Annotated in this window: 57 protein-coding genes and 1 pseudogene (2 of these 58 running past the window's edge); 25 read left to right on the forward strand and 33 right to left on the reverse strand. The window is 69.1% G+C overall.

The window, feature by feature from the left end:
* The 4 genes from bluB to paaN all read right to left on the reverse strand — a co-directional run.
* A protein-coding gene (gene bluB / locus ACEZHJ_RS09830; protein ID WP_018718226.1) for a 5,6-dimethylbenzimidazole synthase crosses the window boundary here: on the reverse strand, positions 1 to 393 show its 5' portion. Its footprint begins 324 nt before the window's first position; 393 of the gene's 717 nt are visible here — the first part of the coding sequence; it begins with the start codon at positions 391 to 393; its stop codon lies beyond the left edge, outside the window.
* Positions 394 to 531: 138 nt separating this feature from the next.
* Complete coding sequence (locus tag ACEZHJ_RS09835) at positions 532 to 1311, reverse strand: enoyl-CoA hydratase (RefSeq protein WP_018718227.1); 780 nt, start codon at positions 1309 to 1311, stop codon at positions 532 to 534.
* A gap of 97 nt (positions 1312 to 1408) precedes the next feature.
* Positions 1409 to 2017: a phenylacetic acid degradation protein PaaY gene (gene paaY / locus ACEZHJ_RS09840; RefSeq protein WP_018718228.1), complete on the reverse strand. Its 609-nt coding sequence runs from the start codon at positions 2015 to 2017 to the stop codon at positions 1409 to 1411.
* A 182-nt stretch (positions 2018 to 2199) separates the two neighbouring features.
* Positions 2200 to 3867: a phenylacetic acid degradation protein PaaN gene (gene paaN, locus ACEZHJ_RS09845; protein ID WP_163138628.1), complete on the reverse strand. Its 1668-nt coding sequence runs from the start codon at positions 3865 to 3867 to the stop codon at positions 2200 to 2202.
* 374 nt (positions 3868 to 4241) lie between these two features.
* On the opposite strand from paaN, the gene paaF reads away from it, so the two are divergent.
* The 7 genes from paaF to ACEZHJ_RS09880 all read left to right on the forward strand — a co-directional run bounded on the left by paaF (position 4242) and on the right by ACEZHJ_RS09880 (position 11760).
* On the forward strand, positions 4242 to 5021 hold the full coding sequence (gene paaF, locus ACEZHJ_RS09850; RefSeq protein WP_163138627.1) for a 2,3-dehydroadipyl-CoA hydratase PaaF: 780 nt from the start codon (positions 4242 to 4244) through the stop codon (positions 5019 to 5021).
* Between the two features lie 6 nt (positions 5022 to 5027).
* The gene (gene paaG, locus ACEZHJ_RS09855; RefSeq protein WP_163138626.1) at positions 5028 to 5819 is read left to right on the forward strand and encodes a 2-(1,2-epoxy-1,2-dihydrophenyl)acetyl-CoA isomerase PaaG; all 792 of its coding nucleotides are present in this window, start codon (positions 5028 to 5030) and stop codon (positions 5817 to 5819) included.
* 2 nt (positions 5820 to 5821) lie between these two features.
* A complete protein-coding gene (paaH, locus tag ACEZHJ_RS09860) occupies positions 5822 to 7342 on the forward strand; it encodes a 3-hydroxyacyl-CoA dehydrogenase PaaH (RefSeq protein ID WP_163138625.1) in 1521 nt (506 codons plus the stop codon).
* Positions 7335 to 7802, forward strand: a complete 468-nt coding sequence (gene paaI / locus ACEZHJ_RS09865) for a hydroxyphenylacetyl-CoA thioesterase PaaI (RefSeq protein ID WP_163138624.1) — start codon at positions 7335 to 7337, stop codon at positions 7800 to 7802. Before paaH ends, paaI begins: the two co-directional genes overlap by 8 nt.
* Positions 7799 to 9007 (forward strand): 3-oxoadipyl-CoA thiolase, encoded by a 1209-nt coding sequence (gene pcaF / locus ACEZHJ_RS09870; RefSeq protein ID WP_163138623.1) that lies wholly within the window; start codon positions 7799 to 7801, stop codon positions 9005 to 9007. The genes paaI and pcaF overlap by 4 nt, the downstream gene beginning before the upstream one ends.
* A gap of 89 nt (positions 9008 to 9096) precedes the next feature.
* Positions 9097 to 10413, forward strand: coding sequence for a phenylacetate--CoA ligase PaaK (gene paaK / locus ACEZHJ_RS09875; RefSeq protein WP_018718235.1), 1317 nt, complete (start codon positions 9097 to 9099; stop codon positions 10411 to 10413).
* A gap of 129 nt (positions 10414 to 10542) precedes the next feature.
* A complete protein-coding gene (locus tag ACEZHJ_RS09880) occupies positions 10543 to 11760 on the forward strand; it encodes a multidrug effflux MFS transporter (protein ID WP_018718236.1) in 1218 nt (405 codons plus the stop codon).
* Between the two features lie 16 nt (positions 11761 to 11776).
* On the opposite strand, the gene ACEZHJ_RS09885 is transcribed toward ACEZHJ_RS09880, so the two are convergent.
* The 15 genes and pseudogenes from ACEZHJ_RS09885 to ACEZHJ_RS09955 form a co-directional block, all read right to left on the reverse strand.
* Positions 11777 to 12490, reverse strand: a complete 714-nt coding sequence (locus tag ACEZHJ_RS09885; protein ID WP_163138622.1) for an ABC transporter ATP-binding protein — start codon at positions 12488 to 12490, stop codon at positions 11777 to 11779.
* Positions 12487 to 13236: an ABC transporter ATP-binding protein gene (locus tag ACEZHJ_RS09890; RefSeq protein ID WP_018718238.1), complete on the reverse strand. Its 750-nt coding sequence runs from the start codon at positions 13234 to 13236 to the stop codon at positions 12487 to 12489. Before ACEZHJ_RS09890 ends, ACEZHJ_RS09885 begins: the two co-directional genes overlap by 4 nt.
* Positions 13233 to 14195 (reverse strand): branched-chain amino acid ABC transporter permease, encoded by a 963-nt coding sequence (locus ACEZHJ_RS09895; RefSeq protein WP_018718239.1) that lies wholly within the window; start codon positions 14193 to 14195, stop codon positions 13233 to 13235. Before ACEZHJ_RS09895 ends, ACEZHJ_RS09890 begins: the two co-directional genes overlap by 4 nt.
* 10 nt (positions 14196 to 14205) lie before the next feature.
* Positions 14206 to 15078: a branched-chain amino acid ABC transporter permease gene (locus ACEZHJ_RS09900; protein ID WP_018718240.1), complete on the reverse strand. Its 873-nt coding sequence runs from the start codon at positions 15076 to 15078 to the stop codon at positions 14206 to 14208.
* 45 nt (positions 15079 to 15123) lie between these two features.
* Entirely contained in the window at positions 15124 to 16383 is a 1260-nt protein-coding gene (locus ACEZHJ_RS09905; RefSeq protein WP_018718241.1) for an amino acid ABC transporter substrate-binding protein, read from the reverse strand.
* A gap of 466 nt (positions 16384 to 16849) precedes the next feature.
* Positions 16850 to 17428, reverse strand: coding sequence for a DUF2946 family protein (locus ACEZHJ_RS09910; RefSeq protein WP_018718242.1), 579 nt, complete (start codon positions 17426 to 17428; stop codon positions 16850 to 16852).
* A gap of 16 nt (positions 17429 to 17444) precedes the next feature.
* Positions 17445 to 17651, reverse strand: coding sequence for a DUF2783 domain-containing protein (locus ACEZHJ_RS09915; protein WP_018718243.1), 207 nt, complete (start codon positions 17649 to 17651; stop codon positions 17445 to 17447).
* 50 nt (positions 17652 to 17701) lie between these two features.
* Positions 17702 to 19381 carry an FAD-dependent oxidoreductase gene (locus ACEZHJ_RS09920; protein ID WP_163138621.1) on the reverse strand — a complete coding sequence of 560 codons (1680 nt, stop codon included), beginning with the start codon at positions 19379 to 19381 and terminating at the stop codon, positions 17702 to 17704.
* A gap of 12 nt (positions 19382 to 19393) precedes the next feature.
* Positions 19394 to 20344, reverse strand: coding sequence for an MBL fold metallo-hydrolase (locus tag ACEZHJ_RS09925; protein ID WP_018718245.1), 951 nt, complete (start codon positions 20342 to 20344; stop codon positions 19394 to 19396).
* Between the two features lie 99 nt (positions 20345 to 20443).
* On the reverse strand, positions 20444 to 21607 hold the full coding sequence (locus ACEZHJ_RS09930) for an ABC transporter substrate-binding protein (RefSeq protein ID WP_018718246.1): 1164 nt from the start codon (positions 21605 to 21607) through the stop codon (positions 20444 to 20446).
* 157 nt (positions 21608 to 21764) lie between these two features.
* Entirely contained in the window at positions 21765 to 22469 is a 705-nt protein-coding gene (locus tag ACEZHJ_RS09935) for an ABC transporter ATP-binding protein (protein WP_371807590.1), read from the reverse strand.
* Between the two features lie 234 nt (positions 22470 to 22703).
* A pseudogene (locus tag ACEZHJ_RS09940) lies at positions 22704 to 23111 on the reverse strand (hemerythrin domain-containing protein); the annotation flags it as partial.
* Between the two features lie 19 nt (positions 23112 to 23130).
* A complete protein-coding gene (locus tag ACEZHJ_RS09945; RefSeq protein ID WP_018718248.1) occupies positions 23131 to 23892 on the reverse strand; it encodes an ABC transporter ATP-binding protein in 762 nt (253 codons plus the stop codon).
* A 3-nt stretch (positions 23893 to 23895) separates the two neighbouring features.
* Positions 23896 to 24837: a branched-chain amino acid ABC transporter permease gene (locus tag ACEZHJ_RS09950; protein WP_018718249.1), complete on the reverse strand. Its 942-nt coding sequence runs from the start codon at positions 24835 to 24837 to the stop codon at positions 23896 to 23898.
* A 3-nt stretch (positions 24838 to 24840) separates the two neighbouring features.
* Complete coding sequence (locus ACEZHJ_RS09955) at positions 24841 to 25716, reverse strand: branched-chain amino acid ABC transporter permease (RefSeq protein ID WP_018718250.1); 876 nt, start codon at positions 25714 to 25716, stop codon at positions 24841 to 24843.
* Positions 25717 to 26117: 401 nt separating this feature from the next.
* On the opposite strand from ACEZHJ_RS09955, the gene paaX reads away from it, so the two are divergent.
* From paaX to ACEZHJ_RS09995, 8 genes are all read left to right on the forward strand, one after another.
* Positions 26118 to 27041, forward strand: coding sequence for a phenylacetic acid degradation operon negative regulatory protein PaaX (paaX, locus tag ACEZHJ_RS09960; RefSeq protein ID WP_018718251.1), 924 nt, complete (start codon positions 26118 to 26120; stop codon positions 27039 to 27041).
* A 43-nt stretch (positions 27042 to 27084) separates the two neighbouring features.
* Positions 27085 to 27831 carry an SDR family oxidoreductase gene (locus ACEZHJ_RS09965; RefSeq protein WP_018718252.1) on the forward strand — a complete coding sequence of 249 codons (747 nt, stop codon included), beginning with the start codon at positions 27085 to 27087 and terminating at the stop codon, positions 27829 to 27831.
* A gap of 252 nt (positions 27832 to 28083) precedes the next feature.
* Entirely contained in the window at positions 28084 to 29076 is a 993-nt protein-coding gene (paaA, locus tag ACEZHJ_RS09970) for a 1,2-phenylacetyl-CoA epoxidase subunit PaaA (protein WP_163138619.1), read from the forward strand.
* A 26-nt stretch (positions 29077 to 29102) separates the two neighbouring features.
* Positions 29103 to 29384 (forward strand): 1,2-phenylacetyl-CoA epoxidase subunit PaaB, encoded by a 282-nt coding sequence (gene paaB / locus ACEZHJ_RS09975; protein ID WP_018718254.1) that lies wholly within the window; start codon positions 29103 to 29105, stop codon positions 29382 to 29384.
* 10 nt (positions 29385 to 29394) lie between these two features.
* On the forward strand, positions 29395 to 30150 hold the full coding sequence (gene paaC / locus ACEZHJ_RS09980; RefSeq protein ID WP_163138618.1) for a 1,2-phenylacetyl-CoA epoxidase subunit PaaC: 756 nt from the start codon (positions 29395 to 29397) through the stop codon (positions 30148 to 30150).
* A complete protein-coding gene (gene paaD / locus ACEZHJ_RS09985; protein ID WP_163138617.1) occupies positions 30137 to 30649 on the forward strand; it encodes a 1,2-phenylacetyl-CoA epoxidase subunit PaaD in 513 nt (170 codons plus the stop codon). The genes paaC and paaD overlap by 14 nt, the downstream gene beginning before the upstream one ends.
* 41 nt (positions 30650 to 30690) lie before the next feature.
* Positions 30691 to 31767, forward strand: coding sequence for a 1,2-phenylacetyl-CoA epoxidase subunit PaaE (paaE, locus tag ACEZHJ_RS09990; protein WP_163138616.1), 1077 nt, complete (start codon positions 30691 to 30693; stop codon positions 31765 to 31767).
* Between the two features lie 111 nt (positions 31768 to 31878).
* A complete protein-coding gene (locus ACEZHJ_RS09995) occupies positions 31879 to 32643 on the forward strand; it encodes an alpha/beta fold hydrolase (RefSeq protein WP_163138615.1) in 765 nt (254 codons plus the stop codon).
* 22 nt (positions 32644 to 32665) lie between these two features.
* On the opposite strand, the gene ACEZHJ_RS10000 is transcribed toward ACEZHJ_RS09995, so the two are convergent.
* Positions 32666 to 33454 (reverse strand): IclR family transcriptional regulator, encoded by a 789-nt coding sequence (locus ACEZHJ_RS10000; protein ID WP_163138614.1) that lies wholly within the window; start codon positions 33452 to 33454, stop codon positions 32666 to 32668.
* Positions 33455 to 33542: 88 nt separating this feature from the next.
* On the opposite strand from ACEZHJ_RS10000, the gene ACEZHJ_RS10005 reads away from it, so the two are divergent.
* The 3 genes from ACEZHJ_RS10005 (at position 33543) to ACEZHJ_RS10015 (ending at position 36396) form a co-directional block, all read left to right on the forward strand.
* Positions 33543 to 34625, forward strand: a complete 1083-nt coding sequence (locus tag ACEZHJ_RS10005; protein ID WP_205599685.1) for an LLM class flavin-dependent oxidoreductase — start codon at positions 33543 to 33545, stop codon at positions 34623 to 34625.
* A gap of 11 nt (positions 34626 to 34636) precedes the next feature.
* Complete coding sequence (locus ACEZHJ_RS10010; RefSeq protein ID WP_240466042.1) at positions 34637 to 35176, forward strand: flavin reductase family protein; 540 nt, start codon at positions 34637 to 34639, stop codon at positions 35174 to 35176.
* 68 nt (positions 35177 to 35244) lie between these two features.
* On the forward strand, positions 35245 to 36396 hold the full coding sequence (locus ACEZHJ_RS10015) for an ABC transporter substrate-binding protein (protein WP_259199592.1): 1152 nt from the start codon (positions 35245 to 35247) through the stop codon (positions 36394 to 36396).
* Between the two features lie 45 nt (positions 36397 to 36441).
* Here the strand turns inward: ACEZHJ_RS10015 and ACEZHJ_RS10020 are convergent, their stop codons facing one another.
* The 8 genes from ACEZHJ_RS10020 to ACEZHJ_RS10055 all read right to left on the reverse strand — a co-directional run bounded on the left by ACEZHJ_RS10020 (position 36442) and on the right by ACEZHJ_RS10055 (position 43188).
* Complete coding sequence (locus tag ACEZHJ_RS10020) at positions 36442 to 36870, reverse strand: hypothetical protein (protein WP_375036471.1); 429 nt, start codon at positions 36868 to 36870, stop codon at positions 36442 to 36444.
* The gene (locus ACEZHJ_RS10025) at positions 36867 to 37358 is read right to left on the reverse strand and encodes a cytochrome c (RefSeq protein ID WP_163138612.1); all 492 of its coding nucleotides are present in this window, start codon (positions 37356 to 37358) and stop codon (positions 36867 to 36869) included. Before ACEZHJ_RS10025 ends, ACEZHJ_RS10020 begins: the two co-directional genes overlap by 4 nt.
* A complete protein-coding gene (locus ACEZHJ_RS10030) occupies positions 37351 to 37875 on the reverse strand; it encodes a methylamine dehydrogenase light chain (RefSeq protein ID WP_163138611.1) in 525 nt (174 codons plus the stop codon). Before ACEZHJ_RS10030 ends, ACEZHJ_RS10025 begins: the two co-directional genes overlap by 8 nt.
* Positions 37876 to 37889: 14 nt before the next feature.
* Positions 37890 to 38537: a methylamine dehydrogenase accessory protein MauD gene (gene mauD / locus ACEZHJ_RS10035; protein ID WP_163138610.1), complete on the reverse strand. Its 648-nt coding sequence runs from the start codon at positions 38535 to 38537 to the stop codon at positions 37890 to 37892.
* The gene (locus tag ACEZHJ_RS10040; protein WP_375036472.1) at positions 38530 to 39072 is read right to left on the reverse strand and encodes a MauE/DoxX family redox-associated membrane protein; all 543 of its coding nucleotides are present in this window, start codon (positions 39070 to 39072) and stop codon (positions 38530 to 38532) included. The genes mauD and ACEZHJ_RS10040 overlap by 8 nt, the downstream gene beginning before the upstream one ends.
* Before the next feature lie 9 nt (positions 39073 to 39081).
* Positions 39082 to 40230 carry an amine dehydrogenase large subunit gene (locus tag ACEZHJ_RS10045; protein ID WP_163138608.1) on the reverse strand — a complete coding sequence of 383 codons (1149 nt, stop codon included), beginning with the start codon at positions 40228 to 40230 and terminating at the stop codon, positions 39082 to 39084.
* Between the two features lie 65 nt (positions 40231 to 40295).
* Positions 40296 to 41810: an aldehyde dehydrogenase gene (locus ACEZHJ_RS10050; RefSeq protein WP_163138607.1), complete on the reverse strand. Its 1515-nt coding sequence runs from the start codon at positions 41808 to 41810 to the stop codon at positions 40296 to 40298.
* Between the two features lie 22 nt (positions 41811 to 41832).
* Complete coding sequence (locus tag ACEZHJ_RS10055; RefSeq protein ID WP_163138606.1) at positions 41833 to 43188, reverse strand: alginate export family protein; 1356 nt, start codon at positions 43186 to 43188, stop codon at positions 41833 to 41835.
* Positions 43189 to 43430: 242 nt separating this feature from the next.
* Here ACEZHJ_RS10055 and ACEZHJ_RS10060 point away from each other — a divergent pair, with 242 nt between their 5' ends.
* On the forward strand, positions 43431 to 44609 hold the full coding sequence (locus tag ACEZHJ_RS10060; RefSeq protein WP_163138605.1) for an FIST N-terminal domain-containing protein: 1179 nt from the start codon (positions 43431 to 43433) through the stop codon (positions 44607 to 44609).
* Positions 44602 to 45963 (forward strand): hybrid sensor histidine kinase/response regulator, encoded by a 1362-nt coding sequence (locus ACEZHJ_RS10065; protein WP_163138604.1) that lies wholly within the window; start codon positions 44602 to 44604, stop codon positions 45961 to 45963. The genes ACEZHJ_RS10060 and ACEZHJ_RS10065 overlap by 8 nt, the downstream gene beginning before the upstream one ends.
* Positions 45964 to 45977: 14 nt before the next feature.
* Here ACEZHJ_RS10065 and ACEZHJ_RS10070 read toward each other — a convergent pair whose 3' ends face one another.
* Positions 45978 to 46598 (reverse strand): LuxR C-terminal-related transcriptional regulator, encoded by a 621-nt coding sequence (locus ACEZHJ_RS10070; protein ID WP_163138603.1) that lies wholly within the window; start codon positions 46596 to 46598, stop codon positions 45978 to 45980.
* Between the two features lie 87 nt (positions 46599 to 46685).
* Complete coding sequence (locus tag ACEZHJ_RS10075; RefSeq protein WP_163138602.1) at positions 46686 to 46952, reverse strand: hypothetical protein; 267 nt, start codon at positions 46950 to 46952, stop codon at positions 46686 to 46688.
* A gap of 153 nt (positions 46953 to 47105) precedes the next feature.
* Here ACEZHJ_RS10075 and ACEZHJ_RS10080 point away from each other — a divergent pair, with 153 nt between their 5' ends.
* From ACEZHJ_RS10080 to ACEZHJ_RS10095, 4 genes are all read left to right on the forward strand, one after another.
* Positions 47106 to 47594 (forward strand): MarR family winged helix-turn-helix transcriptional regulator, encoded by a 489-nt coding sequence (locus tag ACEZHJ_RS10080; protein ID WP_163138661.1) that lies wholly within the window; start codon positions 47106 to 47108, stop codon positions 47592 to 47594.
* Between the two features lie 81 nt (positions 47595 to 47675).
* Complete coding sequence (locus tag ACEZHJ_RS10085) at positions 47676 to 48722, forward strand: TRAP transporter substrate-binding protein (protein WP_163138601.1); 1047 nt, start codon at positions 47676 to 47678, stop codon at positions 48720 to 48722.
* On the forward strand, positions 48706 to 49230 hold the full coding sequence (locus ACEZHJ_RS10090) for a TRAP transporter small permease (RefSeq protein ID WP_163138600.1): 525 nt from the start codon (positions 48706 to 48708) through the stop codon (positions 49228 to 49230). Before ACEZHJ_RS10085 ends, ACEZHJ_RS10090 begins: the two co-directional genes overlap by 17 nt.
* A 13-nt stretch (positions 49231 to 49243) precedes the next feature.
* On the forward strand, positions 49244 to 50551 hold the full coding sequence (locus ACEZHJ_RS10095) for a TRAP transporter large permease (RefSeq protein WP_163138599.1): 1308 nt from the start codon (positions 49244 to 49246) through the stop codon (positions 50549 to 50551).
* A gap of 1104 nt (positions 50552 to 51655) precedes the next feature.
* Here ACEZHJ_RS10095 and ACEZHJ_RS10100 read toward each other — a convergent pair.
* On the reverse strand, positions 51656 to 52174 hold the full coding sequence (locus ACEZHJ_RS10100; protein WP_018717410.1) for a class I SAM-dependent methyltransferase: 519 nt from the start codon (positions 52172 to 52174) through the stop codon (positions 51656 to 51658).
* Between the two features lie 376 nt (positions 52175 to 52550).
* On the opposite strand from ACEZHJ_RS10100, the gene ACEZHJ_RS10105 reads away from it, so the two are divergent.
* Positions 52551 to 53021 (forward strand): potassium channel family protein, encoded by a 471-nt coding sequence (locus ACEZHJ_RS10105; RefSeq protein WP_018717409.1) that lies wholly within the window; start codon positions 52551 to 52553, stop codon positions 53019 to 53021.
* Positions 53022 to 53063: 42 nt separating this feature from the next.
* Here the strand turns inward: ACEZHJ_RS10105 and leuA are convergent, their stop codons facing one another.
* On the reverse strand, positions 53064 to 54773 hold the full coding sequence (gene leuA, locus ACEZHJ_RS10110; protein WP_018717408.1) for a 2-isopropylmalate synthase: 1710 nt from the start codon (positions 54771 to 54773) through the stop codon (positions 53064 to 53066).
* Positions 54774 to 55158: 385 nt separating this feature from the next.
* Positions 55159 to 55595, reverse strand: partial view of an ATP-dependent helicase gene (locus ACEZHJ_RS10115; protein WP_163138598.1) — the 3' end only. Its footprint extends 1591 nt past the window's final position; the window shows 437 of its 2028 coding nt (coding positions 1592–2028); its start codon lies beyond the right edge, outside the window; its stop codon occupies positions 55159 to 55161.

Consider the following 55595-nt stretch of genomic DNA (forward strand, 5'->3'; position numbering starts at 1 on the left):
CAGGATCGTGTTGCGCCCGAGCACGTTGGTCCCGCCGCGAGATCGGTCGCAGGTCACGCAGAGGTTGAGCGGGCTTTCCAGGATGCCCTCGAGCTTGAGGCTGCGGTAGAGCCCGGCACGTTCACCGCCGTACTGCGCGGCAGCCCGCTCGTTCTCCCGCTCGAAGATCCCGCGCACGGCCTGCCGTACCGCCGTGCTCTCGATGACGATGAAGTCCCAGGGCTGCATGAAGCCCACCGACGGCGCATGGTGCGCCGCCTGCAGCAGACGCGCCAGCACCTCCGGCGGGACCGGATCGGGCAGGAACTGCGAGCGCACGTCCCGGCGCTCGCGAATGGCCCGGTAGAGGCCGTTGCGGTCGGTATCGGGGAATCGGTTGTCCGGCTGTGTCATGTCACTCCAGGTCGTCGGCGCCGGCTGGCGATGAGCGACCCATCCTTGCACGAAAGGCCGGCGCGACCTACCTCGACGCACCACGGAGACCAGGCCCGACGCGACGCGGGTCCGGTCTCCGTGATCGCCGCATCCGGATCACCGGTGCTTGAAGTCCGGCTTGCGCTTCTCCACGAACGCGGCCATGCCTTCCTTCTGATCCTCCGTGGCGAAGGTCGCCTGGAAGAGGCGGCGCTCCTGGCGCAGACCGTCGCGAAGCGGGGTCTCGAAGGCCTGGTTGACGGACTCCTTCACCAGCATGGTCGACGGCAGGGAGTGGCCGGCGATCTTCGCCGCGGTGCGCACGGCATCCTCGAGGAGCTGCTCGGCCGGGACGATGCGGGCCACCAGGCCGGCGCGCTCGGCCTCCTCGGCGTCCATGTTGCGGCCGGTCAGGCACATCTCCATGGCCTTGGCCTTGCCCACGGCGCGGGTCAGGCGCTGGGTGCCGCCGGCGCCGGGCATCGCGCCGATCTTTATCTCCGGCTGACCGAACTGGGCGTTGTCCGCTGCGATGATGAAGTCGCAGGCCATCGCCAGCTCGCAGCCGCCACCCAGTGCATAGCCGGCGACGGCGGCGATCAGCGGCTTGCGGAAGCGATCCGGCGCACTCCAGCCGTCGGTGCCGGGGAAGTCCCGGCGGAAGAGGTCGACGAAGTCGGAGCTCGCCATGTCCTTGATGTCCGCGCCGGCGGCGAAGGCCTTCTCGCTGCCGGTGAGGACCACCGCGCCGATGGCGTCGTCCGCGTCGAAGGCGGCGAGCGCCTGCCCGACCTCGTGCATGAGGGCATCGGAGAGGGCGTTCATGGCCTTGGGCCGGTCGAGGGTGACGATGCCGACGCGGCCGCGGGTCTCGGTGGTGATGTACTGGTAGCTCATGGGGCTGTCTTCGCCTCCTGTATTCAGGCTCTGGTGATCCGGGGTACGGGCGCGGTCTGCGCCGGCGGCGCCCCGGAGGGCGTGCCCGCGGTGACGTTCAGGACCCGCGCCGGCGCCGCTGGTACAGCGGCTCGACGTCGCCGACGTCCATGCGCGGACGGTCCGGCTCCATCTCCGCCTGCGGCGTGACCTCCACCATACTGCCCGCCGAGCGCAGGGTCAGGTTCTGGTAGGTCCGGGTGCCCTCGCGCTTCCACTCGACCTCGTCGTCGGTGAGCTCACGCAGGACCCTGGCGGGGACCCCGACGACCAGGCTGCGCGCCGGCAGCTCCACGTCGGCGCGCACGAACGCGGAGGCCGCGACGATGGTGGACTCGCCCACCACGGCGTTGTCCATGACCACGGCGTTCATCCCGACCATGGCGTTCTCGCGCACGCGACAGCCGTGGAGCACCGCACCGTGGCCGATATGCCCGTCCGGCTCGACGACGGTGTCGGTACCGGGGAAGCCGTGCATCACGCAGGTGTCCTGGAGGTTGCTGCCCTCCTCCAGGATCAGGCGGCCGAAGTCGCCACGCAGCGAGGCACACGGGCCGACGTAGACACCGGGACCGACGATGACGTCGCCGATGAGCACGGCGGAGGGATGGACGTAGGCGTCCGGGTGGACGACGGGGCGGATCCCGTCGATGGCGTAACAGGGCATGGGCTCTCCTCCTGGATCACTCGCCGCGGGGCACGCATCAGCCGGGGCGGGAGGATGGCCTGCCGGTCCCGGAGACGCCGTGACTGCCTCCCGGCAGGCGTGTCGGCGCCCCTCCCCGGCCACCGAAACGCCGCCACCGGTAAGCCACCCCGCCCCCGGTCGGGCGGTGCGGCGACGTTAGCTTACGCCGCGTGCCGCCGCGTCTCCACCACGCGGAAGCGGTTGGCCACGAACGCGCTGTCGCACAGGCAGGCATTCGCCGCCGGGTTGGCGCCGGTGGCGTGGTAGTCGCTGAAGGCCGCGGTCTGGTTGACGTAGACACCGCCGGTGAGGTTCACGGACAGCGACACGCCGGCGTCCAGCGCCGCCGCCTCCATGCGCTCCAGCACGACCTCGTCGCTGGCATACACGCCCCAGGTGATCGCCCCCCTGGACTTCGCGAGGCGGCGCGCCCGGTCGATGCTGTCATCGGTGCCGTCGGTCGCGATGACCATGGCGATCGGCCCGAAGAGCTCGCGGCCGTAGGTGTCCTCGTCGGCGCTGTCCACCTTGAGGATAAGCGGCGTGCGTACCCGCGCATTCTCGAACTCGGGGTGCTCGCGGGCCTCGGAGGCGAGCACCACCTCGCCGAGGCTGGTGGACTCCTCGATGCGGTCCGCCGTCACCGGTGCCTGGATGGCGCCGAGCACCGCGGTGGCCCGGTCGTTGTCCGAGAGGAACTTGCGCACGCCCTCGGCGATGGCGCTAGCCACCTCGTCGAAGGACAGGTGCCCCTGGTCGGTCTCGATACCGTCCCGCGGCACAAAGATGTCCTGCGGCGTGGTGCACATCTGCCCGGAGTACAACGACAGCGAGAACGCGAGGTTCTGCACCATGCCCTTGAGGTTGTCCGTGGAGTCGATGACGATCGAGTTCACGCCGGCCTTCTCGGTGTAGACCTGCGCGTGGTGGCAGTTGCGCTCCAGCCACTCGCCGAACTCGGAGCTGCCGGTGAAGTCGATCACGCCGATCTCCTCGCGCAGCGCCAGCTCCTTGGTCACCGGCGCCTCGCGGGTATCCACCACCATGGAGACGAGCCACGGGTCGAAGCCCGCCTCGCGCAACACCTGCTGGCAGACCTCAACGGTGATCGCAAGCGGCAGCACCGTGTGCGGGTGCGGCTTGACGATCACCGGGTTGCCGGTGGCGAGGCTCGCGAACAGGCCCGGGTAACCGTTCCAGGTCGGGAATGTGGACACGCCGATCATCAGCGCGAGCCCGCGCGGGATGACGCGGAAGTGCTTGTCCATCTCCAGCGGGTCACGCTTGCCCTGGGGCTTGACCCAGCGCGCGTCGCTGGCAGTGCGGGTCTGGGCCTCGAGCGCGTACGCCACCGCCTCCAGACCGCGGTCCTGGGCGTGGGTGCCGCCGGCCTGGAAGGCCATCATGAAGGCCTGCCCGGTGGTATGCATCACCGCGTGGCCCATCTCGAAGCTGCGCCGGTTCAGACGCTCCAGGATCTCCGCGCACACGCCCGCACGCTGCTCCGGGCCGGCGTCGCGCCAGGCCTTGAGCGAGGACTGCATGGCGGGGATCAGGGTGTCAATGTCGACCCGGGGATAGCGGATACCGAGGTCGAAGCCGTAGGGGGAGTGCTCCTCGCCGATCTCGCCCTCGATCCCCGGCATCTCCAGCTCGAACGGCCGGTTCAGCCGCGCCTTGAACGCCGCCTCGCCCTCGGACGCGGCGTTCTCGCCGTAGATCTTGCCGCTCGGCATCTCCGGGTACGGGCTCCAGAACTCCCGCGTGCGCGTGACCTCGATCGCCTTGTCCAGCGTCTGCTGGTGCTTCGCGTAGAAATCCTGTGCCATCTCGCCTCCTGGGGTGCCGCCCGCCGATGATTCACCAACGGGCCTGGTCCATACTTCTCGTCGGCGCCGCGTGCCGGCTACGGCGCGGGGACGGGCGCGGACGATGCCTTAAGGTCGCCCGTATTTTGATACGTATTTGACCTCTGTCAATGAAATTCTTGTATCCTATTAAACCGTTGCTGTATTGTTCGGCGACCTGAACCGGCGCCCGAAACCCGCCGCAAGGCGCGTCATGACGGGGATGCCGGCGGGAACGAGGCACCCCCGTACGGGGCTGCGGGACGCGATACCGAATACCGGCCGGAAAAGACTCAGGCCGTGTTCCTCCGACCCGCCACGGCGCCGACAACCCGTTTGCAGGAGGAGGGGCAGACATGGCCGACTTCGAGGACATCGTCGTGGCGCACGCGACGGATCATGTCCTGCAGATCACCCTGAACCGACCCAAGGCGCGCAACGCCCTGCGCACCAATCTTCTCCGCGAGATCGCCGAGACCCTGGACGCCGCCGCGAACGACGACGCCGTCCGCGCGGTCGTGCTCACCGGCGGGGAGAAGGTCTTCGCCGCCGGCGCCGACATCGGCGAGCTCGCCTCCCTGGATCTCAAGGGCGTGGTCGAGGACGCCCGCCCCGGCTACTGGCAACGCATCGCCGACTTCCCCAAGCCCATCGTCGCCGCGGTCAACGGCTACGCGCTCGGGGGTGGCTGTGAACTCGCCATGCACGCGGACATCATTATAGCCGCCGACGACGCCCAGTTCGGCCAGCCGGAGATCAATCTCGGCATCCTGCCCGGCGCCGGCGGCACCCAGCGCCTGATCCGTACCGTAGGCAAGCCGCTGGCGATGAAGATGGTACTCGCCGGGGAATGGATCGACGCCCGCACCGCGCTGACCAGCGGGCTGATCGCCGAAATCACGCCCCGCGAGGCCACCATCGAGCGCGCCCAGGCGCTGGCCGCCACCATTGCCGCCAAACCGCCCATAGCGGTCCGCCAGGCGAAGGACGTGCTGCTCAAGGCCTTTGACACCGGCCTCGGCGCCGGCCTGCGCCTGGAGCGCCAGGCGTTCACCATCCTCGCCGCCACCGAAGATCGCCAGGAAGGCCTCAGCGCCTTCATGGAAAAGCGCAAGCCCGAGTTCAAGGGACGGTAGACCGCCATGAGCTACGAGACCATCGAATACGCCGTCGAGGCCGGGGTCGCCACGCTGACCCTCAACCGGCCCAAGGCGCTGAACAGCTTCAACGCACAGATGCACGAGGAGGTCCGCGCGGCGATCAAGTCCGCCGAGCGTGACGAGGGCGTGCGCTGCCTGCTGATCACCGGCAGCGGCCGCGGCTTCTGCGCCGGCCAGGACCTCTCCGACCGCAACGTTGCCCCGGGCGGCGACGCCCCGGACCTCGGCGAGTCCATCGAGAAGAACTACAACCCGCTGATCCGCAAGCTCCGCGCCCTGGAGATGCCGGTGATCTGCGCGGTCAACGGCGTCGCCGCCGGCGCCGGCGCGAACCTCGCGCTCGCCTGCGACATCGTCCTCGCCGCGCGTTCGGCGAGCTTCATCCAGGCGTTCTGCAGGATCGGCCTGCTACCGGACTCCGGCGGCACCTGGCACCTGCCGCGACTGGTGGGCCACGCCCGCGCCATGGGCCTGGCGATGCTCGGCGACAAGCTCTCCGCCGACCAGGCCGAGGCCTGGGGCATGATCTGGCGGGTGGTCGACGACGAGCAGCTCGCCGCTGAGGCCGACGCCCTCGCCCGCCACCTCGCAGGCCAGCCCACCAAGGGCCTGTCGCTGATCAAGCGCGCGATCAACGCCTCCTGGCACAACGACCTGGACCAGCAGCTCGACCTCGAGCGTGACCTCCAGCGCGCCGCCGGACGCACCGACGACTACCGCGAGGGCGTGGCCGCCTTCATGGACAAGCGCGACCCGCAGTTCCAGGGGAAATGAGCATGAGCGCACTGAGCACCGACACCGTCATCGGCGTCATCGGCGCGGGCACCATGGGTGCCGGCATCGCCCAGGTGGCCGCCACCGCCGGCCACCCCGTGCTGCTGTTCGACGCCGTCGAGGGCGCCGCCGCCAAGGGCATCGAGCGCACGCGCTCGGGCATGCAGCGCCTGGTCGAGCGCGGGCGCATGAGCGCCGAGCAGGTGGACGCCATCTGCGCGCGGATCACGCCGGTGGATACCACCGCCGGACTCGCGCCGGCGGGCCTGGTGATCGAGGCCATCGTCGAGGACATCAATATCAAGCAGACGGTGTTCGGCGAGATCGAGACCATCTGCGGTGAGGACGTCATCCTCGCCACCAACACCTCCTCGATCTCCGTGACCGCCATCGGCGCCGGGCTCCGGCGCCCCGAACGCCTGGTGGGCATGCACTTCTTCAACCCGGCGCCGATCCTCAGGCTCGTCGAGGTCATCAGCGGCATCGCCACCGACCGCGCGGTGGCGGAGACGGTGCACGCGACCGCCGCCGCCTGGGGCAAGCACCCGGTGCACGCCCGCTCCACGCCCGGGTTCATCGTCAACCGCGTCGCCCGGCCCTTCTACGCCGAGGCGCTGCGGGTGCTCGAGGAGGGCGGCGCGGACGTCGCCACCATCGACGCCGCGCTCAAGGGCTCGGGGGGCTTCCGTATGGGGCCGTTCGAGCTCATGGACCTGATCGGCCAGGACGTGAACTTCGCGGTCACCAACTCGGTGTTCAACGCCTACTACCAGGACCCGCGCTTCCTGCCCTCGCTGCTGCAGCGCGAGTACGTCGAGGGCGGGCTGCTCGGGCGCAAGTCCGGGCGCGGTTTCTACGACTACCGCGAGGGTGCGGACAACCCCGTCCCCGCCGCCGCTCCGGCCGCCCCGCGCCCGGAGCGGGTGGTCGTCGAGGGCGACATGGGTGTCGCCGAGCCGCTGGTGGAGGCGATCGAGGCCGCGGGTATCGCGGTCGAGCGCCAGGACGGCGAGGACGGCTACCTCCACGTCGGCCCCACCACCCTCGCCCTCACCGACGGCCGGCTGGCCACGGAGCGGGCGTTCGAGGAGGACCTCGAGGAGCTGGTGGTCTTCGACCTGGCGCTGGACTTCGCCGACGCCGCCCGCGCGGTGATCGCCGCCGCGGACCAGACCCCCGCCGCCGGTGTCGAGCGCGCCGCCGGGCTGTTCCAGGCCCTCGGCCGGGAGGTCTCGGTGATCGACGACGTGCCGGGACTGATCGTGATGCGCACCGTGTGCATGCTCGCCAACGAGGGCGCGGACGCGGTGAACCAGGGGGTGTGCGACGCCGCGGGCTGCGACACCGCCATGAAGGGGGGCGTGAACTACCCGCGCGGGCCGCTGGCCTGGGCGGAGGCCATCGGCCTGCCCGAGGTCTGCCAGGTGCTGGACAGCCTCGCGGTGGTCTACGGCCTGGATCGCTACCGTGTCTCGCCGCTGCTGTGGCGAAAGGTCTATGCAGGAGCCGGATTCCATGAGTGATGAAGCGACCGTCGAGACCGTCTCGGCGCAGGAGATGGCCGAGCGCTGCGCCCGGGCCATGTGGGACGACGATACCGCCTCGCGCGGTCTGGGAATGACGCTCGAGGCCGTGAGCCCCGGGTATTCCCGGCTGTCGATGACCGTGCGCGACGACATGGCCAACGGCCACGACAACTGCCACGGCGGGTTCATCTTCACGCTGGCGGACTCGGCGTTCGCCTTCGCGTGCAACTACAACAACCTCATCACCGTCGCCCAGGGTGCGTCCATCGACTACCTGGCGCCGGCGAAGCGCGGCGACCACCTCACCGCAATCGGCGAGGAACGCAGCCGCGGCGGGCGCACCGGGGTCTACGACATCCGGGTGGAGAACCAGGACGGCCGCGTGGTCGCGCTGTTCCGCGGCAAGTCCTATCAGACCCGGGGCCGGATCGTGCCCGGGCTGGAGGTGAAGGAATGACTCAAGCGTATATCTGCGACGGCGTGCGCACGCCCTTCGGCCGCTACGGCGGCGCGCTGGCGGCGGTGCGCGCGGATGACCTGGCCACCGTGCCGCTGAAGGCGCTGATGGCGCGCAACCCGGACGTCGACTGGGCGGCGGTGGAGGATGTCATCCTCGGCTGCGCCAACCAGGCCGGCGAGGACAACCGCAACGTCGCACGCATGGCCGCCCTCCTCGCAGGCCTGCCCGAGGACGTCCCCGGGAGCACCGTCAACCGCCTGTGCGGCTCCAGCCTGGATGCCGTCGGCACCGCCGCCCGCGCCGTGCGCGCCGGGGAGGCGGAGCTGATGATCGCCGGCGGCGTCGAGAGCATGTCCCGGGCGCCGTTCGTCATGGGCAAGGCCGAGAAGGCCTTCTCCCGGCACGCCGACATCTACGACACCACCATCGGCTGGCGCTTCGTCAACCGCCTGATGGAGGAGCAGTTCGGCACCCACTCCATGCCGGAGACCGCCGAGAACGTCGCCGAGGACTACGGCGTCTCCCGCGACGACCAGGACGCCTTCGCCCTGCGCAGCCAGAAGCGCACCCACGCCGCGATGGAGTCGGGCCGCCTCGCCGAGGAAATCACCCCGGTGACGATCCCCCAGCGCAAGGGCGATCCGGTGGTCGTGGACAGCGACGAGCATCCCCGTCCGGAGACCACTGCGGAGGCATTGGCCAAGCTGCCGACGCCCTTCCGTCGCGAGGGCGGCAGCGTCACCGCCGGCAATGCCTCCGGCGTCAACGACGGCGCCGGTGCGCTGATCGTGGCCTCCGAGGGGGCGGTTAAGCGCCACGGCCTCACCCCGCGGGCGCGGGTGCTGGGCATGGCCACCGCCGGCGTGGCCCCGAGGGTGATGGGCATCGGCCCCGCCCCGGCGAGCCGCAAGCTGCTGGAGCGCCTCGGACTCGGCATCAAGGATATGGACGTGGTCGAGCTCAACGAGGCCTTCGCCGCCCAGTCGCTGGCGGTGCTGCGCATGCTCGGCGTCGCCGACGACGCCGGACATGTGAACCCGAACGGCGGCGCGATCTCCCTGGGCCATCCGCTCGGCGCGAGCGGCGTGCGCCTGGCGCTGGCGGCGGTCAACGAGCTGCACCGCCGCGGCGGGCGCTACGCCCTGTGCACCATGTGCATCGGCGTCGGTCAGGGTATCGCCATGGTGATTGAGCGGGTCTGAGGCCCGCACCGGCCGCCGGGGAACGGCGGCCGGGCAACGCGACCAAGAATACCGGCAAGCATCCCTACCCCGGGGAAGGAGAGTCCCAGATGAAGAGCCCCAACGTCCCGCTGCGAACGCTGCTCGAGCCCGTCGAGACCTGCACCCTCGACGAGCTGCGCCACGTCCAGCTCGAGCGCCTGCGCTGGTCGCTCAACCACGCCTACAAGAACGTCCCGTTCTACCGCGAGAGCTTCGACCGGGCCGGGGTGCATCCCAATGAGCTCAACAGCCTCGCCGACCTCGCGAAATTCCCCTTCACCTACAAGAACGACCTGCGGGACAACTACCCCTACGGCATGTTCGCCGTGCCCATGAGCGACGTGGTCCGCATCCACGCCTCCAGCGGCACGACCGGCCGTCCCACCGTGGTGGGCTACACCAAGAACGACATCGACACCTGGGCGGACGCCGTGGCCCGCTCCATCCGCGCCGCAGGCGGGAGTGCCAACGACATCGTCCACGTGGCCTACGGCTACGGCCTTTTCACCGGCGGGCTGGGCGCGCACTACGGTGCCGAGCGCCTCGGTGCGACGGTGATCCCGATGTCCGGCGGGCAGACCGAGAAGCAGGTGCAGCTGATCACCGACTTCAAGCCGTCGATCATCATGGTCACGCCCTCCTACATGCTCAACATCGCCGACGAGTTCGAGCGCCAGGGCATGGACCCGCGCCAGACCTCGCTGCGTGTCGGCATCTTCGGCGCCGAGCCCTGGACCGACGCCATGCGCCAAGAGATCGAGGAGCGTTTCGACATCGACGCGGTGGATATCTACGGCCTCTCCGAGGTCATGGGTCCGGGTGTGGCCCAGGAGTGCGTGGACACCAAGGACGGCCCCACCATCTGGGAGGACCTCTTCTACCCGGAGATCATCGATCCGGAGACCGGCGAGGTGCTGCCCGACGGCGAGGAAGGCGAGCTGGTGTTCACCAGCCTCACCAAGGAGGCGCTGCCGATCATCCGCTACCGCACCCGCGACCTCACCCGCCTGCTGCCGGGCACCGCCCGCACCATGCGGCGGATGGGCCGCATCACGGGGCGCTCGGATGATATGCTAATCATTCGCGGTGTTAATGTTTTCCCCAGCCAGATCGAGGAGCGGATCTGCAACCAGGGGCAGCTGGCGCCGCACTACCAGATCGAGGTCTGGCGCGACGGGCACCTGGACAAGATGGCTGTCTACGTCGAGCCCCGGCAGGATCTCGGCGAGGTCGGCGACGAGGAGAAGGTCGCGCTGGCCAAGGACCTGCAGCATCACATCAAGTCCTACATCGGCATCAGCACCGAGGTCCGCGTGCTGAACGCCGGCGAGGTGGAGCGCTCCCAGGGCAAGGCCAAGCGGGTCATCGACAAGCGGCCCAAGTAGCGCCGCCCCCGCTCGCCACCCGCCAACGGCCCGACGCAGTCGGGCCGTTTTGTGTGCAGCGATACTAACCTTCCAGGGCGTATACGTCCTGAAAGGTTAGTCACAACGACGGGCCGAAGGAGGAACGCATTGCTGGAACCCAAGTCCAGGACGACCACCCTGCTGCTCGCGGCGCTGGTCGCCATCGGCCCGCTCGCCACGGATCTCTACCTCCCCGCCCTGCCGGCCATCAGCCGGGCGCTCGAGGCGAGCAGCGACGAGGTCCAGCTCACGCTGAGCGTGTACATGCTCGGCTTCGCCCTGTCCCAGCTCATCTACGGCCCGCTCGCTGACCGTTTCGGCCGCAAACCGGTGATCGTCGGGGGGCTGGCGCTGTTCGTGCTGGCCACCATCGGCTGCGCGCTGGCCCCGACCATCGAGACGATGATCGCCCTGCGCTTCCTCCAGGCCCTCGGCGGGTGCGTCGGCCCGGTGCTCGGGCGCGCGGCGGTTCGCGACATCCACGGTCACCGCGAGGCGGCCCGGGTGCTCTCGCACCTGGCGACGGCGATGGCCCTGGCACCCGCCGCCGCCCCCGTGCTCGGCGGCTACCTGCTCGTGGCGGCCGGCTGGCCCTCGCTGTTCGTGGTACTCGCGGTCTACGCCGCCGTCGTGACCGCGACCGTGGCCCTGGCGCTGCCGGAGCCCCTGCCCGCCGCCTACCGCCAGCCCATCCGTCCCGGGGTCATCGCCGCCAACTACCGCACCCTCGTCCGCTCGCGGGTGTTCGTGGGCTATTCCCTGGCGGTGGGCTTCGTCTTCGGGGGTCTGTTCGCCTTCCTCTCCGGCTCGTCGTTCGTGCTGATCGAGTTCCTCGGCGTGGCGGAGGAGCACTACGGGCTGTATTTCACCCTGGTGGTACTCGGCTACATGGGCGGCAGCATCATCGGCGGGCGGCTGAGCCGGCGCTGGGGGATCGAGCGACTGATGCTCGCCGGCAGCCTGCTCTCCGCCGCCGCGGGCTCGGCCATGGCGGGCCTGTCGGCGGCCAGCGTCTATACGGTGGCGGCCGTGATCGTGCCGCACATGCTGTTCATGACCGGCGTGGGCATCGTCATGCCCCAGGCCATGGCCGGCGCCATCGGCCCGTTCCCGCAGATGGCCGGCTCCGCCTCCGCGCTGCTCGGGTTCATACAGATGGCCATCGCCGCCGGCGCCGGTGCGCTCGTGGGCCAGTTCCACGACGGCACCTCCCACTCCATGGCCTTCATCATCGCCGCCATGGGGCTGGCGACGCTGGCAAGCTTCCTGCTCATCGCCCGCCCGGCGGAACGCGCCCCGGCGCGGGAGACGGCAACGCCATCATAGGGGCGGTTCCGGGCGTTCAGCCGCCCATGTACAGGCTCATGAGCTGGGCGTCGTCGCGGATCTGCTCCGGCGAGCCGCCGAACTGGCGGCGGCCGCCGGCGAGGACATAGATATGGTCCGCCACGGGAAGCGCCTCGCGGATGTTCTGCTCGACCATAAGCACGCCGACACCGCGGTCGCGCAGGGTGCGCACCCGCTCGATGGTGTCGTGGACCATCGCCGGCGACAGCCCCGCCGAGGGCTCGTCGAGGAGCACGAAGCTGGGCTCGGGCACCAGCGCCCGGGCGATGGCCACCATCATCTGCTCGCCGCCGGACAGCGAGCCGGCGGCGACATGGCGGCGCCGGCCGAGGTTCTCGAACTCACCGATCAGGGCCTCGACACGCGAGTCCACCCAGTGACGGTCGGCGATGGAGTAGCCGCCCATGCGCAGGTTCTCCTCCACGCTCAGACGCGGAAAGACGCCGCCGCCCTGGGGCATGAGCACGACGCCCTCGCGCACGATCTCATGCACGCGCCGCCCGCTCAGGGTGCGATCGGCGAGGCGGATCTCGCCGGACCATACCGGCAGCGCGCCGGCGATGGCCTTGATCACGGTGGACTTGCCGCTGCCGTTGGGCCCGAAGATGCAGGTGATCCGGCCCGGGCGTGCGGCCAGGGAGACGCCGTGGACGATTTCCTGCTTGCCGTAGCCGGTGACCAGATCCTCGACTTCCAGCGATTCGCTCATTCGCTCCGTCCCAGGTACGCGCGCCGGACCTCGGCGTTGCCGGCGATCTCCTCGAAGCTGCCCTCCGCGACGACCTGGCCGAAGTCCATGACGATGATACGGTCGCAGACCTCGCGGACAAGCTCCATGTCGTGCTCGATGAGCAGGAAGGTGGCGCCATCCAACTGCATGGCGCGCACCGCGTTGAGGATGATGGCGCGGATGTTCGGGTGCACCCCGGCGGTGACCTCGTCGAGGAGCACCACCCGCGGCGAGCGCATGTACACGCGGGCGAACTCCACCAGCTTCTGCTGCCCGCCGGAGAGCTCGGAGGCGAGGTTCCCCGCCACGTGGTCGATCTCCAGAAGCGCGAGCGCCTGCCGCGCGCGTTCCGGGGCGCCCCGCCAGTCCCCCTCGCAGCTCGCCGCCAGGAGGTTGTCGTGGACACTCATGTTGCCGAACAGCGAGGGGATCTGGAACGTCCGCCCGAGCCCGGCGCGGGCCACCCGCCACGCCGGCCAGCCGGTGACGGCCTGCCCGCCGAGCCGCACCGTTCCGCCGTCCGGCGTCAGCGCGCCGGCGATGAGGTTGAACAGCGTGGACTTGCCGCTGCCGTTGGGCCCGATCAGGCCGAGCACCTCGGCGCGGTCGACGTCGAAGGTCACGCCGTCGACCGCGACGATGCCGGCGAAACGGCGCCTCAGCCCCGCGACCGCTAGCGCCGGGGGCTCGTCCGTGTGCGTACGTGTATCCGTCACCGTGCTCATAGCTTGCGCACCATGCCCGTGAGCAGGCGGTGACCGCGCCGGCGCAGCTGTCCGAGCCCCGGCAGCAGACTCACCAGCCCGTTGGGGAGGAAAAGCACCACCGCGACGATGATCACGCCGAGGATGGGCAGGTAGATCGCCGTGTCACCCAGCGCGGACCAGACCATGCGGTTGGTGAGCCACAGCAGGCTTGCCCCGAGCGCGGGGCCCCAGACGGTACCGAGCCCCCCGAGCAGCACCATCACCACCATCTGGTCGGTGATCTCGCCGCCCATCACCGACATCGGGTCGATGAAGGTCACCCAGTAGGCGTAGATCCCGCCGAACACCGCGGCGATACCTGCCGACAGCGCGAAGGCCTGAACCTTCACCAGGGTGGTGCGGATACCCAGCGCCTCCGCCGCCGGCTCGTGATCGCGCAGCGCCCGCAACCGGAAGCCGAAACGCGAGCGCTCCACCAGCACCCAGACCGCCAGGTAGGCGATCACCGCGGCGGCGAGCATGAGGTAGTAGAAGAAGTGCTCGTTGAGATACGGCGGCACCGACAGCCCCCCCGGCCCGCCGGTGACATCGAGGACGTTGACGAGCTGGAGCAGCATCTCCGCGAACGCCCAGGTCGCAATGGCGAAGTAGGAGCCGCGCAGGCGCATGGTCGGCGCGCCGATCACCGCCGCAACGCCGGCGGCCACCACCAGTCCCACCGGTAGCGTCGCGAAGAACGGCCAGTCCATCCCCCGCTGCATGAGCAGTGCCGTGGCATAGGCGCCGATACCGAAGAACGCGGAGTGGCCGAAGCTGATGTAGCCGGCGTAGCCGCCGACGATATTCCAGGCGCAGGCGAGCCCGGCCCACATGCACACCCCGGTGGCGATCCGCAGCGAGTAGGCGTCCAGTCCCAGCGGCAGGGCAGCGAGCACCGCGACGACGATCACCCCGGCCAGCCATCGTGTCAGCCCCATTCGCCCCCCTTCACAGCCCGCGCCTGAGGATGCCCTGCGGCGATATCAGCAGCACCGCGTAGAGCGCACCGAAGATCACCAGGTGGGAGTAGCTGATGCCGACGTAGATCGCGACCAGCGACTCCACCACACCGAGGAACAGCCCCGCCACCAGCACCCCGCCCACCGAGCCGAGGCCGGCGAGCACGGCGACGAAGAAGGCGAACAGCGTGTAGCGCACGCCCACGTCCGGATTGACGGAGTAGATGGTCGCAAGCAGCACACCCACCCCGGCGGTCAGCCCGGTGTAGACCGCGTACACCTGGGCCGAGAGCCTCGGCACGTCGACCCCCATGAGCCCGGCATTCTCCCGGCTCTGCGCCACCGCGCGCACGGCCAGCCCGAAGCGGGTCCGGTAGAGGAACAGGAACACCGCCAGGCTCAGGGCCGCGGCAGCGGCGAAGGCCACCACCCGCAGCACCGGCAGGGCCACCGGCCCGAGCTGGATCGCCGGGCCGGCGATGGCGGTGTCCACGTTGCGGCTGTTGAACGACCACAGCCACAGTGCCCCACCGCGCATGAAGATGAAGATACCGAAGGTGAGCGCCAGGGCCATGAGGTCGGGGCGTGCGTAGCGGCTGGTGCGCACGTGGTAGATGAGCGGGCCCAGCGCCCGGCCCACCAGCGCGAACACCACGGCCACCAGCGGCAGGCTGATGAACGGGTCCAGGCCCAGCAGGGTCAGCGCCCAGTAGCCGGCGTAGCCGCCGAGCATGACCCAGCCGCCCACGGCAAAGTCGATGACGTGGAGCACCCCGAAGGTGAGCTGGAAGCCGATGGTCAGGCACGCCAGGATCCCGCCGATCAGCACGCCGTTGGCCAGCGCCTGCAGGAACAGATCCACCCGATTGCCTCCCGCTGTCGCCGTCAGGAATGCCGCCCGTCGTTCTCAGGACCAGGCCGGCAGCGGGTAAACGATATCACCCTCGGCCGCGTCGGCGGGGGCGACCGGCACCACCTTGCCGTCGGTGATCTGCACCACGACCGGCACCGGACGGGTATTGTTGTGGAAGTGATCGCCCTTGGTCTCGAATGCCACCGGTCCGTAGAAGGTCTCGATGTCCGTGGCCTCGATGGCCTTGGCCAGGGCCTCGCGGTCGCTGCGGTTCCACGGCGGCGCCTTACCCATGCGCGCGGCGGCGTCCTGGAGGACCAGACCGCTGGCCGAGCAGGCCGCCTCGGTGTAGTCCGGGTGGCTGCCCCAGCGGGCGTAGGAGAGCTTGTCGTAGTCCGCCGCACTGCCGAACAGATCGTCGCTGTAGGGCACGCCGGGTGTCCACAGCGAGATGCCCATGACGCCGTTGGCGTCCGCACCCAGCTGGTCGGCGAACGCCGGCGCGGTGATGCCGTAGTGCATGACCATCGCCTTGGGCCGGTAACCCAGCGACTTCGCCGCCTTCACGAAGTTGATCAGCACCTCCTCGTGACCGCCGACGGCAACGATATCCGGGTTCTGCGACTTGAGCTTGGTCACCACCGGGGTGACGTCCGCCTTGGCCGGGAAGAGCTCGAAACCGGTGAGCTCGAGCTCCGCGGGCTCGGCGCCATCGCGGAAGCCCTTGGCGGTGTCGTCGGAGAACGGCTCGTTGACGCCGACCACACCGACGCTCTCCGGCCGCGGCGAGACCGAATCCGCGATCACCCCGAGGGACTTGCCCGATGAGAGGTCCACGGCGGGAATCATGCCGAAGTTGAACGGCGGCTTGTCCACCCAGACCTTGGGCGACTCGGCGGAGCCGGAGATCATCGGCACGCGGTACTTGTTGCAGATGGGCTGCACCGCCAGCGTCACCCCGGACGTGTAGGGCCCGAAGATGACGTCCACCTCCTCCTGGACGATCAGCCGCTCGGCGGCGGAGGCACCGGAGGCCGGGTTGGACTGTGCGTCACCGTAGGACATCTCGACCTTGTATCGGGTCCCGCCGATATCGATACCGCCGAGCTTGTTGATCTCCTCGGCCCACAGGTCGTAGCCGCGCCGGGTGAGGTTGCCGCCGAAGCGGTTGGCACCGGACAGCGACGTCACCACCCCGCAGCGGATGGTCGGTGTCTGGGCGCGGGCCCCACGGCCCACGGCGCCGACGGATAGCGCACCGACGCCGAGCGCCGAGGTCTTGAGGAAATCGCGGCGGGAAAGCTTGCTGGCCATGATGACGCCTCCTACCCGTGCGCGGGTCTTGTTCGTTCTGAGGAAAACGTTGCCGCCCCTTTCAAGATAGGCCGGATTCGCGCACTGACAAGCCGCAGCAGGACCCGGCAAGGGATTCAGGACCTGCGGAATGGCACCGTGCGCGGCATGTCAGGCAGGCGCTTCACGCCTCCCCGATCTACGTGAGCGGGTCACCAGGGTTTCACCGCGACACCTACCGCAGAGCCCGGTTGCCCCTACCAAGCGACAGCCGCGGTGGTATCGCTGGCAATACCGGGCGGCAGGCCGGGTACCGGGTGCCTGACGGGCGGACGTGTCGCACGCCTGGGGCGTCCGGCCGGCACGAACGGCCGATCCCGGCCACTCCCTTGGGTCGGCGGTTCCCCGCGACCGCAAGGCCCCGGACGACGCCGGCCCGGCGGTTCACGCCCCCCCGAGCGGCATGAGCGGGGCGCGGGCAGTCGTTCTAATCGGCGGAGGGCTCGGCCACGAAGCCGAAACGCGCCGGGACCTCGGTGCGGCGCACCCCGGCCAGCGGCGCCGGGGCGGAGGCGTCCAGGACCACACACAGCCCGCTCTCCCCGCCCGCCGCCGCGGCCTCGATCCCGGCGTCCACGGCATCGGCGTCCGCGGCCGCGCCGTCGGCGCGGCACAGCCGTGACGCGAGCCACTCCGCCGCGTCGCCCAACAGCAGTCCGACACCACGGTCGAAGGCGAGCAGGGTGTCCCCGGCCTCGTCGATGAAGGCAGCGCTCACACCGTTCACGGGATCGCCGGTATGGGTCGCGAGTCCGCCACGGCCGTCGGCATGAAGAATCCAGGGGGTGTAATCGAGGCTTACGTAGACACGCTGCGGGCCGTTCTGGAAATAGTAACGGCCCTTATCGTCGGCAAGGTAGTTACGGGCGATGAACTCGGCGAGCGCCTCGCGCTCCACCAGCCCGCCGTCGATCCACCAGCGCCCGCGCCGGTCCAGGCGCAGCCACCCCGCGAGGGCCGGGACATCCGGCCAGCGGGCCATCGCGCGGCGTACGGAATCATCCATCACGCCGCCCCCGCAATCACTCCGTGACGCCGCGACGGGCGATACGCATCGCCTCGTCGAGTACGTCGGCGTCGCCGATGTGATTGCTCAGCAGCAGGATCAGCCGGGCGTTGGCCAGCCGGCTCTGCTCCTCGTCGAGGTCCCGGTGCATTTCCACCAGGGCTTCATAGACGTCGTCGCCGCGCTCCAGGCGCGGGTCGACCCGCAGGTACTGCGTCGACATCGCTCTCCTCCTCGTGCGGCCTCGTCGACGGGGCCGCGCCGTTCAACCGTTCAGGCCGCGAGCGCGCAGGCCCGGTCTATCGCCTGGTTTATCAGCGCGGCGTCCACGTCGCGCCAGCGTGCGACCACGTGCTGATCCGGGCGAATGAGGTATACCGTGCCCGGACGGGCGTCGTAGCGCTGCGCGGCCAGGCCCTGCGGGTCCTCCACGATCACCGCGTCCGCCGGCGTGCCGGCGACCGGCCCGTCGGCCACCACGAGCACGCGAAGGTCCCGCTCGTGGGCGCGGACGCGCTCGACGGCGTCCACCACCCCGGCCGGGCAGCCCTGCCGCGTGTCGGCGAAGACCATCAACGTGAACACGTCGCCCAGGCACGCCAGCAGCCAGTCCTCATTGCCGTCGACGCGCACCGGTGCGTCAAGACACGGGGCCCCCGGCACCATCCGGCCTTCGAAGTCGGCGGAGTCCGGCGTGTTCAGCGGCGAGTCGGCGTGCACCGCCGGCAACGACAGACGGCCGCTGTTGACCAGCTTGCGGGCGAACGGAAACTCCTCGGCCAGCATCAGCGTGGCGTCACGGAAGGCCCGGCTCACCGGGCTCTTCGGGGTGATGAAGTCCGTGCTGCGCGTGGAGTTGAGGATGTTCTCGTCCGCCGCGGCCACCCGTTCGCTGTCATAGCTGTCCAGCAGGGCGTCGCCGCCGCGGCCGGCAAGCACCCGCTCGATCTTCCAGACCAGGTTGTCCACGTCCTGCACGCCGCTGTTCGCGCCGCGGGCACCGAACGGCGAGACCTGATGAGCCGCGTCGCCGGCGAAAAACACCCGGGCGGAGGTGCGGAAGTGCTCCATGCGCCGACACTGGAAGGTGTAGATGCTGACCCAGTCCAGATCGAAGTCCACGCCCTCGCCGAGCATGGCGCGGATCCGCGGGATCACCCGCTCGGGCTGGCGCTCGACATCGGGGTCCGCCTCCCAGCCGAGCTGGAAGTCGATGCGGAAGACATTGTCCGCCTGGCGGTGAAGCAGCACCGACTGCCCCGGGTGGAACGGCGGATCGAACCAGAACCAGCGTTCCGTGGGGAAGTCGGCATCCATGACCACGTCGGCGATGAGGAAACGGTCCTGGAAGACCTGCCCCTTCGACTGCAGCCCGAGGAGCTTGCGCAGCGGGCTGCGCGCCCCGTCGGCGACGACGAGGTAGTCCGCGACCAGCTCGTAACGCCCCTCCGGCGTCTGCACACCGAGCACGACCCCGTCATCGCGCTCGGCGAGCTCGACGACCTCGTTGCACCAGCGCAGGTCGGCGTCCGCCAGCGCATCGAGGCGCTCGATGAGGTATTCCTCGACATAGTACTGCTGGAGGTTGATGAACGCCGGCCGGCGGTGCCCCTCCTCGGGCAGCAGATCGAAGTGATAGACCTCGTGGTCGCCGAAGAACACCCGCCCGTGCTTCCAGGTGATGCCCTTCTCGACCATCCGCTGCCCACCGCCGATGCGGTCGAACACCTCCAGCGTGCGCTTGGCGAAGCAGATCGCCCGGGAGCCGTCACTGACGCCGTTCTCGGCGTCCAGCAGCACCACCGGGATGCCGCGCCTCGCCAGGTCGATGGCCGCCGACAGGCCCACCGGGCCGGCGCCGACCACCACCACCGGGTGACGGACCGGCTGCCCGGCGTCCTGGTCGGGGGAGCGCCGGTAGTCGAAGACCGGGCACTGATGTGACTTCGGCATGACCGCTCTCCCTCAGCCCTCGAGGGCCTCCCACATCTCGCGATCGCGCTCGGCGGTCCAGATGCGCGGATCCGGATAGTCGCCAGCCTCGTCGTAGGCACGGCTGACGTCGAAGGGCATGCAGTGACGGAAGATCACCCAGTGGCCGTACTTCGGCTCGAGCTCGGCGATCATGGTCTCGTAGGTGGCCTTGAGGTCCTTGCCCTCGGCACGGCAGCGCTTGACCCCGCCGTAGAGATCGCTGATGAACGACTGCGTGCCCTCGAGTCCGTTCTGGCACTCCTCCGGGGTCTTGAGCGCCTCACCGCGGCCCGGCACCAGTGCACTCGGCTCCAGGTTGCGCAGGCGGCTGAGGGTGTCCGGCCAGTCGCGGTGATAGGCGTCGCCGGTATACGGGGTGGCGCCGTACTCGACCAGGTCGCCGCTGAACAGCACCTTCTCGTCGGGCAGCCACACGACGGTGTCGCCCTTGGTGTGACCGCGGCCGAGCTGCATGATCTCGACCCGGCGCTCACCCATCCACAGGGTCATGTGGCCCTCGAAGACCATGGTCGGCCAGGTCAGGCCCGGGATGCTGTCCGCGCCCTGGAACAGCCGCGGGAAGCGCCCGAGCTCGGAGGCGTAGTCCTGCTCGCCACGCTCGACGAGCAGGTCGTAGGTGTCGCGGCTCGCGATGATCTGCTCCGCGCCATAGGCCGAGGCCCCCAGGGTGCGCACCGCGTGATAGTGGGTCAGCAGCACGTAGCGGATGGGTTTGTCGGTGACCTGACGGACCCGCTTGATCACCTCCTCGGCCATCATCGGGGTCGCCTGGGCATCGATCACCATGACGCCGTCATCGCCAACGATGATGCCAGTGTTCGGATCGCCTTCCGCCGTGTATGCATACGCACCGGGCGCGAGCTCGGAGAAGGTGATCTCCTTGGGGGTCATATCGCCTGCGGAAGCGAATTGCTTGGCCATGACAGCATCTCCAGATTCGTGTTGCGGAAAGGGGGCCGCGCCGCACGGACGGCGACGCGGCGATGGCCGTGGACGCCGGCGGCGTCCACGGCGGCGCGGTTACTCGGCGAGTTCCCACTCGCCGTCGCGGATCTCGAGCATCCGGAAGGCGGAGAGATCGAGGCCGAGGTGATCGTCCGGCCCCATGTTGAACTCGCCACCGGTGCCCATCAGGCCGCTGGTCTGCTCGATCGCGTCGCGCACAGCGGCCTTGTCCGTGGTGCCGGCCCGCTTGATCGCCTGCGTGGCGATCATCAGGCCATCGTAGGCGTGGCCGCCGAAGGTCGAGACCGACTCGTTGTAGGTCGACTCGTACTCCTTCTTGTAGGCGGTGACCACCGGCTTCTGCGGATCGTCGTCCGGAAGCTTCTCGGCGACGAGCAGCGCCGCGGCGGGCAGGCGCACACCATTGGCGGCCTCACCGGCGAGCTCGATGAACTTCTTCGAGGCCACGCCGTGGGACTGGTAGAACGGCAGTTTCAGGCCGAGCTGCTCGTAGTTACGCGTGACGATCGCGGGGCCCTGACCGAAGCCGAAGTTCAGGATCGCATCCACGCCGTCGGTGTTGGCGATGTTGGTCAGCTGCGCGGTCATGTCCGTGTCGTTGGGGCCGTAGGTCTCGTCGGCCACGATCTCGATGTCATAGTCTCCGACGACACTCAGGGTCTGCTTGCGGCCGGACTTGCCGAAGCCGCCGGTCCCCGAAATCAGGCCGATCTTGTCGAAGCCGCGGGCCTGCATGTCCTTGAGGATCTTGCGCGCCGCCATGCGGTCGGTATGCGGGGTCTTGAACACCCACTTCTTGACCGGATCGATGATCGGCACGCCGCCGGCCAGGGAGATGAACGGGATCTCGTAGCGCTGCACCAGCGGGATCACGGCCATGGTGGTGCCGGTGGTGGTCCCGCCGACGATGACATCCACCTGATCGGAGGTGATCAGGCGCTTGGCGAACGTCCGCGCCTTGCCGGCGTTGCCGGCGGTGTCGTAGTGGACCAGCTCGATCTGGCGGCCGTCGACGCCGCCCTGGTTGTTGATCTTCTCGACCCAGTGCTGGAGCGTCTTGAGCTCCGGGTCACCGAGGAACGACGCCGGGCCGGTGACGGCCAGGAACGTGCCCACGCGGATCGGGTCCTGCTGGGCGCTGGCGTTGGACATTCCCGCGACCGCGACGCCGGTGACGGCGGCCGCCAGGCCGATCTTCTTCAGCAATGCATGCAACATGCTCTCTCCTCCTGCTTCCGCGCTAGGCGCGACGGTGGCGGACCGGTGTCCCGGTGACCGCCGGCTTCCAGCCTGGCTGGCGCGGTATTGCTGTATGGCCAACCAAACTATTTTCGCTCAAAACTAAAGTCAAGGGCCGTGGCCACATCTCTCGCGGCTACATCCCAAGATATGCCCGTTTGACCTCCTCGTCGGCAAGCAATTCCGAGCCCGTGCCGGAGAGCGTGATGGTCCCGGTCTCGATGACGTAACCGCGGTCGGCGATCGCCAGCGCACCGGAGGCGTTCTGCTCGACGAGCAGCACCGTGATCCCTTCCTCCCTGAGGCGCTCGACGATGCGGAAGATCTCGCCCACCAGCAGCGGCGCCAGCCCCATGCTCGGCTCGTCGAGGAGCATGAGCTGGGGGCGCGTCATCATCGCGCGACCAATGGCGAGCATCTGCTGCTGGCCGCCGGAGAGCGTGCCCGCGGCCTGGTGGCGTTTCTCTTGCAGAATCGGGAAGAGCTCGTACATGTGCTCCAGATCCCGCGTCACCGCGGCGCTGCGGCCCCGGGTATAGGCCCCGAGGATCAGGTTGTCCTCCACGCTCATCGGACCGAAGACCTGACGGCCCTCGGGGACCTGGGCGATACCCCCGGCGACCCGGCGCTCGCCGGTCATGCGCGTGATATCACGGCCGTGGAAGTGCACCGTGCCTTTGGTCGCCGGCTGCAGCCCGGAGATCGTGCGCAGCAGCGTGGTCTTGCCGGCGCCGTTGGCCCCGACCAGGGCGACGATCTGCCCGCGGGGCACCTCGATGTCCACACCGCGCAGCGCCTGGATACGCCCGTAATACGTCTCCAGCCCGGAGACGCTCAGCAGCGCCTCCTCCGCCGGCGCCGCAGACGGCGTGAAGCGCTCCGCCTCCGGGCCCTGCGGGGTCTCGCGGGTGAGACCCAGACCGATGGGGGCCGGTGCGTAGTTCACGATGGTCTGGTGCAGATCGCGGAACGCGTCCTGCTGACGCTCGCCGAACAGCGGGTCGTCGTTGTCGGCGAAGGCGCGGTTGATCTCGCGCCAGTCCGCCTCCGTGAACACCTTCCGCGCCAGCGGGATGACCTCCTTCTCCTCCAGGCGGAGGTGGTCGCGCTGGAAGGCGAGATACCGTTCCAGCACCTCGCGGAAGGCCTCGCCCTCGCCGGCGGGGTCCGCGGCGTAGCGCTCCAGCGCCACCCGGGCATCGGTGACCAGCGCCGGCCCGGCCTCGTGCTGGGCCTCCAGCTCGTCGAGCACACCGGCGCTCTCCGGGGCGCGCGCACGCAGCAGCCGGAACAGGTAGTCATCCTCCTTGGGATGGTGGACACGGTCGGCGTAGAGCTCGATGTAGTCGAAGATCGCGGCGAACAGCGCCCGGTCCGGCCGCGTGCCCGACTCGCGGTACTCCCGGGCCAGGGCCTCGGCGGTGTCGAGCACCCGCCAGATGCCATTGTGCTCGCGCTGTATGACGGAAATCGCGTCGGTCATGTCCTCTCCCCCAGCCGGCTCACGCCGCCCCCAGATAGGCGGAGATCACCTCAGGGTTGTGGCGTATCTCCTCGGACGAGCCCTCGGCGAGCTTCTTGCCGTAGTTCAGCACGAGGATGTGGTCCGAGATGTTCATCACCAGCTTCATGTCGTGCTCGACCAGCACGACGGTCACACCGCTCTCGGCGACCCGCTGGATGAGCGCGTCGATCTCCGCGGTCTCGTTGGCGTTGAGCCCCGCCGCGGGCTCGTCGAGGAGCAGCATGCGGGGCTCGGCGGCCAGCGCCCGGGCGATCTCCAGGCGTTTGAGCGCGCCGTAGGGCATGGCATCCGCGTCGGCGTCCAGGTAGCGCTCCAGCCCCACGAAGCGCATGAGCTCGGCGGCCTTCTCGCGGCAGGCGCGGTCACCGCGGGTCACCGCGGGCAGGCGCAGGAGCGCCGGCAGGAAGCGGCGATCGAGCCGCAGGTGGCGGCCCACCATCACGTTCTCCGGCGCGGTCATGTTCATGCACACCTGCAGGTTCTGGAACGTGCGGCTCATCCCCAGCCTTGCCAGTGCGTGGGGCGGCATGCCGCGGGTATCCTCGCCGGCGAAGCTGATCCGGCCCTCCGTGGGCGTGTACACGCCGGTGACCAGGTTGAACAGCGTGGTCTTGCCCGCGCCGTTGGGCCCGATCACCGAGTGGATGTGGCCAGGCTGGATCTCGAAGGAAAGCTCCGAGATCGCGTTGACACCACCGAAGGTCTTGGTCAGTCCCTCAACGGTCATGAGTGCGCTCATCGCTCAGCTCCCCTTGCGCAGCCGCGCGGTCAGCGTGGGCACCAGCCCCCGCGGCATGAAGATCATCACGGCCATGAGAATCGCGCCGAAGATCACCATCTCCAGGTCGTCGAAGCCGGTGAGCAGCTGCGGCAGCGTGGTAAGGATCACCGCCCCGATGAGCGCGCCATAGGTGGAGGCCATGCCGCCGAGCACGACCATGGTCACGAACTCGATGGAGTGGAAGAAGCCCGCCAGGTCCGGCGTGATGAACCCCGAGTAGTGGGCGCTGGCGGTGCCCATGAGCGCCGCGAACACCGCCGAGACCACGAAGATCAGCACCTTGTAGCTGATGGTGTTCACCCCGGCGACCTGGGCGGCGACCTCGGAGCCGTGCACCGCGCGCAGCGCACGCCCCACCGGCGAGTCGATGAGGTTGAGCGCCAGCCACACCGCCACCAGCAGCAATACCGCCATCACCCAGTACCAGCGCGTCTCACCGAACAGCTCCCAGCCGAAGACGCTGATCGTCGGCACGATCATCCCGTCGGGACCGCCGGTGAGCCAGCCCTCGGTGGAGATCACGATGGAGATCAGGATGCCCAGGCCCAGCGTCGCCATCGCGAGGTAGTGGCCGGACAGCCGCAGTATCGGCCGGGCGACCGCGAACGCGAGCACGCCCACCACCACCAGCGCGGCGAGCACCGACAGCAGCGGCGGCCAGCCGTAGACGCCGCTCAGAATCCCGGTGGTATAGGCGCCCAGGCCGAAGAAGCCGGCGTGGCCGAGGCTGATCTGGCCAGCGTAGCCGATCAGCAGGTTCAGGCCCACAGCGACCACCGCATTGATGAGCACGTGGATCGCCACGTCGTAGTGATAGGGGTTGGAGAACGCCAGCGGCAGCACGGCGAGCACGATGGCCAGCACCGGCAGACCGGCGTAGGGATTCCGGAAACGATTCCACATGACTCAGACGCGCTCCGTTCCACGCTTGCCGAACAGGCCGCTGGGCAGGAAGAAAAGCACCAGCAGAATGATCACGAAGGGCACGGCATCCTTGTAGTCGGAGGAGATGTAGCCCGCGGCCATCGCCTCCATGATGCCGAGCAGCAGCCCGCCGATCACCGCCCCCACCGCGCTGCCCAGCCCGCCGAGCACTGCGGCCACGAAGCCCTTGAGCCCGAGCATGATGCCGACATCGTAGGAGGTGAGCGTGATCGGCGCGGAGACGATCCCGGCGACCGCGCCCAGCGCCGCCGACAGGGCGAACGCGAGCATCAGGATGAAGCGGGGATTGATGCCGACCATGCGCGAGGCGTCCTTGTTGTGCGAGACCGCCAGCATGGCCTTGCCCTTGAGGGTACGGTTGAAGAAGAACGCCAGCGCCACCAGCAGCACCGCCGCCACGCCGAGCACCCACAGGCTCTGCGGCAGCAGCGTCGCGCCCAGCACCTTCAGCGGCTCGTCGCCGGTGAATGCGGGCAGCGAGTGATAGGACTTGCCCCAGAAGTACTGCGCGAGACCGCGCAGGAACAGCGACGCACCGATGGTGATGATGATCAGCGGCACGATATCCGCGTCCCGCGCCCGCTCGATGGCGAGCTTGTCGAGCGCCACCCCGGCGATCACCGCCAGCGCGACGGCACCGAGCACGGCCAGCGGCATGGGTACGCCGGCGGCCATCATCATCACGGTGCCCATGCCGCCGATCATCACGAACTCGCCCTGGGCGAAGTTGATGACGTGGCTGGCGTTGTAGATGATCGCGAAGCCGAGTCCCACCAGGGCATACGTGGCCCCGGTGGTCAGCCCCGAGAACAGGTACTGCAGAAACTCCCCGAGCATGGCTCTCCCCTCGTGGCGGGCGCGGGCACGCCCTCTATACGAATCGACGCCGGCGGATTACGGTTGGCCCGGCCGGGCGCGCGGTGACGGGTAATGACAGGCAGGCTGATCTGATGGCGAATCCATGGACACTCCTCCCCGGCTGCTCGTCGGGGCCCCGGCCGCCCCGCAAATCACTTATTCTCGAACGCGCCATGGCGACTCTTGCGGCCGCTTGCGCCGGGCGAAAGGCGGAAACGCACAATATTTTTGAACGAAACCTTTTGTCAACCGCGATGCGGCGGCGTCGTTGATACGATACATTGGGCAACGACGCGGCGCCAGAAAAGTATCAGAACCACCTCCCACGGTGAAGCGGCCGCGGGCTCGATGCGATCACAGAATGATACGAAGGACACTGCATGGCACGCTCCAAGGTCATCGATGAGCTGGTCGCGGAGTTCCAGGAACGCCGCCCGATCCGCGCCGGCTCGCTGATCATCACGGTCTACGGCGACGCCATCGCGCCCCGGGGCGGCACCGTCTGGCTCGGCAGCCTGATCAAGGCGCTGGCACCGCTCGGCCTCAACCCAAGGCTAGTACGCACGTCCGTCTACCGCCTCTCCAAGGAGGGCTGGCTGACCTCCGAGCAGATCGGCCGGCGCAGCTACTACAGCCTCACTCGCACGGGCTGGCGCAGCTTCGAGCGCGCCTACCAGCGCGTCTATGCCGAGCCCCACCTCGCCTGGGACGGCAGCTGGACGCTGGTGATCACCACCCAGATCGACAACGGCCAGCGCGAGGCCCTGCGCAAGGAGCTGGTCACCCTCGGCTTCGGCACCTTCGCACCGGGGGTGCTGGCCCACCCCCTGCCGCCGACGGACGCGCTGACCGCCGTGCTCCAGGACCTGGAGGTGCACAACGACGTCATCATCATGCACGCACGCAATGAGGGGCTGCCCACCTCCCGGCCATTGAACCGCCTGGTGCGCGACTGCTGGAACCTCGAGGCGCTGGCGCGGGAATACGAGGTCTTCCTCGAGCGCTTCCGCCCGGTCTGGCGTGCCGTGCGCTCGGCCCGACACCTGGACGCGCAGCAGTGCTTCCTGGTGCGTACACTGCTCATACACGAGATCCGCCGGCTGCTGCTGCGCGACCCCCAGCTGCCGGACGACGTGCTGCCCGGGGACTGGCACGGCGCCGCCGCGCGGCTGCTGTGCCGCAACCTCTACCGGGCCACCTTCCGCCAGGCGGAGGCGTATCTCAGCGAGACACTGCAGACCGCGGAGGGCCCGCTGCCCGAGCCGGCGCCCTACTTCTACCGCCGCTTCGGCGGGCTGGAGTAAGCCGGCGCGGCGTCCCCCACGACAACGACGACGGGAGAAGGCGATGGAACTGACCGGCAAGATGATCTGGATCACCGGCGCGAGCAGCGGCATCGGCGAGGCCACGGCCCACCGGCTCAGCCGGGCGGGGGCGACGGTGTTCCTCTCGGCGCGCCGTACCGACCGCCTCAACGCCCTGGAGCGCGCGATCCGGGAGGCCGGCGGCACCGCCTACGTGCTGCCCATGGACATCACCGACCGCGAGGACACCCTGCGCGTGGGCCGCGAGATCGAGGACCTCGGCGGCGCCTCGGCGCTCATCAACAACGCCGGCGTGATGCCGCTGTCGCCGCTGATCAGCGGCCGGATCGACGAGTGGGAGCGGATGATCGACGTCAACCTCCGTGGCGCACTCTACGCCATTCACGCCGTGCTGCCCGGGATGGCGGACCGTGGCCACGGACACGTGGTCAACATCTCCTCCGTGGCCGCCCGGGTGACTTTCCCCAGCGCCGCTGTCTACTCGGCCACCAAGGCCGGGCTGAGCGCGGTCTCCGAGGGCCTGCGCCGCGAGGGCATCCGCCACAACATCCGCGTCACCGACATCCAGCCCGGCGCCGTGGACACCGACCTGCCCGAGGGCATCGCCCACGACAAGGTCCGCGAGGCGGTGCGTGACAACCTCTACGCCCCCGGCTCACCGATCCTGCGGCCGGCGGACATCGCCTCGGCGATCCACTACGCCCTGACCCAGCCGGATCACGTCGACGTCAACGAGATCCTGGTGCGCCCGACGATCCAGGACCAGTAACCCCCGCTACTGATACACCGCCACGCCGCGACGGCCCCGGCGCGTCTTGCAACGCCCGGGGCCGTCGTGCGTTGCAGCATCCCCCTTCCCGCCCATATCCCGCCAGACGCGAGGCCTCGCCCGGTTTTTGACATGCCTCATTTAAATGACACAAACAATTGACTAGGGCCGTTTGACTTGTATCATTACCAGGGTGAACCAACGGCGCACGGGGACGTCCCGCCGCGGCTTCCGTTCCGAGGAGGAGTAGCCATGTACAGTCAGTTCGTCGACACCGGCAGCGACCGGGTCCTGTCGTCCGAGGAGCTCGAGGGCCTGGAGCGGGCCTTCCAGGAGCGCATCGACGACGAGATCACCATCGAGCCCCGGGACTGGATGCCCGAGAAATACCGCGAGACCCTGGTCCGCCAGATCTCCCAGCACGCCCATTCCGAGATCGTGGGCATGCTCCCGGAGGGCAACTGGATCACCCGCGCACCCAACCTCCGGCGCAAGCTCATCCTGCTCGCCAAGGTCCAGGACGAGGCCGGCCACGGGCTGTATCTCTACAGCGCCGCCGAGACCCTGGGCGTGTCCCGCGAGGAGCTCATCGACGCCCTCCACGCGGGCAAGGCGAAGTACTCCAGCATCTTCAACTACCCCACCCCGACCTGGGCGGACATCGGCTGCATCGGCTGGCTGGTGGACGGCGCGGCGATCGTCAACCAGATCCCGCTGTGCCGCTGCTCTTACGGCCCCTACGCCCGCGCGATGGTGCGCGTGTGCAAAGAGGAGAGCTTCCACCAGCGCCAGGGCTACGAAATCATGCTCGACCTCTGCCGCGGCACCGACGAGCAGCGGCGCATGGCCCAGGACGCGTTCAACCGCTGGTGGTGGCCGTGCCTGATGATGTTCGGCCCGGCGGACGGCGCCTCCGTCCACTCCCAGCAGTCGATGGCCTGGAAGATCAAGCGCCACACCAATGACGATCTGCGTCAGCGCTTCATCGACCAGACCGTGCCGCAGGCGGAGCACCTGGGGCTGTCCATCCCCGACCCGGACCTGAAGTGGAACGAGGAGCAGGGCCACTACGACTACGGCGAGATCGACTGGAACGAGTTCTGGCAGGTCCTCAAGGGCAACGGCCCGTGCAACCGCGAGCGCCTGGAGGCCCGGCGCAACGCTTACGAGGACGGCGCCTGGGTCCGCGAGGCCGCCCGCGTCCACGCCGACAAGCGCGCGCGCCGCGAGCGCGAGGCCGCCTGACCCCCGCACACGAGGAGGATCGAATCATGAAGGAATGGCCGCTCTGGGAAGTGTTCATCCGCAGCAAGCACGGGCTCGCCCACAAGCATGTCGGCAGCATCCATGCCGCCGACGCCACCATGGCCGTGGAGAACGCCCGCGACGTCTACACCCGGCGCAACGAGGGCGCGAGCATCTGGGTCGTGCGCTCGGAGAACATCGTCTCCTCCGCCCCCGGCGACAAGGAGATCCTGTTCGACCCCAGCGACGACAAGGTCTACCGGCATCCGACCTTCTACGAGGTGCCTGACGAGATCGAGAACATGTAAGGGGCCGGAGATGAGCGACGATCAGCATCTGCAGACCTACGTCCTGCGCCTGGCGGACAACGCCCTGGTCCTTGGCCAGCGGCTGTCCGAGTGGGTCGGTCACGCCCCGGCGCTGGAGGAGGAGATGGCCACGGCCAACGTCTCCCTCGACCTCATCGGCCAGGCCAAGTCCTGGCTGGAGTACGCGGCCGAACTCCGCGGCGGGGGCGACGCCGACCGTCTCGCCTTCCACCGGGACGTGCTCGACTTCCATAACACGCTGCTGGTGGAGCAGCCGAACGGCGACTACGCGATGACCATCGCGCGGCAGTTCCTCTTCGACGCCTTCCACCTGCCGCTGCTCGAGCAGCTCGCCGGCTCCACGGACCCGCGGGTCGCCGAGATCGCCACCAAGTCCGCCAAGGAGGTGGGCTACCACCTGCGGCGCAGCGGCGAGTGGATGATCCGCTTCGGCGACGGCACCGACGAGAGCCGCCGCCGCGTGATCGATGCCGTCGAGCGGCTGTGGCCGTTCACGGGCGAGCTGTTCACCGGCGACACGGTGGACGAGGCCATGCACGCCGCCGGCGTGGGCGCCGACCTCGCCGCCGTGCGCGAGCGCTGGTCCGGCCACGTCGACGAGGTCTTCGCCGAGGCGGGGCTCGAACGGCCGGAGGACGGCTGGATGCAGTCCGGCGGCAAGCAGGGGCATCACAGCGAGCATCTCGGCTACCTGCTCGCGGAGATGCAGCAGCTGCCCAGGGCCTATCCCGATGCGCGCTGGTAACGACACGGACCGCCGCCCGCCGGCGGACACCGTCCGCGGCTGGCTGGAGTCGGTGACCGATCCCGAGATCCCGGTGCTCACGATCGCGGATCTCGGCATCCTCCAGGATATCCGCTGGGACGGCGACGAGCTGGTGGTCGTGATCACGCCGACCTACTCCGGCTGCCCGGCGATGCGGACCATCGAGCAGGGTGTGCGCGATACCGTGCGCGCCCACGGCGTCGACCGCGTACGCGTCGAGGAACGGATCTCGCCGGCCTGGACCACCGACTGGCTCACCGAGGCCGGCCGGCAGAAGCTGCGCGCCTACGGCATCGCCCCGCCGGAGGGCCGCTCCACCAGCAAGCGCGGGCTGTTCGCGCCGCTGCCGGCGGTCGCCTGTCCACGCTGCGGCTCCACCAACACCACGCGGGTGAGCGAGTTCGGCTCGACGGCCTGCAAGGCGCACTACCGCTGCGACGACTGCCTGGAGCCCTTCGACTACTTCAAGTGCATCTAGGCCCCGTCCCCGGGCCGTATCACGAGGAGAGAACACCGGTTATGTCCCGATTCCACGAACTCACCGTCACCGACGTCCGTCAGGAGACCCGCGACACCGTCTCCATCCGTTTCGACGTGCCCGAGACGCTGCGCGAGACCTACCGCTACGCCCCGGGCCAGCACCTGGCGCTGCGCACCTGGATCGATGGCGAGGAGGTCATGCGGACCTACTCGATCTGCACCGGGGTGCAGGACGAGGAGCTGCGCGTGGCGATCAAGACCCAGCCCCACGGGCGCTTCTCGAGCTTCGCCAACAGCGAGCTGCGCCCCGGTGACCGGCTCGAGGTCATGCCGCCGCAGGGCCACTTCAACACGGCCTTCGATCCGGCGAACCGCAAGCACTACCTCGCTATCGCCGCCGGCAGTGGCATCACCCCGATCATGTCGCTGGCGCGCACGGCGCTTCACACCGAGCCGGGCAGCCGCGTGACGCTGATCTACGGCAACCGCTCGACGGCATCCATGATCTTCCGTGAGCAGATCGAGGACCTGAAGAACGCCTACATGGGGCGCTTCAACCTCATCAACATCATGAGCCGCGAGCGCACCGACATCGACCTCTTCCACGGCCGCATCGACGGTGACAAGCTGGAGGCGCTGTTCCGCCAGTGGATCGACATCGACGACGTGGACGAGGCCTTCATCTGCGGTCCCGAGCCCATGATCCATGCCGCCTCCGAATCCCTGAAGGCCCATGACATGGCCGCCGAGCGGGTGCACTTCGAACTGTTCACCACCCCCGGCGAGGTCAAGCAGCGTCAGCAGGAACGGGCCAACGACACCAACGCCGACCACTCCTCCAGCGAGATCGCGGTGCGCGTCGACGGCCAGGAGATCGTCTTCGACCTGGCGCGCAACACCCAGCCGATCCTGGAAGCGGGCCTGGAGGCCGGGGCCGACCTGCCCTTCTCCTGCAAGGGCGGCGTGTGCTCGACCTGCCGGGCCAAGGTCGTCGAGGGTGACGTCGAGATGGACGTGAACTACGCCCTGGAGGACTACGAGATCGAGGCGGGCTACGTGCTGAGCTGCCAGAGCTACCCGGTCAGCGACCGCGTCGTGCTGGACTACGACGAGTAGTCCCATGCCCTCCCCGCCGGGCCCGGCCGACGCCGGTGCCCGGTGACGGGTGTCATCCACCGTCCACGTGGGCCACACTGTGGCGAGGCACGGCCCGGAGGAGAGACGCCCATGACCCTGCCCGCCTTCTGTCATATCGGCAACGGCCCCGAGCCCGTGATCGTGCTCCACGGCTGGTTCTCGGACCACACCGTCTATGCGCCGCTCTACCCCTGGCTCGATACCCGGCGGTTCAGCTTCGCCTTCGTCGACGCCCCCGGCTACGGCGGCTCGCGCCATGTGGAGCTGCCCCCGAGCATCGAGGGCATGGGACGCGCCGCGCTGACGGTGGCGGACCACCTGGGCTGGCGGGAGTTCGGCGTCGCCGGCCACTCCATGGGCGGAAAGGCCGCGCAATGGCTGTGCACCTACGCGGAGGACCGCGTCACCCGCGCGGTGGGCATCACCCCGGTACCGGCGGCGCCGACGCCCTTCGACGACGAGGGCCGCGCCCTGTTCGAGTCCGCCGCCCGCGACGGCGCCGCCCGCGGGGCGATCCTGGAGCTGACCACCGGCGCCCGCCTTGGGCCACTGTGGCTCGAGCGCATGATCCGGGACTCCTTCGAGGCCTGTGACGAGGCGACCTTCGCCGCGTACTTCGCGGACTGGGCGGACGGCGACTTCTCCCGCGCGCTCAACGGCTGCGAGACCCCGTTCCTCGGCCTGGCCGGGCTCCACGACGGCGCGATCACCCCGGAGTCCCTCTCCGCCACCATCGGCGAGTGGTTCGACCACTGCGCTATCGAGCCCATCGAGGGCGCCGGCCACTACCCCATGCTCGAGACCCCGGCATGGCTCGCGACGCGGGTGCAGGCCTTCCTCGCCGGCGAGGGCTGAGGCCGGCGGGACCGCCCCGCCACTACCCGTCGCCACCCGCGCCGCGGTGGCCCAGACGCCGGGAAAGATCGTCGGCGGCGGCGCGCACCGTCCGCGCCGTGTCACCGGCGGGATCCGCGTCGAAGCCGCCCGCATAGCCGAGCGCGGTCACCACGCCCGCGACCTCGTCCTGGTGGTCGAACACCGGCGCGGCCACTGCGGCCACCCCGGGCAGCAGGTCCCCGGCAACGGTGGAGACGCCGTCACTGCGGGTCTGCGCCGCCAGCGCCTCCATGCGTCCGCGCTCCACCTCCGGGTCGTCTGCCGCCGCCAGTTCCGCATCGAGCAGTGGCTCGATCACCCGCCTCGCGCCCCAGGCGAGGAAGGCCCGGCCGGTGGCGGAGCGGCACAGGGGCATCACGGAGCCCAGGCGCACGTTCACCGTCACCGCCTCGGAACTCTCCAACCAGCGCACCACCGTCGGCCCGCGGTTGCCCCATACCGCGAACAGCACCGTCTCGTCGAGATCGTCGCGCAGCCGGTGCAGCGTGGCGTCCGCCAGCCGGACGATATCCAGCCGCCGCAGCGCCGCCATGCCAAGCTCCAGCGCCAGCGGGCCAAGGTCGTAGTGACCGGTCTCCGGATGCTGCTCCACCAGCCCGGCCCGCACCAGGCTCACCAGGTAACGGTGGGCCTTTGCCGGCGCCATGCCCGCCCGGCGCGCAAGGCACCCCAATCCCAGCCCGGTATCCGCCGCCCCGAGCGCGGCCACCAGCGCCAGCCCCGTCTCCACCGAGCGCACGCCCTGCTGGGCACGTTCCTCACCTGTCATTGCCTGTCCCTGTTGCCGTGTTGACGATACCCATCGGGGGTATTATGTTTTTCATAACGTATTTCATATATCAGAACGGAGGAGAGCCATGAGCACCGCCAGTGCCACCCCCCGGACCGCGGGGCCCCAGCAGGACCCCATGCGCTATTCCATCTTCTCGGTCCAGGATCACTACCCCGGCGAGAAGTACCCCGGCCACGAGCGCACCGTGCCCGGACTCTACCGCGAGGTGGTCGACCAGGCCCGCCTGGCAGACCGCCTCGGCTACGACACCTTCTTCGTCGCCGAGCACCATTTCCACGAGTACGGCGCGGTGCCGAACCCGGCGGTCATGCTAAGCCACCTGGCCGCGCACACCCAGCGCATCCGCCTGGGCTCGGCGATCTCCATCCTCACCTTCCACGACCCGCGGGTGGTCGCGGAGAGCTACGCCATGGTCGACGCGCTGTCCGGCGGCCGGCTGGTGCTCGGCGTCGGCTCGGGCTATCTCAAGCACGAATTCGAGGGCTTCGGCGTCGAGGGTGCGGAGAAACGCGACCGCTTCGACGAGAACCTGGGCCTGGTGCGCCGCCTGCTCGCCGGCGAGCGCGTGACCCACGAGGGCACCTACCAGCACCTGGACGGCGTGAAGCTCAACGTCCCGCCTGTGCAGGACCCGCACCCGCCGATCAAGGTCGCCGTGCTGCGCGCCGAGGCCGCCTATCACATCGGCCATGCCGGCCACGACCTCGTGTGCGTGCCCTACGCCTCGGTGGACGGCTGGGACGAGATCGCCCCGCTGGTGCACAGCTACCACCAGGGCCGCGCCGAAGCGGGCCTGCCCGGGCACAGCGACGACGCCGTGGTCGCGCTGCACACCCACGTCGCCGAATCCGCCGAGGAGGTGCGCCGTAACGCCGCCGATCCGTTCGATCTGTATGTCGATTCCCGGCTCTACGCCAAGAAACAGACCTACGACGACATCATGGCGAGCGGCCTGTCTCTGTTCGGCACGCCGGACGAGGTCGCCGACAAGCTCGTCGAGCTCTACGGCAACGGCGTACAGCACGTGATGATGCTGCAGAACTTCGGCCACATGCCGCCGGAGACGGTAAAACGCTCCATGCAGCTCGTCGCCGAGGAGGTCATGCCGCGGGTCAACCGCCGGCTCGGGCACACCGCCACCGCCTGACGGAGGACGCGATGGCTACGGCAACGGCCTTACCCATGCACGACGACACCACCATCGACCCGCAGGCGCTGCGCAACGCCCTCGGCTGCTTCGCCACCGGCGTGACCATCGTCACAACCCGGGGTGAGGACGGCTCACCGGTGGGACTCACAGTGAACTCGTTCAGCTCCGTGTCCCTGGAGCCGCCGCTGGTGCTGTGGAGCCTGGTGCGCCGCTCGCCCAGCCGGGCGGCGTTCGAGCGGGCCACGCACTTCACGGTCAACGTGCTCACCACCGGACAGCGCGACCTCTCGCAGCGCTTTGCCACCGCCCGGCCGGACAAGTTCGAGGGCGTACGCTGGTGGGCCGGGGCCGGTGGCGCACCGGTCATCGAGGGCTGTCTGGCGCATTTCCAGTGCCGGCAGGCGCTGCGCTACGACGGCGGGGATCACGACATCTTCCTGGGCCGCGTCGAGGACTTCGACGCGAGCCCGGCGGGCGAGCCGCTGGTGTTCGTCACCGGCCGCTATCACCAGGCCCGTCCCGCGGACGGACCGGACAAGACGGCCTGAACCGGGCCGCGAACTACCACAAAAAGCCGGAACAACCGGCACACGACAAACCGAAGGAGGAGACACCCATGTTCAGGCGCCTTGCCATAGGATTCGCCCTGGGGCTGTGCAGCCTCACCGTCAGCGCCCCTCTGGCCGCCAAGGAGCCGGTGCGCATCGGTGGGTTCATGCCCGTCACCGGCCCGGCCTCATTCCTGGGCGACCCGGAGAAGAAGACCCTGGAGCTCTACGTCGACCGGCTCAACGAGGCCGGCGGCGTGCTCGGCCGGCAGCTAGAGCTGGTGGCCTATGACACCGGCGGCAGCGCCGCCAAGGCCCGCACCTTTGCCAAGCGGCTGATCAGCGCCGACCAGGTGGACGTGGTCATCGGCGGGCTGACCGGCAGCACCATGGCGGTGATGCCGCTGATGAAACGCGGGGAGATGCCCTTCATCAGCCTCTCCGGCTCCGTCGCCCCGATCGAGCCCACCCGCAGCTGGATCTTCAAGACACCGCAGACGGACCGCATGGCGGCGGCGCGGGTATTCGACGACATGAGCCGGCGGGGGATCGAGCGCATCGGCCTGCTCTCGGGCAGCGGCGGGTTCGGCTCCTCCGGGCGCAAGCAGTCGCTCGCCATCGCCGAGGCACACGGCATCGAGGTGGTCGCCGACGAGACCTACGCCCCCAAGGACACCGACATGTCCGCGCAGCTCACCAGCATCGCCAACACCGAGGGGGTGCAGGCGATCTTCGTGTTCGGCTTCGGTCAGGGCCCGGCGATCGTGACGCGCAACTACCACCAGCTCGGCCTGGAGCTGCCGCTCTACCAGTCCCATGGCGTCGCCTCCGACAAGTTCATCGAGCTCGCCGGCGAGAATGCCGCCGAAGGCGTACGCCTGCCCGCACCACCGCTGCTGGTCGCCGACCAGCTGCCCGCCGACGATCCGCAGAAAACGGTGCTGATGGACTACAAGGCGGCCTACGAGGGGCGCTACGGGGAGCCCGCCTCGACCTTCGGGGGGTATGCCTACGATGCCCTGCACTTATACGTGCGGGCCGTGCGCAAGGCGGGGACGACCGCGCGCCCCGCGGTGCGGGACGCGCTGGAGACCGTCTCGGACTACGTCGGGGTAACGGGGATCTTCAACCTGGGCAGCGACGACCATATGGGCCTGGACCGGAAGACGGCCTTCCGCATGGCCGAGATCCATGACGGTCAGTGGCGGCTGATCGACTGACCCCATCGCCGGGCGCGGCCCCCGCGGCCGCGCCCGCACCCTGTTTCAGCCGCCGCCGTCGATACCGGCCTTGGCCAGTGCCTTCAGGAGCTCGCGGCGCGCCTTGGCCGGCTTCTGGATCGGATCCGAGCGCAGCCGTGCGACCTCCTCCGCCGTATACGGCTCGAAGTCCGCGGGCGTGCTCTGCGGTGCGAACGCCTTCAGGCTCCAGTTCATCACCGCGGCCAGGTCCGCGTCGTTCAGCGGTGAGAGCGCCGCGCCCGGCACCCGGCCCAGGTAGGCCCGTCCCTCGGGAAGCTGCACCATCCGGCCGATGATGCCGCGCATGTCCGGCACCTTCGGCGCCATGCCGGAGCCATCCTGGAGGTGGCAGCCGGCACACTCCAGCATGTAGTCGCCACGCGGCCCGGCATGGCCGGCCGTGGCGGCAAGGGTAAGCGCCAGCGCGGCACCGGCGAGCGCAGAGCCCTTCATCGCTTCAGTCCCTCCTCCCCGAGCCGCCCGATGAGCTCGCCTCGCCGGGCGTGCATGTCATTGGCGGTGAGGTCCTCGTCCGCGAGTGCGGCGACCCGTTCGGCGGTCAGCGTGCGGTACTCCTCCGGCAGGCTGTCGGCGTTGAAGTGGCGCAGCACGTAGTCGAGCACCGCAGCGATCTCCCCGTGGGAAAGCTGGCCCGCGAACGATGGCATGTTGCTGTCGTAGGTTCCGCCGCTGACACTGATCCGGCCCACCAGGCCGTTGGTGAGCACATTCGCCAGGTAATACTCCCCGCCGGACACATGGAGGTAATTACCCAGGGTATCCGCCAGCGGCGGGATGAATCCGGGGGCGCCCCGGGCGTTCGCCTGGTGACAGACAACGCAGTTGTCCTGGAACACCGCCTGACCGTCCGCCGCCGGGGCGGGCGCGGAAGCGCCCACCCCGATGGCTGCGACGGCGGCCGCAAGCCAGCCTCTACTCATCGGCCAGCCCCACGACCACGGCGGTGGAGCAGTGGTAGGACATGCTCTTCGCCGCCAGGCACCAGTTGGTGTCGTTGTCCCGACGGATGTCGTAGGTCGGGGTCTCGCGCTCGTTGCGGGTACACGCACAGCGGTTGCAGCTGCCCTGCCCGCAGCAGTCGTTGTAGGAGATGATGTAGCTGCGCCCGTCCGACGGGTTCCGGCAAGTGCCGACCCAGGTAATCGGCGACGGCTCCGAGCCCGGCGGGCAGGTGCTCGCCGAGCCGCCGCAGCAGGCGCACAGGAAGCCGTCCACGCCACAGTAGCGCCAGTAGTCGCAGGACGTCGGGTCCCCGGGATCACCGGTCTTGCCGTCGCCGTCGCCGCCGGTCGCCGCGGCCACCCGGTCCACCGGCAGCAGCGGCAGGGCCGAGGCACCGACGACGACCGTGCCCATGCGGCGCAGGAAGCTGCGGCGCGAGCCCCGGTTCACGGAGCTTCGGGCGTACTTCTCGATGAAACTGTCCATCCACTTCATGCTGTTTCCCCTCCTCAGGCCTTGTGCAGACGCACGCCGCCGTTGTCCTGATTGTCCGCCTCCGCCTGCTTCTGGCGCTCGAGCCAGGCCTGGATCGAGGGCAGGCGCAGCTCGCTGGCGTGGAACAGGCTCTCGATGTGCTCGCGGGAGTTCACCAGGCCCTTGGCGCTGATGCGCCCCTCGCTGTCGAGGATCACCGCGTAGGGCAGCTTGCCGATCTGGTAGCTCATGCCAAGCTCCGTCGAGACCAGGTACGGAAAGCCGCCCAGCCCCTGGGCCTCGGCGAATGCCCGGTGATCCGACTCGTCGCCGTCACTGGCGAAGACCAGGCGCAGCCAGTCCGCCTCCTGCTCGGCCACGGACTTGAGCATCGGCAGCAGACTCTTGCAGACCGGACAGTTCGGCGCCAGGAAAAACACCAGCGTGCTGCGCTGGTCCGCCTGGATGCCACCGATCTTGACCGGCTCGCCGGCCAGGTCGCGGGACTCGTGGATCGGTGCGGCCTCGCCGACCTTCGGCCCCTTGTCGATCATCAGCGCCCCGGCCGGGCCGAGCCGCTCGTGGAGCACCCCGATCTGGCGCACCAGCGCCATGAGGAGCACGCCCAGGGCCAGAACCGCCAGCCAGAGCGCCACGTTGGATACGATGAGCGCGTTAGTCATGTTTCCTCCTGAGGGCGGCCGCCTGCGGGGCCAGCCCGATCACCACGTTCGAGACGATGAACACCAGCACGAAGGCGACGACGCCCGCGGCGAGAGTGAAGTAATCCAGCCCGCCGAGGGCGCGGCCGGTCGGCGGCAGGGCCGCCACGCCGGCGAGCGCCACCAGCACCACGTTGCGCGGTAGCAGCCACCCGCTGAGCTGCTGGCCCTGGGAGGGGCCGAAGCAGCCGCAGTCGATGTCGCGCCGGCCCCGCGCGAGGTTCACGCCGATCGCCAGGGTGAACACCGCGAACAGCACCGCCGCCAGCGTCGCCCCGGCGACCCGGGTGGGCTCGAAGACCACCGCCGCGGCGGCGGCCACCTCCGCGAGGGGAATGACCCACGCGAGCGGCCGGACCAGGGCCTCATTGACCAGGGCATAGTCCCGGATCGAGCGCCGGAAGCCGGCGGTGTCCCGCAGCTTGTAGACCGCGGCGGCGAGCAGCAGCACGGCGACCACGCCCCTGGCGATCCCGCTGATTACCGGATCGATCATCATGGCCTCCTACGGCCGCCGCATAAGGAACGGCGTGTCCGCAAAGCCGTCATAGCCGTGCAGGTACTCCCCCGACTGAGCGTCGTAGACGTCCATGCCCGAGAAGTCGGCACGCAGGGCGAACAGCAGCGGCTCGTCGTCGGCGGTGGTCTGGATCGACACGGCGGCGTTCTTGAGCTCGATACGCTGGCTGCGGTCGCCGGAGCCGGTGTCGTATACCCACACCTCGGTACCCGGATCCTTGTGGGTGTTCTCGCCGCCCTTGTGCATGAGCACGTAAAGACTGTCACTGCCGGAGTGCCCGGCCTCCATCTGCCAGCCGCCGGGCAGCCAGCCGGCCTTGCGCTCGCTGTCGCTCGCGAGCTGCCAGGTATCGCCGAACTCGGGCATCTTGCCACTCCAGTTCACCGGGTGGACGGTGCCCTCGTGGGAGACGAAGTACAGCGTGTCGTCGACGTACACCGGCTTCTCGAAGAGATGGCTGGTGCCCGCGTCGAAGAGCTGCATGCGGTTGCGGTCGGTCTCCTTGCCGTCGCCGTCGTAGTCCACCACCACGAATGAGCCGTCGGCGCAGAGGCTGCCGAAGCGCCGGCCCTCGGGCGCCGGGTACATGAACGCGCAGCCCGGCAGCGGGATCTCGTTGAGGTACTTACGGTCCTCCAGGCTGACCACGCTCACGCTGGTCGCGGGGGTGACGTTGAACACCAGCAGGTCGCTGCCGCCGTTGGCCGTGACCAGGCCATAGGGCTGGAGCAGCGAGAAATGGCGTTTCTCCGGGATGTCGATCTCGCCGACGGGCTTGAGCGTGTGCGTGTCGAAGATCGTGACGATGTCCTCACGATCGCCGCGGGTGCCCCGGGAATAGTAGGTCTCCGCGGAATAGAGCTCGGAGCCGTCCGGCGCCACCTCGATGGCCGGGTTGTAGCCCGTGGACATCATCCCGAGGTACGCCTCGTTGGTCGTCTCGGCGTCGCCGTTCAGGAGCACGACCTTGGAATCGGGCATGTGGAAGAAGCTGACGTCCCCCACGAATACCCAGTGGGGACTGGCATCGGGCAGCTCCTCGACGGAGAGCTGCTCGGGCTCGAGCTGCGCGTTCGCCAGGCCGGCGGTCAGCACGCCGGCCATGAGCAGCGCCAGGCGGGTTCGCGATTTCATGGATCTTCTCCCCCTTCGCTTCGCGACGTTGTGGCGGCGGCACCGGCCGCCGCCGGAATCACGGTCTAGATACTCATCATTACCGTCTTGGTCTCGGTGTACAGGTCCACCACCTCGCGTCCGAGCTCCCGGCCGATGCCGGACTGCTTGAACCCGCCCAGCGGCAGCGCCGGGTCCAGCACGTTGTGGCAGTTCACCCACACGGTGCCGGCGCGGATCTTCGGGATCAGGCGGTGCACCCGGGAGAGGTCATTCGACCAGATGCTCGCGCCGAGCCCGTACGGGGTATCGTTGGCCAGACGCGCGACTTCGTCCAGGTCGTCATAGGGCATGACGGTGAGCACCGGGCCGAAGATCTCCTCACGCACCACCCGCATATCGTGGTTGGTATCCGCGAGGATGGTGGGCTCGACGAAGTAACCGCCCTCGCGGGTGTGACCGCCGGCGGCCACCCGCGCGCCCTGCTCGCGGCCGCTGTCGATGTAGCCGCTCACCCGCTGCTGCTGCTCGCGGGAGACCAGCGGCCCCATCTGGGCCTCGGGGTCACGTCCGGACCCCAGGCGCATGCCGCCGGCAATATCGGCGAGACCGTCGACCACCGCATCGTACTGGCGACTGTGGACGTATAGCCGCGAGCCGGCGGTGCAGACCTGGCCGTGGTTGAGGAAGATCGACTGTGCCGCGCCCTGGGCGGCGGCGGCCGGGTCCATGTCGTCGAGCACGACCACCGGCGACTTGCCCCCGAGCTCCAGGGACACGCGGGTCATGTTGTCCATGGCGGCCTTGCCGATGAGCTTGCCGACCTCGGTGGAGCCGGTGAACGCGACCTTGTCGATCCCCGGATGGCCGGATAGCGCCGCACCCGCGGTATGCCCCTCGCCGGTGACCACGTTGATCACCCCGGCCGGCACCCCTACGGACTCGGCCAGCTCGGCGAGGCGCAGCGCGGACAGCGGCGTCTCCTCGGCGGGCTTGAGCACCGCGGTGCAGCCGGTGGCGACCGCCGGGGCGAGCTTCCACACGGCCATCAGGATCGGGAAGTTCCAGGGCACGATCGCCCCCACCACGCCCACCGGCTCCTTGCGGGTCCAGCCGGTGAAGCGCTGATCCGGGAGGTAGGGCACCGAGGGCTCGACACTTCGTCCGTCGATCTTGGTGGCCCAGCCCGCCATGTAGCGCACGAAGTCCACGGCCATGGTCAGGTCCAGGTTACGGGCCATCCCCACGGCCTTGCCCTGGTCCAGGCTCTCGATCTCCGCGAGCTCGTCGGCGTGCACCTCGATGGCGTCCGCCAGCCGGAACAGGAGGCGTTCCCGGTCCACCGGCCGCATACGCGACCATTCGGCGTCCTCGAAGGCGCGCCGCGCCGCGTTGACGGCGCGGTCAACATCGGCTCCCTGGCCGCCGGCGACGTGGGTCATGACGGCCCCCGTCGCCGGGTCGTGCACCGGCAGGCGCTCGCCGCCGGAGGCGCCGACCCATTCGCCGCCGATGTAGTGTCCGTGCTCGCGCTCGACGAACGCCCGGGCCGCCGCGGAGACCCCGGCGAATACGGATTGCTGCTCTGCCGCTTGCGTCATTGCCTGCCTCTCGTCCTCTGGCTCAGAAGTTCCAGATCGCGATGACCTGGAAGTAATTGTTGGTCTCGTCGGGGCCGGAGAAGCCATCCCCCGGGTTGAAGCGCGAGTACACCGGCGAGATGAACAGCCGCTCTGTGGCCGCGTACTCCATGAACACGTCCAGCTCCTGGGCGTAGTCGTCGCTCATCCCCGGCGCGGTCTCGCGGGTGTTGAAGTCGAAATACAGCGCACCGAGGCGCACACGCTCGTGCGGGTGGAGATACAGCCCCACATGCTGCACGTCGGTGTTGGAGTTGAACGGCCCCGTGTAGTTGCCCGCGACCTCACCCTGGAACCACGTCCCGTAACCGCGGCTGAAGCCGTAGAACAGCGGGTCGAAGGCCTCGTTGTCGGCGGTGTCCGGGTCGTCGCCGGAGAAGCTGCTGAAGCGGTAGGTCAGCTTGGGGGCGAGCCACACGTCCGCGAACTGGTAGCTGCCCTCGACATACCATGCGTGGGCCTTCACGTCGGCCGCGTTCGCGGGGCTGCCCCGCTGCAGGGTGGCCTCGAAGCGGAAGTCCGCGTTCTCGATGCCGAGGCTGCTGTTGCCGCGCAGGCTGACGGTATTCAGTCCGTCGCGGGAGGCGTAGGCGCCGCCGAGGTCGTCCTCGTCGACGTCAAGCACATGCAGATAGGTGGCCCCGAGCGTGCCCCAGCCCTCGTCGTTGTATTCGACATTGAGGCCGGCGAGCTCGGTGTCGCCCTGGGCGTCGTTGTCCGAGCCCAGATAGAAGGCATCGCCGCGCCAGGGCGTGCCCGTCTCGAAGCGGGCGATGGCGGTGCGGCGGAAGGCATGGCGCGGTGCGAGCCAGTAGGCGCCGCCGCGGCTCAGGGAGTCGCCGAAGCCCTCGCCGAAATTGAGCGCATCGCCATTGATCAGCCAGCCGTCGCCGACCGTGAACGACTGGCTGCCGACGGACAGGTCCACCGCATCGTCCACGCCGCCGATGAGCGAGCCGGAACGCCAGCCGACGTAGGCGTCCTCGACGTCGAACTCGCTCTCGTCACCGGTGCTGAAGCCGCCGGCGTCGCCGTCGCCGTCGGTGGTCGAGGCAAGCCCGTTGAGCGCACCGTAGACGCTCGCCCCGTTACCGAGCACCCGCTCGCCGGATACGCCCGCCTTGAAATAGCCCTCGGTCCAGTTGACCTCATCCCGGCCCTGTCCCGAGTAGTCCTGCTGGCTGGAGAAATAGCCGACGCCGAGCTCGGCGTCGAGGCTCAGGCTGGACCCGTCCTCACCGCTGTAGACCTCGTAGGCGGCGGCGTTCGCCGACGCCAGCGCAAGCGCGGCAGCCGTGCACAGGGCAAACGGCGCCTGGGGGGTAATTCGACGCGGCATGACCTCCCTCCTCGGTATTTCGTTGATCGTTGTCATTGCGCGTTAACAAATCCTAGGAGGGTACCGGGAGCTTCTGTATTGCCCCCTCGCAGCATTTTTCACCCCGCCCCATAGCCCGAAAGTGTTAGGAACCGCCGGAATACGGCGGGCGTCGCGTCATCCCCCGGGCGAGCACGGTGCGCCGGTGTATGCTGCTACGATCCCCGGGTAAGGGACCCGGATGGCGGCGGGGAGGAGAGCAGATGCAGCAACCACGCCGGTTGTCAGCGACACCGGGCCGGCACGGCGCCGCGATTCGCCGCGTGGACAGCACCCTCGACGATCCCGGACGCGCTGCCGCGGAGATCGACCGCGGCCTCGGCGCCGAGACGCGTTCGCTGATCCTGCTCTGGTGCTCCGGCGACTACCCGCTGGAGGCGGTGAGCGAGCGGCTGGCGGGCCACCGCCCGGGGGCACGGGTGCTGGGGACCGTGGGCTCCGCGGTGCTTGGACCGTCGGGCTATCGGCGCCACGGCATCAGCGCCGCGGCATTCCCTTCGGAAACCGAGGTAGTCACGGCAACGCTGGAGGACGTCGACCGGATGGACTTCTCCCGCGGCTTCCAGGCGGCGAACTGGCTGAAGAGCGAGATGCACCGCCTCACCGGCGAACCGCCGGGCCCGGAGGACACCTTTGCGCTGCTGCTGGTGGACGGGATGGCCCAGTGCGAGGAACGCCTGGTGGCGTCCATCGCACAGGGGCTGGGCAATCTGCGGCTGGTCGGGGGGTCCGCCGGAGACCACTTCCGCGAGCGCTCCGGGCGCATCTGGCACGAGGGCCGTGGCCGCGACAACGCCGCGGTGCTCGTCCTCCTGCGCCCCCGCCGGGCTTTCCGCGCGTTCTCCACGCACCACTTCACCCCCGGTCCGCAGCGGCTGCTGGTCACCCGTGCCGACCCGGACCGGCGGGTGGTGCTGGAGCTCAACGGTCGTCCCGCAGCGCACGAATACGCCCGCGCCATCGGCACCGCGCCGGAGCTGCTCACCCCCGCCGTGCTCGCCAACAGCCCACCGGCGGTGAAGGTCGGCGATTCCTACTACATCCGTTCGGTACGTCTCGTCTCCACCGATCCCGGCGAAGGACTGGCGTTCACCTGCGCCGTCGATCAGGGGATCGTGCTGCGCGTCGCAATGGCGGGGGACCTCGCCGCCGACCTGCAGCATCGCTTCGAGACGATGGCGGACGACCTCGGCGGCATCGCCTCTACCCTCGCCTTCGACTGCGCCCTGCGCCACCGGGAGATCGAGCACAAGGGACTGGAAACCGCCATGAACGGACTGCTCGCGCGCTTCGGCGTCTGCGGCATGGCCACGTACGGCGAGCAGTTCGAGCGCATGCACCTCAACCAGACGTTCACGGGGATCGCCCTGGGTCATGACTGACACGCAACACGCCGGGACCGCGGAGATCGAGCAGCTACGCAGCGAGAACGAGCGCCTGCAGCGCATGGTGGACGTGCTCATGGAACGCGCCGAGCAGGACCAGGGCAGCCGCGGCGGCGACTACGCCCTGTTCGAGACCGCGGCGGTGCTGGAGGAAACGGTCAAGGCCCGCACCGCCGAGCTCGTCGAGGCCAACCGGCGACTCATGGACGAGATCGCCCGGCGGCGCTCCGCCGAGGACGAGCTCCAGCGCGCCAAGGCCCGTGCCGAACGCGCCAGCGCCAACAAGTCGAACTTCCTGACCGCGGTGAGCCACGACCTGCAGCAGCCCCTGACCGCGGCACGGCTGCTGCTGCAGGCCATCGCCGACAGCGCCGACGACGACGAGGTCCTCGACCTCGCCGCCAGCGGCCAGGCGACACTGGAGACCATGGAGAGCCTCCTCGGCAGCCTCATCGACATCGCCAAGCTCGACTCCGGCGTGGTTCAGCCCCAGCCGACGCATTTCCGGCTCGACACCCTGCTGCACCGTCTGGGCGGGGAGTACCGCCTGCACGCCGAGAGCACGGACCTGACCTGCCGCGTGCGCTGCCCCCCGGCGACCGTGTACAGCGACCCAGTGCTGGTGGAGCGCGCCGTGCGCAACCTCCTCGGCAACGCCGTACGCTACACCCGCAACGGCGGCATCCTGCTGACCGCGCGCCGACGGCGAGGTGCCTGGCGGGTGGGGGTCTACGACACCGGTCCGGGCATCCCCGAACGGGAGCGGCAGCGTATCTTCCGAAGCTTCTACCAGCTACCCAACGGCCGTGATGGCGAGGCCCAGGGACTCGGCCTCGGGTTGACCATCGTTCGAATGATCGCCGAGCTCATCGGCGCCGGTATCGTGCTGCGCTCCCGCCCCGGCCACGGCTCGGGCTTCGGACTCACCCTCCCCGCCGGCGATCCGGCACGGGCGCGGGAATCCGGCCAGCGCGCGGACACCCGCACCCATGCCCGGGATCTCGCCGGCGAGGAGGTGCTGGTGGTGGAGAACGACCAGGCGGTGATGCTCGGCATAGCGACGCTGCTGCGCCAGTGGGGAGCCCGGGTGCACACCTGCTACGCCCCACCCGAGCGGGCCCCGGAAGCCACGACAACGGCCCTGATCGACTACCACCTCGGCGGCGCCGGCGAGAACGGCCTCGAGCTCGCCGCCCGGCTGCGCGCCGGGCAGCCGGGACTGCACACGATCATCATCACCAGCGAACGCGGGGAATGGCTGACGCACCAGTGCCGGGAGCTGGGGGTGGGACTGCTCCACAAGCCCGTGGACACGGCACGGCTGCGCGGACTGCTCCAGGCGGGCGGGTAACGCCCCCGCGCGGATCAGGCCAGCTCGCGCCCGATCAGCGCGGCCTCGACCCGGGTGCTGACACCCAGCTTGCGCAGCACCGCACTCACGTGGGCCTTCACCGTCCACTCGCTGAGGTGGAGCTGTTCGGCGATCTGGCGGTTGGACTGCCCCTCGCCGAGCAACCGGAGCACGGTTCGCTGGCGCCGGGTCAGCGCACTGAGGTCACGCTCACCGGCCACCGGGGCCGCCTCACGCTCGGTGAACGCCCAGCTCGGGAAGTACTGCCCGCCGTCGATCACGAGCTGCAACGCGCTGCGTATGAGCGTGGTGTTCAGGGACTTGGGGATGAAGCCCGCGGCACCGGCGGCGATGCTCTGACGCACCACCGTGGCGTCCTCGCGGTGGGAGACCACCACCACCGGCGCGGCGGCGGCACGCTCGCGTGCGGCCATCAGCGCCGCGGCATCGCCGCCACCGGGCATGCACAGGTCGAAGAGGATAAGGTCGAACGACTCCGCATCCAGCGCGGAGAGGCTCGCCTCCACGCTGTCCGCGTCGCGAATCGTTACATCACTACCGAAAAGATCCCGCAGCACGGGACGCAACGCATCCCGCATGAGCGGGTGGTCGTCGGCGATCAGCACCCGTGCCATGCCGCCTGCCTCACAGTGAACCTGGCAGGCAAACTAGCACGGCACACCGGCGCGGGACAGTCCACGCGCCGGCACGACGACAGGCAATCAGGCCGCCTGTCGGGTCTCCGACTCGCCGAGGCCGTAGTCTGCGGGGCTGATCTCCGGGGCGATCTGGAAGACCAGCTGAAAGCCGTAGCCGTAGCGTCCGATCCGGGAGACGGCGGCCTCGTCGAGGATGGTCGCGGCGTCGTCGAACTCGAGCCGCTCGGCGAGCTGCTCGGCCTGGATGCGGTCCTCGAGACGCGCCTTGTATACCCGGCGCTCGCCGTCTGCATTGAGACCGAGCATGAGGAACCACTGTCGGTTGTGCATTGTTGATACTCCCTGAGCCGAAATATTGAGCGCATTATAACGCCTTGTGCTGCAACGCAGCATCACAAGTGATTCATCCGTCAGTCATAGGTGGGCAGCCAGGTCATGCCGCCGCGGTTGCCGATCGGGACGGCGTACTGCAACATCCCCGGCATGGACGAACAGCCAGCACGAGATCATCAGCCCCCGGCCGAGGAGCTGGAAATCGAGCGATTCATCCCCTACCGCATGGCGGTGCTGGCGGATTGGATGAGCCGTTCTCTGGCCGGCACCTATCAGTCCCGCTTCGGGATATCGATCCCCGAGTGGCGGGTGCTCGCCCACCTTGCCCGTGAGCAGCCGCTTTCGGCGGGGGTGCTCAGCGAGCGCACCAACATGGACAAGCCCCGGGTGAGCCGCGCGCTGCAACGCATGACCCGCAACGGGCTCATCGAGCGCGAGAGCGACGCCCACGATCAGCGCGTCGCCGTGATCCGAATGAGCGCCGGCGGACGCGCGACCTACGAGCGTATCGCCCCCCTCGCCCAGGCGTGGGAGCGCGAGCTGCTCGCCGGCCTCGACGAGAACGACCGCATAGAGCTCGAGCGCCTGCTCGACCGGCTACAGGAGCAGGTGGCACGGATGCGCGAGTCGTCGTCGTGAATGGATATTTTCCATCGAAACGAAACCGCGTAGGATTTCCGGCATAAGTACTCGAATAACCCCGCACGCAGGAGGAGAGTCATGCTCAGGGGAATCCTCGCACGCGCCCTGATCACGGGCGTCGCCACGGCGGGTCTGCTCACGGCCTCCGCCGCCGCAGCGCAGCAGACCATCGAGCTCAAGCTGAGCCACTATCTGCCGCCGTCCCACGGCATTCACACCGATTTCATCGAGCCGTGGGCACGGGCGCTGGAGGAGCGTACCGACGGCCGGGTGAAGGTCACCATCTATCCCGGCAACACCGCCTTCGGCGACATCACCCGCCAGCTCGACCAGGTGCGCGCCGGCGTGGTGGACATCGCCCACGGCCTGAGCGGCCTGCCGCGGGGGCGTTTCCCGGCCACCTCGGTGATCGAGATGCCGTTCCTCGTCGAGGACGCCGGCACCGCCTCGCGGGTCCTCTGGCAGCTCTACCAGGAGGGTCGTTTCGGCGACGAGTACGACGGGCTCAAGGTCCTCGCGCTGCATGCCCACAACGCCGGGCTGATCCATACCACGGACACGCCGGTGCGCAAGCTCGAGGACCTGAAGGGCCTGCGTCTGCGCACGCCGAGCCCTGCGGTCTCGGCGATGCTGGAATACCTCGGTGCCAGCCCGGTGGGCATGCCCCCGAGCCAGGTCTACGAGAACCTGCAGAAGGGCACGCTCGACGGCACCCTGTTCACCTGGGACGCGGTGGGCGCCTTCCGGCTGAATGAGGTCCTCCAGTACCACACGGACGCGCGGGCCTACACGGTGTCGTTCTACTTCGTGATGAGCCAGCGGCGCTTCGACAGCCTGCCCGAGTCGGTCCAGAACGCCATCGACGAGCTCTCCGGCGAGACCCTGGAGGCCCGGTTCGGCGACTGGTGGGACAAATGGGACCGCGCCGGGCGCAAGGACGCGGTGGCCCGCGGCCACGAGATCATCCCGGTGAGCGACGCCGAGCGCGCGCGCTGGCGCAAGCAGCTCCAGCCCATGATCCAGGACCGCCTGGAGACGCTGCAGGACAACGGCGTGGAGAACGCGCCGGCGATCTACCAACGCGCCCGGGAGCTGGTGCGGGAGTACAGTGACTCGTCCTCGTAGCGCCCGGTTTGCCGCGGGCCTGCACGCCGCCGTCGAGCGGGTGCTGGCCTGGGCGGCGACCGCCGGGGTGGCGGTGCTTGGGCTCGCGATCGTCATGGTGGTGGGCGACATCCTCGCCCGCGCGCTGCTCAACCATTCGCTGACCGGCCTGGTGGACATCACCCAGCTGTGCGTGATGACGATGGCGTTTCTCGCCATCCCCTACACGTTTATCCGTAACGCCCATGTCGGCATCACCGCGGCGACGGACTGGCTGCCGGAGCGCGCCCGCGCCGGCCTCGACGCGATGGCCGCACTCGCCGGCGCGGCGCTCGTGGCCCTGCTCGGGCGCTACGGCCTCGACCAGGCCGTGCTCGCCCTGCGCTACGGGGATTCCTCCCAGACCATCGGCATACCGATGATCTGGTACTGGAGCGCCCTGCTGGTGGGTTGTCTGCTCTCGCTCGTCGCCACACTCGCCGAGGCACTGCGCCGGCTCGTGCACGCCGCGGCCGGCGTGGCGCCGTGACCGGAGCCCGCCCATGCCCGCAGAGCTAGCCGGCATCGCCGGTTTCGCCGCCGCCCTCGTGCTCATCGCCCTGCGCGTGCCCGTCGCCGTGGCCATGGGCCTGGTCGGCGTGGTCGGTGCTATCCCGCTGGCCGGCTGGCCGGCGGTACGATTCATGCTCGGCACGCTGCCGTTCGGCGCGGTCCATCCCTACGGCCTGTCGGTGGTGCCGCTGTTCATCTTCATGGGGGTGTTCGCCGCCCACGCCGGGCTCTCGCGCAACCTATACGACGGTATCTATGCCTTCGTCGGCCACGTGCGCGGCGGCCTGGCCCTTGCGACTATCGGCGCCTGCGCCGGCTTCGGGGCGATCTGCGGCTCCAGCCTCGCGACCGCGGCGACGATGTCCCGCGTCGCCCTGCCGGAGATGCGGCGCAAGGGCTATGCGGACTCCCTGGCCGCCGCCTCCGTGGCCGCTGGCGGCACGCTGGGCGTACTGATCCCGCCGAGTATCATCCTGGTGATCTACGCCCTGCTCACCCGCGAGTCCATCGGCGCGCTGTTCGCCGCCGCCCTGTTCCCCGGGCTGCTCGGCACTGCGCTCTACATGCTCGCGGTGCGCGTGCGCACCCGCATGAACCCGGGGCTCGGCCCCGCGGGGGAGCGCCGGGACACCGCCGGCCGGCTGCGGGCACTGGGGCGCACCTGGGACGTCGTGCTGCTGTTCGTGGTGGTGATCGGCGGGATCTATGCAGGCCTGTTCTCGCCGACCGAGGCGGCAGCGGTGGGCGCGGCAGGTGCGTTCGTGTTTGCCGCCCTGCGCGGGCGCCTCACGCGGGAAGTGCTGCTCGGCGGGATTCGCGAGGCCGCGGTCACCAGCGGGATGATCTTCTTTATCCTCATCGGCGCCGCGCTCTTCAACTTCTTCATCGAGTCCAGCAACCTGCCGCAGTTCCTGGTGAGCACGGTGGCCGCACTGGACTGGCCCGCCTGGGGGGTCATGGTGGTCCTGCTGCTGTTCTACCTGCTGCTGGGCTGCTTCATGGACAGCCTGTCGATGATGCTGCTGACCGTGCCCTTCGTCTTCCCGGTGGTGACCCACCTCGGCTACGACCCGGTGTGGTTCGGCGTGGTGCTGGTCACGGTCATCGAACTCGGCCTGATCACCCCGCCCATCGGCATGAACCTGTTCGTGATCCAGGCCGCGGACGAGCGGCTCTCACTGCCGCGGATCATGACCGGGATCATCCCGTTCATCCTCGCCGATGTCCTGCGTTTGGCGCTGTTGCTGGCCTTTCCCGTGATCGCGCTGGGACTGCCCCGGGCGCTGGGACTGGGCTGAGACGTCGCACGCCTTCGGCGCACGACCTACCCGAGATCGCCGGTGGTTTGCCGGGGCGCCGTTTCCCGTAAGGTCGGCCGCGCTCGGCAGCCGACATCCCGCCCGCCCGGCGGGCGCGCGCCGTCGATGTTGGCCGCCAGGCTCGGCCAACCCGAGGGAAGCAGCGCGGCGGCATGCCCGATCCGCGGCCGAACCAGTCATCGCATGCGCTGGGTACACGGCCAGCCTCCGGTAGGTCGTGCACGGCCCCGGGCCGTGTGCGACATCCCCGCGAAACCATCCAGGCGTCGCACACCTGACGGTGCACGACCTATCTGGGGCGCGCTTCGACGGTAAAGCGATTGCCCGGAGGCAGCCGACAAACACCGGGGCCGGCACGGCAGTCGTAGGGCTACAGCGCCTGGGGAGCGGGCGCATGTAGGGATCGCACGCCGCCGGGGTGCGCCACCCTCACCTTGGCGACAGGCACCGCGGACACAGCCGCCACCCCGTGATGGTCATGCCAGCCGGCCCAGGCGCGGCTTCCGTGGTGCCGGGCGCAAACGACCGGGCCGGGATGAAAGTACCGGACAAAAAAAAGCCGACCCAAGTGGTCGGCCAAGGAGGAGGAGAGATTGAAAATTCTAGCTGAGACCGAGTATACAGCATTGCGCCGCAACATGAACAGACAGTCAGTCACAAGGGGTTTGACCGCAGTTCACAGATAACCCAACCCGGTGCACTCATTGTGGACGGACAAAAAAAAAGCCGACCTGAATGAGGTCGGCCAAGAGGAGGAGAGATCAAAACCGCTGTTGCATTGCAGTATACACAAAACCGGGCAGATGTGAACACCCATTCACGATCAATTCAGCTGATTTCCCCACGAAAATGGTGCATCGCGTCACAACTCATGCTTGCGTCACCTGCCACGTCCGGTAATATCAACGTCAACCTTGAAGGCGAAGCCCGGCGAAAGACCGGGCCGTCGGCCAAGGGGGGGAGAGGCTACCAAAGCAAAAATAGAATTGGGCCCGCGGCAAGCGGGCTTTTTTGTGTCCGTTTCCAGCGTGCGGGGAATCGTGACGGGCCGCTGGGCGCACGGCCCGTCCGGTATCGGCAGGGTTACTCCGCGGCCACGCGGCAGCGGTAGCAGTGCGCCGGCGGGATGTTGCGCACCTCGAACTCCTTGTCCACCCGCGGGAAGGTATCCTTGAGGAACGGGAAGACCGCGTTCGAGAACTGGAAGACCAGGAACTCGCCGGTCTCGGCGAGCCCGTTACGGGTCGTCTCCAGGATCTCGTCACGGGTGTCCGCGGGCATGGTGCTGAACGGGATACCGGAGACGATATAGTCCACCCCGTCCCATCCGAGCTGCTCGGTCCACTCATCGAGACTCGCCGCAGAGGCATGGGCGATGGTGAGCCGCGGATCCTGAACGCGCTCCCTCACGTAATCGGCAAAGTCACGGTTGAGCTCCATGACCAGCAGCTCGCCGTCCTCGGGCATACGCTCGAGCAGGGCGCGGGTGAACGTCGCGACGCCGGGCCCGTACTCCACGACGCGCTTCGCGCGGGACCACTCCACGGGCGCGAGCAGCTTGTCGATGAGGTGACGGGAGCTCGGGATGATGGATCCGAGCATCGCGGGGTGCTTGAAGAAGTTACTCGCGAAAAGCCAGAATCCCGACCCACTGGCCGAGGCGTTCGCTGATTCGTTAGCGGCAGACACTCTAACGTTCTCCATTGCTTGAGTTCGTTGGCAGGCCCTGACCGCGGAGGCACACTGAGGTGCCGCACGCACTGAGCGCATAACTTTGGCAGGGCCCGGGGTGCGGACGCAAGTTTACGCGATCCGCCCCACACAGGCGCGGGCGGGATCCCCCGGGAGACGCGCCCGCGGCCGCCGCCCGGACGCGCACCGGAACCATACCGCCGCGGCCGGTGACAGCCGGGCCCGGCGGCAACGATACTAACGGCCGGACAACGAACGCCCGGATCGACGCGGACCCGATACGCACGTGGAACACCCGACCTCCCCCTTCATCGACGCCCTGACCAGCCCGACCCACTGGTTCATGGCCGTGGTAACGGCGCTCCTGGTGGGCATCTGCGTGGTCATCCACTACCAGTGCCTGCAGGTGGGCTGGCGCTTCCTCGTCGGCCAGAGCCTGGCCCGCCACGGCCACCGGCGCATGGTGGTGATCATCCTCGGCCTGCTCGGCGCCCACGTGATCGAGATCTGGATCTTCGGCGCCGGCTATTCGCTGCTACTCGAGCTCGACGGCACGGGCAAACTGGTGGGACTGCCCCTGCAGGGGCTGCTCGACCATGTCTATTTCTCGGCCGTCACCTACACCACCCTGGGCTTCGGCGACATCACCCCGCAGGGCCCGATCCGGCTGCTCGTGGGCACGGAGGCGATCACCGGGCTGGCGCTGGTGACGTGGTCCGCCTCGCTGACCTTTCTCGCGATGCAGCGCAACTGGTAGCGGCCGCCCACGGGCGGCCGCCGATGCCCCGGCGTCACCGGCTCAGGCGAAGCGCTGGCTGCCGTCGCCCCGGCCGATCAGGCCGTTCCGCCGGTCCTCGGGCAACCGCGCCCAGACCCGGTTGATACCGCTGATCACGGCCTTGATCGAGGCGCTGACGATGTTGCCGTCGATACCGACACCGAAGACATCCCCCGCCACCCCCTCGCAGGAGAGCTCCACGAAGCACACCGCCCGGGCGTCCGACCCCCGGCCCATAGAGTGCTCCTCGTAGTGCTGGACACGCACGTCCGCGTCCAGCGCGGCGAGCAGGGCGTCGATGGGCCCGTTGCCGACACCGGTAAGCACCTCCTCGCGGCCGTTCTCGCGGACCTTGAGCCGCACGCCCTGGCGGCCGTCCACGTCGAACAGGCTCTGGCTGACGTAGTCGATGGGGTGATCGAGTTCGAGGTATTCCCGGCGGAAGATCTCCCACATCTCGTCGGCACGGATCTCGGCACCGGTACTGTCGGTGACGCGCTGGATCGCGTTGCTGAACTCGACCTGCATGCGCCGCGGCATGGTGAGGTCATAGTCGCGCTCGAGCAGGTAGGCCACCCCGCCCTTGCCGGACTGGCTGTTGACGCGGATGACCGACTCGTACGTCCGGCCCAGGTCCCGGGGGTCGATGGGCAGGTACGGCACCCGCCAGGGCGCCTCCGGCTCCTGGGCGGCGAACCCCTTCTTGATCGCGTCCTGGTGCGAGCCCGAGAACGCCGTGAACACCAGGTCGCCGACGTAAGGATGGCGCGGATGGATGGGGAGCTGGGTGCACTGCTCCACCGTCCGTGCGACGTCGTTGATGCGCGAGAAGTCGAGCCCGGGATGCACACCCTGGGTGTAGAGGTTGAGCGCGAGGGTGACGAGGTCGACGTTGCCGGTGCGCTCGCCGTTGCCGAACAGGCAGCCCTCGACGCGGTCCGCCCCGGCCATGACGGCGAACTCCGCCGCGGCGATGGCGGTGCCCCGGTCGTTATGCGGATGGACGCTGAGCACGATGCCCTCGCGCCGGGCGAGGTTGCGATGCATCCACTCGATCTGGTCGGCGAAGACGTTGGGCATGGACATCTCCACCGTCGCCGGCAGATTGACGATCACCGGCCGGTCCGCCGACGCCTCCCAAACCTCGGTGACCGCGTCCACCACCTCGTGGGCGAAGTCCAGCTCCGTCGCGGAGAACGTCTCCGGGCTGTACTGGAACATCCACTCGGTCTCCGGGTTCTCCTCGGCGAGCTTGCGGATCAGCCGCGCCCCATTGACCGCGACCTCGCGGCTGCCGTCGCGGTCGAGGTGGAAGACCAGCTCGCGGAAGGCCGGAGAGGTGGCGTTGTAGAGGTGCACGATGGCGCGTTTGGCACCACGCAGCGACTCGAAGGTCTTCTCGATGAGGTGGTCGCGCGCCTGGGTGAGCACCTCGATGCGCACGTCATCGGGGATCATGTCCTCCTCGATGAGCCGGCGCACGACGGTGTAGTCGGTCTCCGAGGCCGAGGGGAAGCCCACCTCGATCTCCTTGATGCCCACGGAGACCAGCATATGGAACATCTCCAGCTTGGTCTCCACGCCCATCGGCTCGAACAGCGCCTGGTTGCCGTCGCGCAGGTCGGTGCTCATCCACACAGGCGGCACATCGATGGTCGCATCCGGCCAGGTACGGTCGGTGAGCTGGATGGGACGGTAGGGACGGTATTTCTTCGACGGATCGGACAACATCGCTCAATTCTCCATGTTCTATCGGCGCAATCGCGGGCCTGTGGCGATGTCACGGCCGGCGGGCTGCCACGTTTCCATGGCCCGCCGACCGCTGATCAGTCGTCGGTTGATCGGTTGCTCGCTGCGCGGCATGGATGCTCGCTCCTCGCAACTATCCGCTGTTACCCCGCCTCGCCCGGCGGGTGGCTGTTGAACGGTGAACTGGGTGTTGTGTGGGGTCTGATTAGCTGCGCGCAAGGCGCAGCGGGAGCAGCCCGGGCAGGAGCCGGGACGGCAGGCGGGAGGTCAGAAGGTGCCGGGGCTGATCCATAAACATGTCCGATAGTTAACGAAGGATCGCCCGGCATGTCAAGTTACGGGCGAGATACCGGCCCCTCACCACACCCTACCCGAGCGCCCGGCGCATCTCCGCGAGCCAGTCCCGGGCCTGGCCGGCGTCCGCCTCGCCGCCACCGGCCGCTCCGCGCCGGCGGTCCACCAGGGTAACCGGCTGGCCCGCACGCACCTCCTCCAGGAACCGCGAGACCGCCAGCCGCCGCGGACCCTCGCCGCCGCCCATGTCCACGCGGTCGGCGTGGTGGAGGATCAACCGGTCCTGGGCCCGGGTGATCGCCACGTAGCCCAGGCGCCGCTCCTCGGGGAGGTTCTCGACCACGCCCTCGCGCTCCATGGGCATGAGCCCCTCGGAGAAACCGAACAGGTGCACCTCGGGCCACTCCAGCCCCTTGGCGGCGTGAACGGTGCACAGGGTCACGCGCCCGCCCTCCTCGGCCTCGTCGGTACCGGCACTGACCACCTCCAGCGCGCTGGCCCACTGGGCGG

Source organism: Arhodomonas sp. KWT2 (assembly GCF_041949875.1).
GTDB lineage: Bacteria > Pseudomonadota > Gammaproteobacteria > Nitrococcales > Nitrococcaceae > Arhodomonas > Arhodomonas aquaeolei.

Coding starts and splice junctions, on each gene's coding strand:
- ACEZHJ_RS09905 (WP_018718241.1), bottom strand. CDS start 16,383: ATGGCCAGCAAGCTTTCCCGCCGCGATTTCCTCAAGACCTCGGCGCTC.
- ACEZHJ_RS10040 (WP_375036472.1), bottom strand. CDS start 39,072: ATGATCGATCCGGTAATCAGCGGGATCGCCAGGGGCGTGGTCGCCGTG.
- ACEZHJ_RS09945 (WP_018718248.1), bottom strand. CDS start 23,892: ATGAGCGCACTCATGACCGTTGAGGGACTGACCAAGACCTTCGGTGGT.
- ACEZHJ_RS09995 (WP_163138615.1), top strand. CDS start 31,879: ATGACCCTGCCCGCCTTCTGTCATATCGGCAACGGCCCCGAGCCCGTG.
- ACEZHJ_RS10030 (WP_163138611.1), bottom strand. CDS start 37,875: ATGAAGTGGATGGACAGTTTCATCGAGAAGTACGCCCGAAGCTCCGTG.
- paaA (WP_163138619.1), top strand. CDS start 28,084: ATGTACAGTCAGTTCGTCGACACCGGCAGCGACCGGGTCCTGTCGTCC.
- ACEZHJ_RS10085 (WP_163138601.1), top strand. CDS start 47,676: ATGCTCAGGGGAATCCTCGCACGCGCCCTGATCACGGGCGTCGCCACG.
- paaI (WP_163138624.1), top strand. CDS start 7,335: ATGAGTGATGAAGCGACCGTCGAGACCGTCTCGGCGCAGGAGATGGCC.
- ACEZHJ_RS09920 (WP_163138621.1), bottom strand. CDS start 19,381: ATGCCGAAGTCACATCAGTGCCCGGTCTTCGACTACCGGCGCTCCCCC.
- ACEZHJ_RS10095 (WP_163138599.1), top strand. CDS start 49,244: ATGCCCGCAGAGCTAGCCGGCATCGCCGGTTTCGCCGCCGCCCTCGTG.
- ACEZHJ_RS10025 (WP_163138612.1), bottom strand. CDS start 37,358: ATGAGTAGAGGCTGGCTTGCGGCCGCCGTCGCAGCCATCGGGGTGGGC.
- ACEZHJ_RS10070 (WP_163138603.1), bottom strand. CDS start 46,598: ATGGCACGGGTGCTGATCGCCGACGACCACCCGCTCATGCGGGATGCG.
- ACEZHJ_RS09835 (WP_018718227.1), bottom strand. CDS start 1,311: ATGAGCTACCAGTACATCACCACCGAGACCCGCGGCCGCGTCGGCATC.
- ACEZHJ_RS09885 (WP_163138622.1), bottom strand. CDS start 12,490: ATGAGCGAATCGCTGGAAGTCGAGGATCTGGTCACCGGCTACGGCAAG.
- paaN (WP_163138628.1), bottom strand. CDS start 3,867: ATGGCACAGGATTTCTACGCGAAGCACCAGCAGACGCTGGACAAGGCG.
- ACEZHJ_RS10100 (WP_018717410.1), bottom strand. CDS start 52,174: ATGCTCGGATCCATCATCCCGAGCTCCCGTCACCTCATCGACAAGCTG.
- mauD (WP_163138610.1), bottom strand. CDS start 38,537: ATGACTAACGCGCTCATCGTATCCAACGTGGCGCTCTGGCTGGCGGTT.
- ACEZHJ_RS10000 (WP_163138614.1), bottom strand. CDS start 33,454: ATGACAGGTGAGGAACGTGCCCAGCAGGGCGTGCGCTCGGTGGAGACG.
- paaD (WP_163138617.1), top strand. CDS start 30,137: ATGCGCGCTGGTAACGACACGGACCGCCGCCCGCCGGCGGACACCGTC.
- ACEZHJ_RS09965 (WP_018718252.1), top strand. CDS start 27,085: ATGGAACTGACCGGCAAGATGATCTGGATCACCGGCGCGAGCAGCGGC.
- paaC (WP_163138618.1), top strand. CDS start 29,395: ATGAGCGACGATCAGCATCTGCAGACCTACGTCCTGCGCCTGGCGGAC.
- ACEZHJ_RS10015 (WP_259199592.1), top strand. CDS start 35,245: ATGTTCAGGCGCCTTGCCATAGGATTCGCCCTGGGGCTGTGCAGCCTC.
- paaG (WP_163138626.1), top strand. CDS start 5,028: ATGAGCTACGAGACCATCGAATACGCCGTCGAGGCCGGGGTCGCCACG.
- paaK (WP_018718235.1), top strand. CDS start 9,097: ATGAAGAGCCCCAACGTCCCGCTGCGAACGCTGCTCGAGCCCGTCGAG.
- ACEZHJ_RS09895 (WP_018718239.1), bottom strand. CDS start 14,195: ATGGGGCTGACACGATGGCTGGCCGGGGTGATCGTCGTCGCGGTGCTC.
- ACEZHJ_RS10080 (WP_163138661.1), top strand. CDS start 47,106: ATGGACGAACAGCCAGCACGAGATCATCAGCCCCCGGCCGAGGAGCTG.
- ACEZHJ_RS10045 (WP_163138608.1), bottom strand. CDS start 40,230: ATGAAATCGCGAACCCGCCTGGCGCTGCTCATGGCCGGCGTGCTGACC.
- ACEZHJ_RS10005 (WP_205599685.1), top strand. CDS start 33,543: ATGAGCACCGCCAGTGCCACCCCCCGGACCGCGGGGCCCCAGCAGGAC.
- paaH (WP_163138625.1), top strand. CDS start 5,822: ATGAGCGCACTGAGCACCGACACCGTCATCGGCGTCATCGGCGCGGGC.
- paaX (WP_018718251.1), top strand. CDS start 26,118: ATGGCACGCTCCAAGGTCATCGATGAGCTGGTCGCGGAGTTCCAGGAA.
- ACEZHJ_RS09890 (WP_018718238.1), bottom strand. CDS start 13,236: ATGAGCACGGTGACGGATACACGTACGCACACGGACGAGCCCCCGGCG.
- ACEZHJ_RS10020 (WP_375036471.1), bottom strand. CDS start 36,870: ATGAAGGGCTCTGCGCTCGCCGGTGCCGCGCTGGCGCTTACCCTTGCC.
- ACEZHJ_RS10075 (WP_163138602.1), bottom strand. CDS start 46,952: ATGCACAACCGACAGTGGTTCCTCATGCTCGGTCTCAATGCAGACGGC.
- ACEZHJ_RS09950 (WP_018718249.1), bottom strand. CDS start 24,837: ATGTGGAATCGTTTCCGGAATCCCTACGCCGGTCTGCCGGTGCTGGCC.
- ACEZHJ_RS10050 (WP_163138607.1), bottom strand. CDS start 41,810: ATGACGCAAGCGGCAGAGCAGCAATCCGTATTCGCCGGGGTCTCCGCG.
- ACEZHJ_RS09930 (WP_018718246.1), bottom strand. CDS start 21,607: ATGTTGCATGCATTGCTGAAGAAGATCGGCCTGGCGGCCGCCGTCACC.
- paaF (WP_163138627.1), top strand. CDS start 4,242: ATGGCCGACTTCGAGGACATCGTCGTGGCGCACGCGACGGATCATGTC.
- ACEZHJ_RS10065 (WP_163138604.1), top strand. CDS start 44,602: ATGACTGACACGCAACACGCCGGGACCGCGGAGATCGAGCAGCTACGC.
- ACEZHJ_RS10060 (WP_163138605.1), top strand. CDS start 43,431: ATGCAGCAACCACGCCGGTTGTCAGCGACACCGGGCCGGCACGGCGCC.
- ACEZHJ_RS10055 (WP_163138606.1), bottom strand. CDS start 43,188: ATGCCGCGTCGAATTACCCCCCAGGCGCCGTTTGCCCTGTGCACGGCT.
- ACEZHJ_RS10010 (WP_240466042.1), top strand. CDS start 34,637: ATGGCTACGGCAACGGCCTTACCCATGCACGACGACACCACCATCGAC.
- ACEZHJ_RS09925 (WP_018718245.1), bottom strand. CDS start 20,344: ATGGCCAAGCAATTCGCTTCCGCAGGCGATATGACCCCCAAGGAGATC.
- paaB (WP_018718254.1), top strand. CDS start 29,103: ATGAAGGAATGGCCGCTCTGGGAAGTGTTCATCCGCAGCAAGCACGGG.
- paaE (WP_163138616.1), top strand. CDS start 30,691: ATGTCCCGATTCCACGAACTCACCGTCACCGACGTCCGTCAGGAGACC.
- leuA (WP_018717408.1), bottom strand. CDS start 54,773: ATGTTGTCCGATCCGTCGAAGAAATACCGTCCCTACCGTCCCATCCAG.
- ACEZHJ_RS09955 (WP_018718250.1), bottom strand. CDS start 25,716: ATGCTCGGGGAGTTTCTGCAGTACCTGTTCTCGGGGCTGACCACCGGG.
- ACEZHJ_RS09915 (WP_018718243.1), bottom strand. CDS start 17,651: ATGTCGACGCAGTACCTGCGGGTCGACCCGCGCCTGGAGCGCGGCGAC.
- ACEZHJ_RS09910 (WP_018718242.1), bottom strand. CDS start 17,428: ATGGATGATTCCGTACGCCGCGCGATGGCCCGCTGGCCGGATGTCCCG.
- paaY (WP_018718228.1), bottom strand. CDS start 2,017: ATGCCCTGTTACGCCATCGACGGGATCCGCCCCGTCGTCCACCCGGAC.
- pcaF (WP_163138623.1), top strand. CDS start 7,799: ATGACTCAAGCGTATATCTGCGACGGCGTGCGCACGCCCTTCGGCCGC.